64 protein-coding genes and 2 tRNA genes (2 of these 66 running past the window's edge) are annotated in these 57,014 nt (G+C 42.1%); 39 read left to right on the plus strand and 27 right to left on the minus strand.

Features of this window, described 5'->3' with window-relative positions; all coding sequences use genetic code 11:
• From suhB to AS006_RS08865, 5 genes are all read left to right on the plus strand, one after another.
• Positions 1-642: the 3' portion of a bifunctional fructose-1,6-bisphosphatase/inositol-1-monophosphatase gene (suhB, locus tag AS006_RS08845; RefSeq protein ID WP_101513979.1), read on the plus strand. The gene continues 132 nt to the left of window position 1, outside the view; 642 of the gene's 774 nt are visible here — the last part of the coding sequence; its start codon lies off the left edge, out of view; it ends in the stop codon at positions 640-642.
• A 1-nt stretch (position 643) separates the two neighbouring features.
• Positions 644-1,945 carry a glycoside hydrolase family 32 protein gene (locus AS006_RS08850; RefSeq protein WP_101513980.1) on the plus strand — a complete coding sequence of 434 codons (1,302 nt, stop codon included), beginning with the start codon at positions 644-646 and terminating at the stop codon, positions 1,943-1,945.
• Positions 1,946-2,008: 63 nt separating this feature from the next.
• On the plus strand, positions 2,009-3,394 hold the full coding sequence (gene pelG, locus AS006_RS08855; RefSeq protein ID WP_101513981.1) for an exopolysaccharide Pel transporter PelG: 1,386 nt from the start codon (positions 2,009-2,011) through the stop codon (positions 3,392-3,394).
• Positions 3,369-4,559: a hypothetical protein gene (locus AS006_RS08860; protein ID WP_145997383.1), complete on the plus strand. Its 1,191-nt coding sequence runs from the start codon at positions 3,369-3,371 to the stop codon at positions 4,557-4,559. Before pelG (AS006_RS08855) ends, AS006_RS08860 begins: the two co-directional genes overlap by 26 nt.
• Before the next feature lie 70 nt (positions 4,560-4,629).
• Positions 4,630-5,394, plus strand: a complete 765-nt coding sequence (locus tag AS006_RS08865) for an alpha-amylase family glycosyl hydrolase (RefSeq protein WP_158241074.1) — start codon at positions 4,630-4,632, stop codon at positions 5,392-5,394.
• On the opposite strand, the gene pelF (AS006_RS08870) is transcribed toward AS006_RS08865, so the two are convergent.
• Together pelF (AS006_RS08870) and AS006_RS08875 are read right to left on the minus strand one after the other, a co-directional pair.
• Entirely contained in the window at positions 5,327-6,742 is a 1,416-nt protein-coding gene (gene pelF / locus AS006_RS08870; protein ID WP_101513984.1) for a GT4 family glycosyltransferase PelF, read from the minus strand. The two genes, AS006_RS08865 and pelF (AS006_RS08870), sit on opposite strands and share 68 nt — an antisense overlap.
• A 22-nt stretch (positions 6,743-6,764) precedes the next feature.
• Positions 6,765-7,694 carry an MJ1477/TM1410 family putative glycoside hydrolase gene (locus AS006_RS08875; RefSeq protein ID WP_101513985.1) on the minus strand — a complete coding sequence of 310 codons (930 nt, stop codon included), beginning with the start codon at positions 7,692-7,694 and terminating at the stop codon, positions 6,765-6,767.
• A 46-nt stretch (positions 7,695-7,740) separates the two neighbouring features.
• Between AS006_RS08875 and AS006_RS08880 the strand changes: the two genes are divergently transcribed.
• The 4 genes from AS006_RS08880 to AS006_RS08895 are packed head-to-tail and all read left to right on the plus strand — an operon-like array spanning position 7,741 to position 13,186.
• Positions 7,741-9,873, plus strand: a complete 2,133-nt coding sequence (locus tag AS006_RS08880; RefSeq protein WP_233185725.1) for a DUF2194 domain-containing protein — start codon at positions 7,741-7,743, stop codon at positions 9,871-9,873.
• On the plus strand, positions 9,854-11,230 hold the full coding sequence (gene pelG / locus AS006_RS08885; protein WP_101513987.1) for an exopolysaccharide Pel transporter PelG: 1,377 nt from the start codon (positions 9,854-9,856) through the stop codon (positions 11,228-11,230). Before AS006_RS08880 ends, pelG (AS006_RS08885) begins: the two co-directional genes overlap by 20 nt.
• Complete coding sequence (locus AS006_RS08890) at positions 11,227-12,423, plus strand: GAF domain-containing protein (protein WP_101513988.1); 1,197 nt, start codon at positions 11,227-11,229, stop codon at positions 12,421-12,423. Before pelG (AS006_RS08885) ends, AS006_RS08890 begins: the two co-directional genes overlap by 4 nt.
• Positions 12,389-13,186 (plus strand): hypothetical protein, encoded by a 798-nt coding sequence (locus tag AS006_RS08895; RefSeq protein WP_101513989.1) that lies wholly within the window; start codon positions 12,389-12,391, stop codon positions 13,184-13,186. The genes AS006_RS08890 and AS006_RS08895 overlap by 35 nt, the downstream gene beginning before the upstream one ends.
• Here the strand turns inward: AS006_RS08895 and pelF (AS006_RS08900) are convergent.
• Positions 13,155-14,567: a GT4 family glycosyltransferase PelF gene (pelF, locus tag AS006_RS08900; RefSeq protein ID WP_101513990.1), complete on the minus strand. Its 1,413-nt coding sequence runs from the start codon at positions 14,565-14,567 to the stop codon at positions 13,155-13,157. The genes AS006_RS08895 and pelF (AS006_RS08900) overlap by 32 nt on opposite strands.
• A 47-nt stretch (positions 14,568-14,614) precedes the next feature.
• On the opposite strand from pelF (AS006_RS08900), the gene AS006_RS08905 reads away from it, so the two are divergent.
• From AS006_RS08905 to AS006_RS08915, 3 genes are all read left to right on the plus strand, one after another.
• Positions 14,615-16,318, plus strand: coding sequence for an HD domain-containing phosphohydrolase (locus AS006_RS08905; RefSeq protein WP_101513991.1), 1,704 nt, complete (start codon positions 14,615-14,617; stop codon positions 16,316-16,318).
• A gap of 73 nt (positions 16,319-16,391) precedes the next feature.
• On the plus strand, positions 16,392-16,598 hold the full coding sequence (locus tag AS006_RS08910; protein WP_101513992.1) for a DUF5320 domain-containing protein: 207 nt from the start codon (positions 16,392-16,394) through the stop codon (positions 16,596-16,598).
• Positions 16,599-16,603: 5 nt separating this feature from the next.
• A complete protein-coding gene (locus tag AS006_RS08915) occupies positions 16,604-16,774 on the plus strand; it encodes a DUF5320 domain-containing protein (RefSeq protein WP_101513993.1) in 171 nt (56 codons plus the stop codon).
• Between the two features lie 45 nt (positions 16,775-16,819).
• On the opposite strand, the gene AS006_RS08920 is transcribed toward AS006_RS08915, so the two are convergent.
• From AS006_RS08920 to AS006_RS08930, 3 genes are read right to left on the minus strand one after another with little or no spacing between them, the layout of a single operon-like run.
• Entirely contained in the window at positions 16,820-17,992 is a 1,173-nt protein-coding gene (locus AS006_RS08920) for an HD-GYP domain-containing protein (protein WP_101513994.1), read from the minus strand.
• 34 nt (positions 17,993-18,026) lie between these two features.
• Positions 18,027-18,521: a DUF996 domain-containing protein gene (locus AS006_RS08925; RefSeq protein WP_101513995.1), complete on the minus strand. Its 495-nt coding sequence runs from the start codon at positions 18,519-18,521 to the stop codon at positions 18,027-18,029.
• A gap of 4 nt (positions 18,522-18,525) precedes the next feature.
• Positions 18,526-19,239: a YdcF family protein gene (locus AS006_RS08930; protein ID WP_101513996.1), complete on the minus strand. Its 714-nt coding sequence runs from the start codon at positions 19,237-19,239 to the stop codon at positions 18,526-18,528.
• A 60-nt stretch (positions 19,240-19,299) separates the two neighbouring features.
• Between AS006_RS08930 and AS006_RS08935 the strand changes: the two genes are divergently transcribed.
• Both AS006_RS08935 and AS006_RS08940 read left to right on the plus strand, forming a co-directional pair.
• Positions 19,300-20,460: a flagellar hook-length control protein FliK gene (locus tag AS006_RS08935; protein ID WP_101513997.1), complete on the plus strand. Its 1,161-nt coding sequence runs from the start codon at positions 19,300-19,302 to the stop codon at positions 20,458-20,460.
• Positions 20,447-20,707 carry a FlhB-like flagellar biosynthesis protein gene (locus tag AS006_RS08940; RefSeq protein ID WP_101513998.1) on the plus strand — a complete coding sequence of 87 codons (261 nt, stop codon included), beginning with the start codon at positions 20,447-20,449 and terminating at the stop codon, positions 20,705-20,707. The genes AS006_RS08935 and AS006_RS08940 overlap by 14 nt, the downstream gene beginning before the upstream one ends.
• Positions 20,708-20,731: 24 nt before the next feature.
• Here AS006_RS08940 and AS006_RS08945 read toward each other — a convergent pair.
• A tRNA-Pro gene (locus AS006_RS08945) sits at positions 20,732-20,808 on the minus strand.
• Positions 20,809-20,931: 123 nt separating this feature from the next.
• On the opposite strand from AS006_RS08945, the gene AS006_RS08950 reads away from it, so the two are divergent.
• Positions 20,932-21,006, plus strand: a tRNA-Glu gene (locus AS006_RS08950).
• Between the two features lie 224 nt (positions 21,007-21,230).
• On the opposite strand, the gene AS006_RS08955 is transcribed toward AS006_RS08950, so the two are convergent.
• The 3 genes from AS006_RS08955 to AS006_RS08965 all read right to left on the minus strand — a co-directional run bounded on the left by AS006_RS08955 (position 21,231) and on the right by AS006_RS08965 (position 24,561).
• Entirely contained in the window at positions 21,231-22,520 is a 1,290-nt protein-coding gene (locus AS006_RS08955; protein WP_101513999.1) for a DpnII family type II restriction endonuclease, read from the minus strand.
• 9 nt (positions 22,521-22,529) lie between these two features.
• The gene (locus AS006_RS08960; protein ID WP_101514000.1) at positions 22,530-23,789 is read right to left on the minus strand and encodes a DNA methyltransferase; all 1,260 of its coding nucleotides are present in this window, start codon (positions 23,787-23,789) and stop codon (positions 22,530-22,532) included.
• Positions 23,790-23,940: 151 nt separating this feature from the next.
• A complete protein-coding gene (locus AS006_RS08965) occupies positions 23,941-24,561 on the minus strand; it encodes a LexA family transcriptional regulator (RefSeq protein WP_158241075.1) in 621 nt (206 codons plus the stop codon).
• Positions 24,562-24,693: 132 nt separating this feature from the next.
• Here AS006_RS08965 and AS006_RS09730 point away from each other — a divergent pair, with 132 nt between their 5' ends.
• The 7 genes from AS006_RS09730 to AS006_RS08990 all read left to right on the plus strand — a co-directional run bounded on the left by AS006_RS09730 (position 24,694) and on the right by AS006_RS08990 (position 27,474).
• Positions 24,694-24,897 carry a helix-turn-helix transcriptional regulator gene (locus AS006_RS09730; RefSeq protein WP_101514002.1) on the plus strand — a complete coding sequence of 68 codons (204 nt, stop codon included), beginning with the start codon at positions 24,694-24,696 and terminating at the stop codon, positions 24,895-24,897.
• Positions 24,898-24,959: 62 nt separating this feature from the next.
• Positions 24,960-25,100 carry a hypothetical protein gene (locus AS006_RS09470; RefSeq protein ID WP_158241076.1) on the plus strand — a complete coding sequence of 47 codons (141 nt, stop codon included), beginning with the start codon at positions 24,960-24,962 and terminating at the stop codon, positions 25,098-25,100.
• 31 nt (positions 25,101-25,131) lie between these two features.
• Entirely contained in the window at positions 25,132-25,299 is a 168-nt protein-coding gene (locus AS006_RS09475; RefSeq protein ID WP_158241077.1) for a hypothetical protein, read from the plus strand.
• On the plus strand, positions 25,296-25,493 hold the full coding sequence (locus AS006_RS08975; RefSeq protein WP_101514003.1) for a hypothetical protein: 198 nt from the start codon (positions 25,296-25,298) through the stop codon (positions 25,491-25,493). Before AS006_RS09475 ends, AS006_RS08975 begins: the two co-directional genes overlap by 4 nt.
• A 12-nt stretch (positions 25,494-25,505) precedes the next feature.
• Entirely contained in the window at positions 25,506-25,697 is a 192-nt protein-coding gene (locus AS006_RS08980) for a hypothetical protein (protein ID WP_101514004.1), read from the plus strand.
• A gap of 34 nt (positions 25,698-25,731) precedes the next feature.
• A complete protein-coding gene (locus AS006_RS08985) occupies positions 25,732-26,556 on the plus strand; it encodes a RecT family recombinase (protein WP_101514005.1) in 825 nt (274 codons plus the stop codon).
• Between the two features lie 27 nt (positions 26,557-26,583).
• Positions 26,584-27,474: a hypothetical protein gene (locus tag AS006_RS08990; protein ID WP_101514006.1), complete on the plus strand. Its 891-nt coding sequence runs from the start codon at positions 26,584-26,586 to the stop codon at positions 27,472-27,474.
• Between the two features lie 468 nt (positions 27,475-27,942).
• On the opposite strand, the gene AS006_RS09000 is transcribed toward AS006_RS08990, so the two are convergent.
• Genes AS006_RS09000 through AS006_RS09030 form a run of 7 tightly spaced genes read right to left on the minus strand, consistent with a single transcriptional unit; the run spans position 27,943 to position 34,019 of the window.
• Complete coding sequence (locus AS006_RS09000; protein WP_101514008.1) at positions 27,943-29,277, minus strand: metal-dependent hydrolase; 1,335 nt, start codon at positions 29,275-29,277, stop codon at positions 27,943-27,945.
• Positions 29,274-30,071 (minus strand): hypothetical protein, encoded by a 798-nt coding sequence (locus AS006_RS09005; protein ID WP_101514009.1) that lies wholly within the window; start codon positions 30,069-30,071, stop codon positions 29,274-29,276. The genes AS006_RS09000 and AS006_RS09005 overlap by 4 nt, the downstream gene beginning before the upstream one ends.
• Entirely contained in the window at positions 30,008-30,631 is a 624-nt protein-coding gene (locus tag AS006_RS09010; protein ID WP_101514010.1) for a TolC family protein, read from the minus strand. Before AS006_RS09010 ends, AS006_RS09005 begins: the two co-directional genes overlap by 64 nt.
• Positions 30,618-31,670, minus strand: a complete 1,053-nt coding sequence (locus tag AS006_RS09015) for an ATP-binding protein (RefSeq protein WP_101514011.1) — start codon at positions 31,668-31,670, stop codon at positions 30,618-30,620. The genes AS006_RS09010 and AS006_RS09015 overlap by 14 nt, the downstream gene beginning before the upstream one ends.
• 5 nt (positions 31,671-31,675) lie before the next feature.
• Positions 31,676-32,662 carry a carboxypeptidase-like regulatory domain-containing protein gene (locus AS006_RS09020; protein ID WP_101514012.1) on the minus strand — a complete coding sequence of 329 codons (987 nt, stop codon included), beginning with the start codon at positions 32,660-32,662 and terminating at the stop codon, positions 31,676-31,678.
• A 12-nt stretch (positions 32,663-32,674) separates the two neighbouring features.
• Positions 32,675-33,670 (minus strand): hypothetical protein, encoded by a 996-nt coding sequence (locus AS006_RS09025; RefSeq protein ID WP_158241078.1) that lies wholly within the window; start codon positions 33,668-33,670, stop codon positions 32,675-32,677.
• Complete coding sequence (locus AS006_RS09030; RefSeq protein WP_145997385.1) at positions 33,663-34,019, minus strand: hypothetical protein; 357 nt, start codon at positions 34,017-34,019, stop codon at positions 33,663-33,665. The genes AS006_RS09025 and AS006_RS09030 overlap by 8 nt, the downstream gene beginning before the upstream one ends.
• A gap of 99 nt (positions 34,020-34,118) precedes the next feature.
• Between AS006_RS09030 and AS006_RS09035 the strand changes: the two genes are divergently transcribed.
• Positions 34,119-34,319, plus strand: coding sequence for a hypothetical protein (locus AS006_RS09035; RefSeq protein ID WP_101514015.1), 201 nt, complete (start codon positions 34,119-34,121; stop codon positions 34,317-34,319).
• A complete protein-coding gene (locus tag AS006_RS09040; protein ID WP_101514016.1) occupies positions 34,320-35,297 on the plus strand; it encodes a hypothetical protein in 978 nt (325 codons plus the stop codon).
• 160 nt (positions 35,298-35,457) lie between these two features.
• Here AS006_RS09040 and AS006_RS09045 read toward each other — a convergent pair whose 3' ends face one another.
• Positions 35,458-35,760, minus strand: coding sequence for a hypothetical protein (locus tag AS006_RS09045; protein WP_233185710.1), 303 nt, complete (start codon positions 35,758-35,760; stop codon positions 35,458-35,460).
• 147 nt (positions 35,761-35,907) lie between these two features.
• Positions 35,908-38,211, minus strand: coding sequence for an ATP-binding protein (locus AS006_RS09050; protein ID WP_101514018.1), 2,304 nt, complete (start codon positions 38,209-38,211; stop codon positions 35,908-35,910).
• Between the two features lie 207 nt (positions 38,212-38,418).
• Here AS006_RS09050 and AS006_RS09055 point away from each other — a divergent pair, with 207 nt between their 5' ends.
• The 5 genes from AS006_RS09055 to AS006_RS09075 all read left to right on the plus strand — a co-directional run bounded on the left by AS006_RS09055 (position 38,419) and on the right by AS006_RS09075 (position 43,277).
• Positions 38,419-39,828, plus strand: a complete 1,410-nt coding sequence (locus tag AS006_RS09055; protein ID WP_101514019.1) for a recombinase family protein — start codon at positions 38,419-38,421, stop codon at positions 39,826-39,828.
• 535 nt (positions 39,829-40,363) lie between these two features.
• Positions 40,364-40,966 (plus strand): hypothetical protein, encoded by a 603-nt coding sequence (locus AS006_RS09685; protein WP_233185711.1) that lies wholly within the window; start codon positions 40,364-40,366, stop codon positions 40,964-40,966.
• A 158-nt stretch (positions 40,967-41,124) separates the two neighbouring features.
• A complete protein-coding gene (locus tag AS006_RS09065; protein ID WP_233185712.1) occupies positions 41,125-41,898 on the plus strand; it encodes an endoglucanase in 774 nt (257 codons plus the stop codon).
• Positions 41,895-42,719, plus strand: a complete 825-nt coding sequence (locus tag AS006_RS09070) for an endoglucanase (RefSeq protein ID WP_101514021.1) — start codon at positions 41,895-41,897, stop codon at positions 42,717-42,719. The genes AS006_RS09065 and AS006_RS09070 overlap by 4 nt, the downstream gene beginning before the upstream one ends.
• A gap of 120 nt (positions 42,720-42,839) precedes the next feature.
• Positions 42,840-43,277, plus strand: coding sequence for a ferritin family protein (locus tag AS006_RS09075; protein ID WP_101514022.1), 438 nt, complete (start codon positions 42,840-42,842; stop codon positions 43,275-43,277).
• Here AS006_RS09075 and AS006_RS09080 read toward each other — a convergent pair.
• Positions 43,239-43,661, minus strand: a complete 423-nt coding sequence (locus AS006_RS09080; protein WP_101514023.1) for an RrF2 family transcriptional regulator — start codon at positions 43,659-43,661, stop codon at positions 43,239-43,241. The genes AS006_RS09075 and AS006_RS09080 overlap by 39 nt on opposite strands.
• A 24-nt stretch (positions 43,662-43,685) precedes the next feature.
• On the opposite strand from AS006_RS09080, the gene menA reads away from it, so the two are divergent.
• The 10 genes from menA to AS006_RS09130 all read left to right on the plus strand — a co-directional run bounded on the left by menA (position 43,686) and on the right by AS006_RS09130 (position 51,960).
• Complete coding sequence (menA, locus tag AS006_RS09085) at positions 43,686-44,558, plus strand: 1,4-dihydroxy-2-naphthoate octaprenyltransferase (protein ID WP_233185713.1); 873 nt, start codon at positions 43,686-43,688, stop codon at positions 44,556-44,558.
• A 5-nt stretch (positions 44,559-44,563) separates the two neighbouring features.
• Positions 44,564-45,178: a CPBP family intramembrane glutamic endopeptidase gene (locus AS006_RS09090; RefSeq protein ID WP_101514025.1), complete on the plus strand. Its 615-nt coding sequence runs from the start codon at positions 44,564-44,566 to the stop codon at positions 45,176-45,178.
• A 105-nt stretch (positions 45,179-45,283) separates the two neighbouring features.
• Entirely contained in the window at positions 45,284-46,141 is an 858-nt protein-coding gene (locus AS006_RS09095) for an electron transfer flavoprotein subunit beta/FixA family protein (protein WP_101514026.1), read from the plus strand.
• Complete coding sequence (locus AS006_RS09100; RefSeq protein ID WP_101514027.1) at positions 46,134-47,150, plus strand: electron transfer flavoprotein subunit alpha/FixB family protein; 1,017 nt, start codon at positions 46,134-46,136, stop codon at positions 47,148-47,150. The genes AS006_RS09095 and AS006_RS09100 overlap by 8 nt, the downstream gene beginning before the upstream one ends.
• Entirely contained in the window at positions 47,147-48,463 is a 1,317-nt protein-coding gene (locus tag AS006_RS09105; RefSeq protein WP_101514028.1) for an NAD(P)/FAD-dependent oxidoreductase, read from the plus strand. The genes AS006_RS09100 and AS006_RS09105 overlap by 4 nt, the downstream gene beginning before the upstream one ends.
• Before the next feature lie 6 nt (positions 48,464-48,469).
• The gene (locus tag AS006_RS09110; protein ID WP_101514029.1) at positions 48,470-48,748 is read left to right on the plus strand and encodes a ferredoxin family protein; all 279 of its coding nucleotides are present in this window, start codon (positions 48,470-48,472) and stop codon (positions 48,746-48,748) included.
• 9 nt (positions 48,749-48,757) lie between these two features.
• Positions 48,758-49,099: a hypothetical protein gene (locus AS006_RS09115; protein WP_101514030.1), complete on the plus strand. Its 342-nt coding sequence runs from the start codon at positions 48,758-48,760 to the stop codon at positions 49,097-49,099.
• Complete coding sequence (locus AS006_RS09120; protein WP_101514031.1) at positions 49,065-49,964, plus strand: polyprenyl synthetase family protein; 900 nt, start codon at positions 49,065-49,067, stop codon at positions 49,962-49,964. The genes AS006_RS09115 and AS006_RS09120 overlap by 35 nt, the downstream gene beginning before the upstream one ends.
• Before the next feature lie 12 nt (positions 49,965-49,976).
• Positions 49,977-50,561: a DUF981 family protein gene (locus AS006_RS09125; protein ID WP_101514032.1), complete on the plus strand. Its 585-nt coding sequence runs from the start codon at positions 49,977-49,979 to the stop codon at positions 50,559-50,561.
• A 73-nt stretch (positions 50,562-50,634) separates the two neighbouring features.
• Positions 50,635-51,960: a radical SAM protein gene (locus AS006_RS09130; RefSeq protein WP_101514033.1), complete on the plus strand. Its 1,326-nt coding sequence runs from the start codon at positions 50,635-50,637 to the stop codon at positions 51,958-51,960.
• Here the strand turns inward: AS006_RS09130 and AS006_RS09135 are convergent.
• The 7 genes in view from AS006_RS09135 to AS006_RS09165 are tightly spaced (at most 17 nt apart) and all read right to left on the minus strand, a layout consistent with a single transcriptional unit that may run on beyond the window.
• The gene (locus AS006_RS09135) at positions 51,948-52,217 is read right to left on the minus strand and encodes a rod-binding protein (RefSeq protein WP_101514034.1); all 270 of its coding nucleotides are present in this window, start codon (positions 52,215-52,217) and stop codon (positions 51,948-51,950) included. The two genes, AS006_RS09130 and AS006_RS09135, sit on opposite strands and share 13 nt — an antisense overlap.
• Positions 52,218-52,226: 9 nt before the next feature.
• On the minus strand, positions 52,227-53,219 hold the full coding sequence (locus AS006_RS09140) for a flagellar basal body P-ring protein FlgI (RefSeq protein WP_101514035.1): 993 nt from the start codon (positions 53,217-53,219) through the stop codon (positions 52,227-52,229).
• An 11-nt stretch (positions 53,220-53,230) separates the two neighbouring features.
• Positions 53,231-53,833 (minus strand): flagellar basal body L-ring protein FlgH, encoded by a 603-nt coding sequence (locus AS006_RS09145; protein WP_101514036.1) that lies wholly within the window; start codon positions 53,831-53,833, stop codon positions 53,231-53,233.
• Positions 53,830-54,696: a flagellar basal body P-ring formation chaperone FlgA gene (gene flgA, locus AS006_RS09150; RefSeq protein ID WP_101514037.1), complete on the minus strand. Its 867-nt coding sequence runs from the start codon at positions 54,694-54,696 to the stop codon at positions 53,830-53,832. The genes AS006_RS09145 and flgA overlap by 4 nt, the downstream gene beginning before the upstream one ends.
• A 6-nt stretch (positions 54,697-54,702) precedes the next feature.
• Positions 54,703-55,488 (minus strand): flagellar basal-body rod protein FlgG, encoded by a 786-nt coding sequence (flgG, locus tag AS006_RS09155; RefSeq protein WP_038067586.1) that lies wholly within the window; start codon positions 55,486-55,488, stop codon positions 54,703-54,705.
• A gap of 17 nt (positions 55,489-55,505) precedes the next feature.
• Entirely contained in the window at positions 55,506-56,255 is a 750-nt protein-coding gene (locus AS006_RS09160) for a flagellar hook-basal body protein (protein ID WP_101514038.1), read from the minus strand.
• A 5-nt stretch (positions 56,256-56,260) separates the two neighbouring features.
• Positions 56,261-57,014, minus strand: partial view of a rod shape-determining protein gene (locus AS006_RS09165; protein WP_101514039.1) — the 3' portion only. It continues 257 nt past the right edge of the window; 754 of the gene's 1,011 nt are visible here — the last part of the coding sequence; the start codon falls outside the window, past its right edge; the stop codon is at positions 56,261-56,263.

Raw genomic sequence — 57,014 nt, forward strand, 5'->3', positions numbered from 1 at the left:
GCCCAGGAGATGATAGTGGAAGAGATCAGAAGGGCTTTTTCGGACGAGAACATAATAGCGGAAGAGGGAATCTCGGAGAATGGGGAAAAACTCTGGATAATAGATCCCATAGACGGGACGATAAACTTCGTTCATGGACTTCCCAACTTTTCCATTTCCATTGCATACGTGGAGAAGGGAAAAGTGAAAATGGGGGTCGTACATGCTCCTGCACTCAACGAAACACTCTACGCTGAAGAAAATGGAGGGGCCTTCTTGAACGGTGAGAAGATCAGAGTATCTGGAAACACCAGTCTGGAAGAGTGTGTAGGATCCACGGGAAGTTACATAGACTTCACGGGAAAGTTCATAGAGAAAATGGAGAAAAAGACAAGAAGAGTGAGGATTTTGGGAAGCGCCGCATTGAACGCCTGTTATGTGGGAGCAGGAAGGGTAGATTTCTTCGTAACCTGGAGGATCAATCCGTGGGACATCGCAGCAGGCCTGATAGTTGTGAAAGAAGCAGGAGGAACGGTGACAGATTTTTCCGGAAAAGAAGCAAACGTTTTCTCGAAGAATTTTGTCTTCTCCAACGGCCTTGTTCATAAAGAAGTTCTCGAAGTGGTGAACGAGGTTCTGAAGGAGATCAATGGAGGGAGATAATATGTTCAAGCCAAATTACCATTTCTTTCCCATAACAGGCTGGATGAACGATCCAAACGGTTTGATCTACTGGAGGGGAAAATACCACATGTTCTACCAGTACAACCCGAAAAAACCCAGATGGGGAAACATTTGCTGGGGACATGCTGTGAGTGATGATCTTGTGCATTGGAGACACCTTCCAGTTGCTCTTTATCCAAAGGATGAAACACACGGTGTCTTTTCTGGGAGTGCTATTGAAAAGGACGGAAAAATGGTGCTCGTGTATACCTATTTTCGAGATCCAGAGTATAACGAAGGCGAGAAAGAAGTTCAGTGCATAGCAACGAGTGAGGACGGAGTGAATTTTATGGAGTACGAAAATAATCCTGTAATATCGAAACCCCCAGAGAAAAATATCCACGCCTTCCGGGATCCAAAAGTGAGCAGGGCTGGAGACAAATGGAGAATGGTTCTTGGATCCGGAAAAGACCAGAGAATCGGTATGGTTCTTTTCTACACCTCTGAAGACCTTGTACGCTGGAGCTACGAAGGAGTGATTTTTGAGGATGAAAGTACAAAGGAAATAGAGTGTCCCGATCTTGTTAGCATCGGTGGAAAAGATGTGCTCATCTACTCCGTGACGAGCACAAACAGCGTTCTTTTCGCCCTTGGAGAATTGAAAGAAGGAAAGCTGATTACTGAAAAAAGAGGTTTTCTGGACCACGGAACAGACTTCTATGCTGCACAGACGTTTTTTGGAACGGAGAGGATAATAGTTATTGGATGGCTTCAAAACTGGCATAGGACAGATCTTTATCCGACCGAAAAAGAAGGATGGAACGGTGTCATGAGTCTACCAAGAGAGCTGTACTTAGAGGACAGCGATTTGAAAGTAAAACCCATCGAAGAATTGAAATCACTCAGAGCAGGAAAGATCCTGGAAGAGAACACTCCTGGAACGTACGGAATAAACACAGACAAAAACAGCTACGAAGTGTGTTGCAAATTCCAAGGAAATCTTTCGCTATCTCTTAGAAGTGAGTTTGCTGAAGAACTTAGAATATCTGTGGAAGAAGACGTTCTTAGAGTTGATACAACACGTTCTGGCATTTCGGGAGGAGTAATAAAGGAAGTGGAAGTTCAACGAGGAAAGAACGACAAAATACGTCTTTTCGTTGATTCGTGTTCTGTGGAGGTGTTCTTCAACGACTCCATTGCCCTCTCTTTCAGAGTACATCCTGAAGGGATCTACAACGTGCTTGACGTCGAATCTTGCTTTCTCAAGGTGAGTATCTATGAACTAGAAAACATTTGGATTTAACATTAAGTTGCATTTTGTAGATCATTTTTCTCAGAATTGTTATGATAAAATATACAGAGACTTATGATAAAACACACAAAAAGCCGTAAGGGTGATTATAAAGTGGCTGGAATTTTTTTTAAATTTCCATTCTTTAGAGACACGTTTTTAGGCACTTCACTGGTTTTTCTCGTTTCGTTCTTCGAAAATAATTCTCTATGGTTCATTCCTTTGGTTCTCATAATTTTGGCATCAAAATTCGGTGTTTCCATTTCGTTTTCTATAATTGGAATTTTGTCATATTCATTCATTTTTTCAACTATGCTTCTAAGTGGGTTTGCAATGATTTTGGTAAGATCAATATCAGACTTTTTGTATCTAAAGGACTCTCGAAAAATTTACGAAAACTATTCAGGAGCGATTGTTTTTGTGATTATGTTATCTTTTATGGTTGGAAATGTACTTTTCAGAGCATATCAATACAAAACACTTGCTGTTTGGTTGTTTGTTAGTTTTTCCGTTTTGCAAACTGTTTTATTGTTCGTCGGGGCTATTGAAAAAACACATGCTCTTGTTTTGCCTGTATTATTTATCTTTTCGTCATTGATAATACTCTTTAAAATTTTTGGAAATATCATCAATGAAAAATACTTGCTTGTAATAATTTCATTTTCAATGGGTTTCTTGACCTTTATAGCGAATAGCATTATTACAAAACATTTAAGGATCTCAACTCATCTGAAATTTGACTTTCTTCATTATGCACGAAAGTATCCTGAACTACTGTTAATAGCGTTTTTTTACTATTTTTCCTACTGGATTGATAATATAATTATGTGGTTCAAAAAAGGATTAGAAGTAGCTCCTAATATTATCATATCCCCTAACTACGATTTTCCGCTTTTTATAGCTGCTATTTCTTTTACACCAGCTATTGTTCTATTTAGTCTAGGTATTGAGACCACCTTTCTAAAAAAGTATCTATCTTTTTTCTCAGCTATAAAAAACAATAAAACATTAGAACAGATAGAAGCTCGATTGGAAGAAATTCAAGCCTCTATGAAACATATCCTTCTTGAGACAACGCTTGTAGCTATTACAATAGCTATTTTAGATTTATCAGCAAGCAAATTTTTGAATAAATGGCTCTCCAAGTTTTCAATAACAGTTTTTAGATTAGGAGCTATTGGGCATCTCTTCAATGTTATTTTTATGCTTATGCTGACAATACATCTGTATTTCAATTTTTATAAAGAAGCTTTTATAGGAGTCCTTATTTCTTTCTCTGTAAATCTGATCTTGACGGCATTTTGCAGATCAATGGCACCAGGCTTAGGTTTTTTATTGGCATTTTTTAGTGGTTCTGTGTTTCTTTTAAGAAAAATGAATCTAAAAGATTTGGTATTCAAAATTTACTCTTCTCAACAACATGGTTTGGAAAAAGTTGAAAGAATATCTTGGAGACCCTGAAAAAAGGAAAGCAAACATATATTCTTTGATCGAAGTATTGATCATTTATTTGCTGGTTTATTTCATCACTTTGTTTGTTAAACATCAATATATTGAGCAACTATATATTGTACCATTAATAATTTTAATCACAAGATACCAATTTTTTGCCCAAATTTTGAATGTCTTTATGTATTCTCTATTTGTATTTTTTATTTCAAAAAGGATTTATCATTTTGAAGAAATGTTTCTACAATTTTGCATAATATTTTCAGCACTTGTTTCTTCTTTGTCGTACTGGAGTCACGTTGTTAAAATGTATTTTTTAGAAGAAAGCTTGAAAAGATCAAAAGTAAATCTAGAATCATTTAGAAAATATATTGAATACCTTGAAGATGTTGTAGATAAATTAAAAACAAAATTAATCTATGAAAACGAAGGAATAAGTGCTTTGATGTTAGAGTTATCGAAAATTCCTGCAGAAAATTTAAAAGAATTTGCGTATAATTTTTTGGAAAAAGTATCTGCTTTTTTGGAGATAAAAAAGTCAAGTTTCTATTTATACAGAAACGGTTTCTTAAGAATAATTGCCAGTATTGGTAATCCTTCATTCGGATTTTCTATCTCAGAGGATCAATCGCTGGTAGTAAAGAAAGCACTGGAAGAGGGTAGCTGTTCGATATTAGAAGTTTTTAACCAGTTTTCTCAATTAGAAAAGGAGCCTATACTGGCTGTCAGGATCGGGGATGAAAAAGAAATCTTAGGAGTTGTCATTGTGGAGGAACTTGAAGACCCTGTTCAATTGAGTAACATAGAGAAAAATCTGAAGGCACTTTCAGTTTGGTTCATTGCAAAATTGGAGAGAATCGAAAAGGATGCAGAAAAACACAGACTACCAGATGGAACATATACTGTTGATTTTTATAATAAAATTAAGCGGCGTTTGATGGATTTCTTCGCAAAATATAGTCTTCCATTTTCAGAAATCTGTATTTCAATCTATGACCATGAATTAGATAAAGTTTTGAAAGCCATCAGATCAGAAGATTTAGCAACAAAGATTAAGATCTATAACAACAGAATTTTCTTAAAAATACTTCTACCTTTTTGTGACGAGGTGGGGCAAATTTCAGTATTGGAGAGATTGAAGCATGTTTCAAGAACGATTGAATTTTCGAATTGTTAATTTAATCAATTTCTTCATAGCTTTTATCAATTTTTTAATGTGGTTAAACAAAAAAAACGACGTATTCGATTTGGTTCTCATTATAAATATTGTGATACATTTTGCTTTAAATAAAGACCTTTCTCAAGCTTTAATTGCGCTTGTTACATATCCTTTTGGCTTGGTTATTTTTACAAAGGAAAAGGAAATTGATTTTCAAATTTATGATCAAGAGATGGAGGAAGACTTCCCAGTTTTAGAAGAAAAAAGATTGGAAATACTACCTTTAAAAGGAACTTCTTTGTTTGGAACTCCGAATGAAAAGAAAAAACTAATTCTTCAAATTGCAGAAGATGTCAAGAGCGGAAAAGTATCATCAAATAAGGTCCTCCCTATTCTCCGTAAAATGGTGCTTGACTCACATCCGGATGTTGGATTGTATGCATCAGAAGCGATTGAGAAAATAGAAGAACACTTTGGGACAATTGAGGAATCACTAGACAAATTAGTAGAAAATCTAAACGAAAAGAATATAAAAGTTGTTTTAGATTACATAAAATCAGGATTCTTAGACGGGGATATAGGAAGCTTTTATAAGAACATTCTTAAGAAAGCATTGACTGAGAAATTGAAAAAAACAACAGTTTTACATCCAGAATTTTTCTCTCTTCTCTATGAAATTGAAGGTGATATTTCTATACTTTTAGAGGGATTTTTAAAAACAAAATCCCAAGAACTATATAAACAGCTGTTGAAAGAGATATTGAGGAAAAGGAACTACGAAGTTCTCAAGTTTTTAATGCTAGACGGTTCTTTAACAAATGGAGATAAAGATTCTTATAATTTTGTATCATAAGATCGAGTCTGTATTTCTTGCGAACATTTTTTTTGGCATTTTCAGAAAATACTTCTCTCATTTCTTTGTCTTCAAACAATTTTAATATAGCCTTTGCCATTATCATGTGATTCTTAGGTGGGACGATAATTCCACACTGTCCCTCTTCATCATAGACTATTTCTTTACACGCCCCTACGTCAGTTGCTACAATAGGAACTCCTGCTGCCATAGCTTCCAATATAACAAGAGGTTGCCCTTCCGATACACTACTTAGAAGAAGCACGTCAAGTTTAGGGTAGTATTCTCTTACATTTTGTGGCCCCAAGAATTCTACTGTATCTTCTAGAAAAAGATTCTTCGCTAATTTCTTACATTCTTCATAATAATCCTGTTCTTCATCAGTTGGACCAATTATTAGGAATTTTATCTTTTCATCTTTCAAGACATCCTTTACTATACGTATGGATCTTATAGCCGTTTTCACATCTTTTATTCTGGTAACTCTTCCTACGAAGCCTACTATGAATCCTTCATGTTTTTCTTTGGGTATATCAAATTTGTCTACATCAACTCCATTGGGTATTATTGTCATTTTTTCTGGATTAGCCCCAAGCTCCAGCTGGAAAAGTTGATTTTTTTTGAAAAGAGTCGTCAGTGAATCACACACATTATATGCCAACATGCTGATTGCTCTGAACAAATTAATCCACATAGGCTTGTAGTCTTCAGGAAGCCATTTGGAAATAATTATTTCTCTTTCCCTTTCTCTGTGGTAAATTCCATGCTCCGTTATTATCAGTGGAGTGTTGTAAAGAAACTTCCCCACAATTCCAACAAGGGAAGCATAACCTGTACTTGGAACATGGAATATATCGCATTTTTCTGGAATAAACTGCAAAGAGTTTATAATGGGAAGAGTTAGATTTCTAACAATCCAATAATATTCAGTAAAACCTCTGTGATTAAAGAAATTTTTATATGTTTTGGTTACAATCTCCCAAAATTCTTTACTGGAGTATAATCTGTAAAAAGATTTTCCAGCGTTTTTCCTTATGAAATCTTCAAGTATAAGAACCAATTCTTTTAGACTTTGTCTTTTCAAAATTGCATCAGTTAGGGAACTAAGCATAGAAAAATCCGCTTCCTCAGGTATATTAGGATCATAGTCGCCAAAAATATTCAACTCATGTATACGAATCACATTCTTAGGAATTTTGTACCTGATCTCTCTTTTTTTCGAATCTGGGCGTAGGTGGTAAATTTCAAATTCAAATTCTGGAAGATTAGAAATGAGAGTTTGTATCCAACTTGAAACACCACCTGTAACGTAAGGGTAAGTACCTTCAGCAATTAGACCTATTCTCATGGCAACTCCCACCGCCCCGGTATCACTTTACAGGTTGTATGCCTTCTATCACATTTATCTCATCAAGTAGCAGGTCAGATCGAGCCGCATAGGGAATGTAGCCTTTTTCCTGGCATTTTTTGTAATAATCCAGAATGCGCTCTAGATTTTCTAAGGAATCGCTACCATCGTCCACGTAGTCGACAGAGAGAATGAATTTTCCATGCCATCTCAGTGTATCTAAGTAGCGTATTCTATTCTCAGTTTCGTTGTCTGGGAGAGGGTTGGTTTTGAAATAAAAGAGATTTTCAACACTCCAGCCGGAAACGACAGAAAGCAATCTTCCATCGTCGAACTCGAGAATGTTTTCACCATTCTGCGGGATTATCAGAATATCAGGATTTTCTTTTCTGATGTATTCCGCAATGTTTTCTATGAAATCTATCATGCAAATGGCTGCTTCTCTTCTTGGAATCTGTCCCTTTGATGACCAGTATTCAAAAGAGTCGATTCTGTCAAGATATACACCTTTGAACCCTTGGGAAAGTATCCTGTCGATATAAGAAAAGATAATTTTCTTCCATTCTGGATCCCAGTACTTCACAAAATAATTTCCTTCCCACATAGGATCTTCTTCTCCAAGCCATTCGGGAGGGTTTTCATACCAATTGTTTTTCCAGTAAAAACGGTAGTCCTCTGCCTGACCTATATTTAGATAAGCAACGGGAGTGACTCCTGCGTCCAGCATGATCTTTATCTCCTCTGGAGAATACTCACCTTCTTCGTTCCCGTCTCTGGAGTAATCTATGACAGCGAGCTCAAAACCCGAGGAGGCGATTTCAAAAGGATCGGCGTTTTGAAGTTGATAAAGCCAGTTTTTGAAAGGAGTTTCCCATTCATTTTGAAAAGTCAAACTACATGAAGTTATAATAAATGCTATTATTATTATAGAAACGAGTGATTTTCTCTTCATAAAAACCACCTCTGGAGGAATCCATATGAAAAAAATGCTTCTATTGATGTTATTTTTACTCTCCTGTCTAGCCTTTTCTAAGACTCTCCTTCTTTACAAAGGTTCCGAAGATGGATATGGTGCCTCTGTGTTTTCATCCTATATTATCCCCGCTCTGAAATATTTGTACGAGGATTACGATTTGGTTGATGTGGAAGAAAAATTTCCTGATCTTTCAGGGTACGATCTTGTAGTTACTTGTTATTATTCCTCTAAAATGAAAAATGCAAGGATCTATTTGAAAAAACTGACAGAATACGTGTTGAGTGGAGGAAAAATATTCGTAATAAACAATCTTGGAGCCTTCGAAGATCCTTCAGGAAACGGTCCAGGTCTTGTTGATATAAACGCTTTGTTGAATCTCATCGGTGTTCGTTATGAATATAACTGGCGTCAGGAAGATGTCTTGAATCTGGAAGTTGATCAAGAATATCTTCTGAAAGAAGTAGAACTTCCAGCGAAGAAATCTTTCGATGGTTTTTCTATTTTCTCACCAACTGTAAGAGTTTTGATGTACGCCATAACGAACACCGGTAAGTATCCAGTTATTTTCTATGGAGAGCATGGGGGAATGGCAGTTTTTGAACACGCTTTTGATGAAAAAGGAAACGCTGTAATGGATTTGGGAAAGATAGTGAATGACCTTCTTCTCTACAACCGAACAAATCGGGTTTTTCTTTCGAAAGAGAACTCTCACGTAAGAAGGATGTTCGAGAACGCTCTCTTTGAAGTAGATACAACGCTCAAATATCCTCTTTCCTACTATAAGGCTGTTGTGATAACAGACGATGCTCTTCTAGAAAGGGAAGATATAAAAAATTATCTTGAAAACGGAGGAAGCGTGATTTTTCTTGGAAAAGGGACACATTCGATAACAGGAAATCTTGTTCTTGAAAAAAAACACCTTTATATTCCAGAAAGCATCGAAGCAGGATATCAGTATTTAAGTTATAGAGTTGCTCCTGAAGGAGCGAAAGTTTTCATTACGGTAGACGGGACGCCTGTTTCCTGGATGGTGAGGAAGGGAAAAGGAACCCTTGTGTATTTTCCGCCTGATCTTCTTGGAAAATGGTCCAGAGGAGTCCTTTTTAACGAGTTTCTCGTCTCATCTAATCTGATAATCTCTCCCATTGTGAACACCTTTTCTGTATTCTTCGACGATTTTCCCCTACCTTCTTATGGGATCAGGAACGATATAACAGGTACAACGGATGAAGTTTTTTATTACAGAATCTGGTGGGAAGATATGAAAAAACTGTGCGAGGAGAATTCTATAAGACCATTTACTGCTTTGATAACGAGTTATAACAACAAGCCTGAGTACAGTGGGTTCCTTGAGTTCCTGCGAAGTAGTACCTCTCTCAACTTATTAAAAACACTCCTAGAAGCGAAAGATGTGGACGTAGGTCTGCATGGATACAATCATCTTCCCCCTCTACAGAAGAACTGGAATCCTGATGAACTGCGAATCTCTTACAAAGCTTTAAAAGATTTTCTAAGTGAACTTTCAAAATCGTATTTTCCTTTTTTTCTTGTGGCGCCCAACAATGAGATCGATAAGGAAAGCATAAAGATTTTAAAAGAAATCTTTCCTTCAATAAAGATTGTGGGAACAGTTTATTCTTTGGAAAACGATACAAGTGAGTATGAAATCTTCGGGGATGTACTGATTTTGCCAAGAACTACAAGTGGACACTATCCTATTCAAAGGCTTCTTGTTGAAACTATATCCACTCTTTTGAATATGGGAACCTACCATTATTTTACTCATCCTGATGATGTCTTGAGTCCTGATAGAAACCCAGAAAAGAGAAGTTGGGAGTACATGCTCGAACAACTGAGAGAATTCTTTCGTATAATGAAAGAGACCTATCCCTGGTTGAGGAATATGACATCTGAAGAGCTGTACAGCACCTTCAAAGATTATTTTGAAAACAAGCCAACTATCGTTTATCATAAAGATAAAATAACGGTGATATTGGGTTCGAACGCAAAACTTCCACGCTATTTCTTCTTTAAAAGTGATCGGGATTTTTCCATTCAGGGTGGAAAAGTGATTTATGAGAGAAGTGGACTTTGCGTAATAGAGATGAATGAAAAAAAGATGGAGGTATTGCTGAATGGCAGGAAAGAGTTTTGATCTGATCTTTTCCAAAAATACACTTTTTGCGGACGCTTTGGCGTTCTTTTACTCTATCTTCATATACTTTGCACCATGGCTTGTTGTCTTATTTTATATAGTTTGGGTTTCTAGATGGTTTTCTCCTTCTCCGTTTTTCCTCGGTGTTTTGACTTACTCTCTCATATTCTCCATGATAGTATCAGGTGGGATGTCTTTTCTGATATCTCGCTTCCTGGCAGACAGCATTTACAGAAAGGATTTCAGAAGAATCTACGAAAGTTACATCGGAGCGGTTCTTTTTGTTTTTGCGGTGTCTTTTGTTATTGGATGGATATTTTTTGTTGTAAACGATCAGTATTCTACTGTGCAAAAGGTTCTTTCTTGCTATGCACTGATCGGTTTTTCTCTTGTGTGGATACAGATGCAGTTTGCATCCGTTACTGAGAGAAGTTCTCTGATTGCTCTGTCCTTTATCCTTGGATTTTCAATTTCAATTTTTCTTGCCAGATACTGGAAGACAGATTTTCCAGAGAAACTTCTTCTTGTACTGGATGTAGGGATTGGTTTGATAATATTTGCGCTCAACTACCTGGTATTGAGTTACTTGAGAAATTCCACAAGAGTGGGATTTGGTTTTCTAACTCTGACGAGGAAGTATCCACAGTTGATCTTCGTTGGTTACTTTTACTATCTGTCAATCTGGATCGACAATTTCACCATCTGGAAAATGAAGGGTCAGGAAATATCACCGGGATTCTTTCTGTTCGCAGAGTACGATATACCAAAGTTTGTTGCCGCTCTGTTTTTTATACCGAGTCTTGCAGTGTTCAACATCGCAATAGAAACGGTGTTCAGAAGAGACTATAAAAACCTCATGATATCCATCGTGAACAACCATCCCTTGAAAACCATAAGAGAGAATATGATGAAGCTTTCTATTTCTCTGAAACAAGCCTTTTTGAATATGCTTTCTCTGAACCTTGCAGCACTTGTTTCTTGTTTCTTTCTGGCACATTCCATCAAGAAGTGGTTCAATCTTTCAGAGAATTTCGTTGATATCTTCTATTGGCACAGTGTGGGTGTGAGTATGAATATATCTTTTCTCTCACTTCTTGTTGTGGTCCTTCATTTCGAGTATTACGGAGTTGCACTCGAGGGAGCCTCTCTGGTATTAATGTTGAATGCTTTGCTTTCTGCTTTGACAATTGAAAGATTTCCTGGGTTCAGTTTTTTCATCTCCTTTTCAGCAGGAGTTGTTTATCTTTTCCTTCGTTTTAAATCGAAGGATTTTCTTCACGAAGAGTATGTAAAGCAGCCATTGGGACTGGAGAAAAGCAAAATAGAAGTTAGGAGATTGGGGGAACGGAAAAGATGAGGAAAAGAAGAAAGTTTTGGTTTCTGGAAGTTCTTGTTGCATACTCCATAATTTTTCTCTTTGACTACATGTACGAAACGAACGTATTCGAAAAGAGTTTCTTCAATTTTTACTGGATTCCTCTTCTTTTCTTCAGTGTAAGATACGATCTTGTTGTACACATATTCAGTGTACTGGCTTACGCTTTTTCCATAATCCTATCATTAATGCTGAAAGATCAGGGGTTCGTCTTCCCAGAAAGGTTTGCACTGGCAAATTCCATAATTGTTGGTGTATCCACCGTTCTTGGATTGATAAACGAGAGAAGAGTAAGAGAAATAGAACGTCTTTCTCTTGATCTCAAAAACAGAGAAAACGATGTGATTGAGTTGAACAAATCCATTCAAAATCTACGAAAGATGTTGAATTCACTAGAACTCAAGGTGTTTTATGAAGAAGCAGGGATCAGTTCGCTTCTTGTGAAACTGAGAGAGCTTCCAACAGATGATTTCGCGGAGTTCTCTCAAAAATTTGTTGAGACAGTTTCAGAGTTTTTTAATTTGAAAAAAGTTTTCATCTATGAATACAAAGAAGGCTTTCTGAGGTTTGTAGCAGGTACAGGAAAGCCGGATCTTGGATTTTCGCTTAAAAAAGGAGAATCCATTGTCATAGAAAATGCTTTGGAGAACGGGTCGTGCAGGATAATTGATGTGATAGAGAGTGTTTCTTCTCGGAATGAACCATGGATTGCTGTTAGAATAGGAACCACTGAAGAAATGCTTGGTGTGATAACGGTAGAAGAAACAGAAACACTTGAACTTGAAGCGGTTGAAGAGTACTTAGTATCTCTGGCAAACTGGATATATCTGGTGATGAGAAAATTGGATTTTCACAAATACGATAAGTACAGATTGAATGATGGAACCTTTCCACCAGAGTTTTATGAGAACGAAAAAAGAAAATTCAAAAACCTTGAAGTACAGTATGGCATTCCGTTTACAGAGATCTGTTTGATACTGAGCAAAAGAAGCCTCAGCAAAATCCTGAGTCTCCTCAGAAAGAGCGACTTGGTTGTGAAAATATCTGAAAAAGAAGACGATGTATCTTTAAGGATATTGCTTCCTCTCTGTGATGAAATCGGACTTGGCATTGTCAAAAAGCGTCTGGAAGGTGAGGTAGATGAGATCGAATTTGTCAGTTGTGAATCTCATTAACTTCTCTATAGGACTTCTGAACGTTGGCTTGTGGGTCAACGGAAAAAACGATTTTCTGCTCGTCATTTTCTTTTTGAACCTGGTCGTGAACTTTCTGGTGAACAGAGATCCATCACAGGTGCTGATAGCTGCTATGACTTATCCCCTGGGTCTTTTGCTTCCCATTAAGAAGAAGAGACCACCGTTTGAAGTCATGGAGGAACCAACAACAGTTGAAACAACCAGAAAAATTGCAAGCAAATCTCTGAAAGAGAGTTTATTCTTTGGAGACGAGACCACCAAGCGTGAAACGGTTCTGAGAGTATCAGAAGACGTGGAGAAGGACGAGGCCTCTCTGGAAATCTTCATGAAAGCTTCCAGAAAGTTGATGAAGGATTCCGATTCAGATGTTGTACTTTACGCAACAGAAAGTGTGGAAAAGGTGGATCGTTCTTTTGAAGATGTGGAAAAGTTTTTCTCAGGAGAGACTATTGAAGAAAGCAAAAGGTTCTATGAAAAAGTGCGGGATTATCTCGAAGCAGACTTTTTGACTGGAAAAGTTGAAAGATACTACAAAGAATCGATCCTGACTCGAAACGGAAGTATGGAAAAAGACGAGAAGTATTTCGTAATGAAATACAAGGTTGACAATGATTTATCTGTTTTGTGGGAAGGTCTAGAAAAAACGAAGTCTCCTTTAATATACAGAATGCTTATGATAGAACTTTTGAAACAAAAAGATTTTGAAGGAATCAAGAAATTGAAGGAACTCTTTTCTCAATGAGTGAAAGATAGATCTTTCTGTAACTCTCAATCATGCGATCGAGCCTGTATTTTTGAACTACCCTACGACTGTTCCTTGAGAATGTCCTTCGTAGATCATCATCCTCACAAATCTTCACTATGGCCTTTGCCATGGAAAAATGATCTTTCGGTGGAACGATGATACCACATTGTCCATCTTTATCGTAAACCATTTCTCTGCATGATCCCACGCCTGTAGCAACAATTGGAAGCCCAGCTGCCATAGCCTCGAGAATCACAAGAGGTTGCCCCTCTGATACACTGCTCAGAAGGAGTAGATCCATTTTTGGATAGTACTCTTTCACGTTCTGCGGCCCCAGAAACTCTACGGTGTCTTCCAACCACAAAACGTTGACCAGCCTTTTTATTTCTACAAAGTAATCTTCTTCATCCACGGGTCCTATGACAAGAAACTTCAGTTTCTTTTTTGGACCGATCATCTCTTTGGCCAGGCTGATAGCTCTGATCGCAGTCTTCAGATCCTTAATTCTGGAGATGCGCCCAACAAATCCAACTATGAAACCCTCGTGTGGTTCTTTTGGGAATGAATAGGAGTCAACATCTATGGCATTCGGTATTACCATCATTTTTTCTGGATCTGCTCCAAGTTTTAACTGGTAGGCCTGATTTTTTCTGGAAAGTGTTGTCAGAAAATCTGACAGTTCATAAGCGATCATACTTATAATCCTGAAGAATTGTACCCACATTGGTTTGTAGCTGTCAGGAACCCATGAGGAAAGAAGGATTTCCCTTTCTCTTTCCTTGTGATATATGCCGTGTTCTGTTATTAAAAGAGGAGAATCGTGCATCACTTTTCCGTTGATTCCAACAAGAGAAGCATAACCTGTACTCGGAACATGGTAAAGATCACACTTTTCTGGAACGAATTGAAGGGCATTAATGACGGGAAGAAAAAGGTTCATTATCATCCAGTAATACTCGGTGAAGCCTCTTTCGAAAAAGAAGTTTTCGTAGATTTTCACCATGATGTTCCAGAATCTTTTTGTTTTCAACATCTTTCTGATGCTTTTTCCTGCGTTTTTTTCGATGAATTCTATAGCGAATGGTATTATCGATTCAATCGTTCTTCCTGAAACGATTGCAGATATTATCTTTTCTAGAGGCTCAAAATCAACTTTTCTGGAGGATTTTGGTTGGAAATCCCCGAAAATGTTCAACTCGTGGATTTCCAGCACATTGGACGGTACTTCGTATTTAACATTCCGATCTTTGTTGTCGGGCTTCAGGTAGTATATTTCAAAATCGAATTCTGGAAGATGGGTTATTAGAGTGTGAACCCAGCTTGAAACCCCACCAGTTACATAAGGATACGTCCCTTCAAGAATAAGACCTATTTTCATAGATTTATCCCCCTGCTACATGATAAGATAAAGATTGAGGTGATAAAATGTCGCAGAAAAGATTGAGTGAGATCGTAAGAGACCTTATCTACAAAAGGAACATTTCGCTTGTGTTTATTATATCAATTGCCGTGGCAATACTTGTATTTGCAATCACCTACCACATCGACAAAAAATCCTGGCTTGAAAAGATCGATATGATATCAAGTGAATGGCAGCGAACAATAGACAACTACATGGATGTTCTCAATTTCTTTGCGGATCACCCTGAAGATTTCAAAAACCCCGGAGATATTCTGGAAGTTTTGAAATTGATTCGTGAACATTTTGGTGATTATATAGCTTACCCTATCTTTGCAATTCCAGACGGGAAGTATTACATATATCCTCTCTACAATTTTCCCTCCGACTACGATCCGAGGGAAAGAATCTGGTATAAATCCGCTGTTGAAAATCCTGATGCTTCCATTATCTCACCGCCCTTTACTCACAGGATACTTGGAGTGGTCACGTTCGGTATTTCGAGGGCCATCTTTGACAGAGATGGAAACCTTCTGGGAGTTCTTGCGATCGATTTCGTTCCTGAAAAGGTTATGAAAGATCTTTTACTTCCTGGCATGTATGTGATGTCAAAAGATGGCACAATGCTTCTTCAAAACGGTAACATCCATGTTCGAGTTGATCCCAAAGTGAAATCTTCAGTTGCTGGGGTAAAGATAGAAAACTTCTGGGTTGCCTTCTTCAAACAAACAGTCGATGACACGATTTTTGTGGTACAAATACCTCTTTTTACTTTACTAAGGAATTCCCTGCTTCACTTTGGATATGTAGTAGGTCTTGCTTTCCTTTTTGTTACACCTATCCTGAGAAGAACGATGAAGTTTTTCGACAGAGAGTTGAGAGAGCCTCTCGAGGAATTTTCGAAAGCAGCGAAAGAGTACCTCCGTTTGAGAACCTTCGACACCTCTGGTATATCTTCAAGTATTTTTGAAATTGATCAACTCGTAGACAATGTAGCAGATATGATCACGATTATAGAATCCCAGAGAGAAGAGCTCGAAGCGTCTTATGAGGAACTCGAAGCCTCCTACTCAGAACTTCAAAGAATGACACATGAAATAAGAGAAAAAAGCAAAGCGCTCGCTGAAGCGTACGAGTTTTTCGCCTACAAACTCGCAGATATCGTTGAAGGCTTTGATGAACCCACAGGAAGTCATGTTAAACGAGTCCAGGAACTATCCAAATTCTTTGCAGAGAAGATGGAACTTCCCAAAGATCTTGTTCACCAGATATACCTTTACTCACCTCTTCACGATATAGGAAAAATAAAAGTTCCAAAAGAGATACTGAACAAAAAAGGAACGCTCACACCTGAAGAGTGGGAAATCATGAAGAAACACACCATTTGGGGAGGAGAGCTCCTTTCTGGTAGAAAAGAACTGGAAATTGCAAGAAACATCGCTTTGTATCACCACGAAAATTACAATGGAACAGGATATCCTTTTGGATTGAAAGGCGATGAAATACCAATAGAGGCCCAAATTGTAAAACTTGTTGATGTTTATGATGCTCTTCGCTCGGAAAGACCCTACAAAAAGGCGCTATCCCACGAAGAAGCAGTCAAGGTGATACTCGAAGGAGATCAAAAAACCAATCCATCTCACTTCCATCCCAAGCTGTTTGAGATATTCAAAGAACACCATGAGACTGTAAGAGAAATCTGGGATAGGATTTCTGAAACTCAGAAGTGAGAGTTGCTGGTACACGAAAACTACTTGACTTTTTATCCTATATATGTAAAATACATATATGGGAGGTGAGGATATGTGGTGGGGTAGAAGATTTGGCTGGAGAAGAGGATGGGGAGGAGGATTCAGTTTTGGAGGCCCGTGGTGGTTTTACTTTGAATGTCCTCCTGTAACACCTACCCCTGAGGAAGAAAAAGAGATGCTTCTGGACTACAAGAGATTTCTGGAAGAAGAACTCAGATACGTTGAGGAAAGATTGAAAGAACTTGAAAACAGGAGGTGAGTGGTATGCCAAGACTTGATGGAACAGGTCCAATGGGACTTGGACCAATGACCGGAAGAGGACTTGGGTGGTGCAGATACATTCTTAGCTGGACAAGGCCCTGGAAGTGGAGAAGAGGTTTTAGAATGGGTCTTGCTTGGAGACACAGAAGAGGTTGGGGCTGGAGAAGGTGGTGAGAGGGGGGCAGTCCCCCCTGGACTTTTTAAGCGGAAGGAATGGTGCTACTTTTGAGGTTTCAAATCGATGAACTCCGAAAGGTGTTCTTCGAGTATTTTCACTATTTTCTGATCTAGTGGCATTTTCTTAATGAGTGAGAGAGCGTCTTCTGGCTTCATGGCAGGTCTGTAGGGTCTGTCACTGGTGAGGGCGTCGAACACGTCGGCTACCGCAAGGATTCTTGCAAGAAGAGGTATCTCGCTATTTTTTAGCCCGAGTGGATAACCAGAACCATCTGTTCTTTCATGATGGTAGAGAATGACAGGTACAACGTGGGACAGCTCAGAATACTCCTTCAATATATCCGCTCCAACAACCGGATGTTTCTTGATTATTTCGAATTCCTCATCACTGAGTTTTCCCGATTTGTTCAATACATGTTCTGAGACAGCGATCTTTCCTATATCGTGCAAATACCCTGCCATTTCAAGAGTTTTCAGTTCTTTTCTTTTAAGGCCCATCTTTTTTCCTATGAGAAATGCTATTTTTGCCACATTCCTGGAATGTATAGCCGTGTAATGATCTTTCTTTCCAACGATGGAGACCAGTCTTTCAAGCCCTTCTGTTTCGTAGTGAAGTCTCAGTACAGATCTTACAAAAATGGAGTGCAGAATAACGATCAAAATAACTCCTCCGATCGAACTCCAGAAAGAAATCGGAAACCAGTTACTCCTGATGCTTGTGTACTCCAAACCCCAAAACGTCTTTTTTCCGCCTTTTTGAAACTTCACGGAAGCACCTATCGAATTCAGAACACCCTCCATATCCCATTCCACGTACGCGGTTTTGTCCGGTATCATCTTTTCTCCCATGCTATCGTATATCTTGAACAGCGCCCAGAGTCTTTCTCCATCGGATTCTATCCTGTAGTACTCTTCCTCGAAGTCAGGAACTTCGTCAAGGATCTTGATTTCCTTTATGTACGGATCGAGAGATTTGATCTCCTCGAACGCTTCCTCGATGAATTCTTTATCGTTTTCTTCTATTGCTTCTTTCAACTCCGTCCATTGAAAGTATCCGCTCGACACAAGATCAACAGACCTTTGAACGATCGTCTGGAAGATCTTGAGCTGGTAGCGTTCTATCTTTTTTTGATAATGAATCTGAACCAAGGCAACACCGATGAATATGAGTATTGCAGAGACCACAAACATCCATCTGTAGCGCGCAAGGTACAAGTACTATCCCTCCAGCATCTCTGCTTTCAGGATATCAAGATGGATTCGAAAAGAATCCCACGATCGCTAGTATATCGCCAACGAACATGAGAATAAACCCCACTCCGAAAACAACCAGCAGTATCGCACCCCACTTGTAGAAAGAGGCAGCGGTGTTGAATATGGGAACCTTCAGAGTCTCAGCGAGTATCCTGTAAGCCTTCACCCTATAAACAAGGGCGATGATTCCAAGAACGATAACGGTCACAAAACCTGCGATGGCAACACCACCAGCGAACAACCCACCTGCGAAGATGGCACCAAAAAGAGCTACGGAAAAAACCACAGAGACGATCAAGAGCAGGACAGCAGGAATCAGAAGGTAGTTGAATATTCTCTTCTCATTTACCATCTGAGAAATGTTATAGATGCCGATGAGAAACAGAATGAGTCCCACAAGAGAGAAGATCCATCCAACCATGGGTATCGCCCCGAGGATCTCAAGGATCATCCCTATCCCCGCGAGTGTTTTCGCTGTCGAAAGATTCATGAAATCACCTCCCTTTGAGATTGTACCAGACAAGGCCGATCCACTCGTAGATGGTTCGAGAGTTCAGATAAAAGGAGGTTGCATTTGGTAAAAAGTCCACAAATTCAGGGTTTCCAAAATAACAACCAGCTGGATACGGTACAACTTCGCTGAAGAATTTTTTAAAGGTGTGAAGTGCCCTTCTCATATGGATCGAATCGGTTACAAGTAAGACCGGAACGTCCCCGATCAACTTTCTGGTAAAGAGCGCATTTTCATAGGTGTTTCTTGATCTATCTTCAACAAGAATGTTTTTTTCAGGTACTCCAAGAGATATCAGGTATTCTTTCATGATCATCGCTTCAGGTTTCAGACTGGAGAGACTTCCACCTGTGACAACGATGGGAAGTTTGTATTTTCTGTAAACCTGAAACCCTGTGAGAATTCTTCTCATGGTAGAATCACTCAAACTGTCACCAGTTTTTGTGTTTCTCTCCACTCCACCACCAAGAATGACGATGGCACTGCTTTGAGGAAATTCGGCTGGTACAGTTATATCTTTTTCGAGTGGACGAAGAAAGAGAAACTCCCCTGGATAGCTGCTTACAATGTAAAGGAAAGCAGCCAGAAGGACAAAAAGCCAGCGACTTTTCCTGAAAAAGACGGCCGAAAGAAGAAGTATCAGAATGAAAATTCCGGGTGTGATAAGGAAAGCTCCGACTGTTTTCTGAAGGAACATGCTTTCACCTCCGTTTACGATTTTAATCGAAGTGTCGATAATCATAATGGGGGAGTGTGAATGGACATCTGGAGGGTTATAGGAAGATACGGTGATGTGCTTGTTCTGTCGAAAAAGAACAGTGTGCTCGTTCTGGAGATAAGCGGGAAAGTTCCGAAGGTTGGAGAAAGTGTTCGGGTGTGGCACAACAGAATACTGACAGGAAAGGAAACCCGAGCAAAGCTCCTTGCACACTTCGATGAGGAGCAATCTCTTAAGATTTTCAAAACCCCAGGTCTTCTAAGTTTCCTTTACGAGGTATCCGGAGGCTTTGAGAAAAGGCACATCCATTTTTTGAAAATGTTTGTGAAACATCTTGTTCCTGGTCGTTTCCTGAAAATCACCGAAGAAAAGAAGAAGATTATAAAAGAATTTCTCCCAAGGGCACTTGAAGCGAAAGGCGACACATTTTACAGAAAGTTTTCTCTTTGGGAGTTCTTCAGATTCGTTGATGAGAACTTCAGAAAAACAACTTTCGAAGTTGACGACAACATTTTGAAGAAAACCATTTCCATGCGAAGGGTTATTCTAAGCGGTGAGAATTACGATGTGTATCAGATCGATCTTTCTTTTGAAAAAGGTATTGTGAAAGGACGATATGTGCTGATTCCTCTAAAAGGAAAAGCGTTTTTGATCGTGTTCAAAAAAGAGAATCTTCCCTTTGTTTCCTTCAGCGTGAAAGAAGATGTGACCATTTCTTTTCTTGAAGACTTTTTAAAGGAAAACATCATCGTTGAAAAGAAAGGGTCTTCCTGGAGCCTGATTTGGCAGGGAAAAGAGATCATAGAATTTGATCTTCCTGACAAGGAGATCATTCCAAAGCCGGAGAAAATATCAGCCCAAGGTGTAATGGACGCTGTTTTTCTGATCAACGATCTTCTGAACGAAAATGTCAGATTTCTGTCTCTACCCTCGTTTGGAATATCCGAAATATGGTGGGAGAAGAATTCAAGCAGAGTCGTTCTTGTGGTGAACACATATCACTTTGGAAAAGTTGTCGCAGATATCTTCCTGGAAGGAAGGAGTCTCTCTGTCAGATTCTACGCGGAGAAAAATCTCGAGGAGCTTTCTTCACACGCCAAAGAGCTCAAAAAAGATCTCGAATCGATCGGCCTAATCGCTCAGCTTTTCTTTTCAAGGAAGGATCCCATGGCCTGGGAGGGATTCAATGCGTACGGATGATATAAAAAAAGCCGTTGCGTTGAAGTACGACCCTTCCAAAATGAACGCTCCTGAAGTTGTTGCAAAGGGTGTGGGAGAGATCGCAGAAAAGATCATCGAGATAGCCAAAAAATACGGAATACCGATAGAGGAAAGGCCAGATCTGGTGGACGATCTTCTCAGATTGGAACTCTTTTCGGAGATTCCTGAAGAGATGTATCTTGTCATTGCCGAGATCTACGCTTTCTTGAAGAGATACGATAAATAAAAAGGGTCCCCAGAGAGGGACCCCTGGTCGGGGCGACTGGACTTGAACCAGCGACCTCTTGCGCCCCATGCAAGCGCGCTAGCCACCTGCGCCACGCCCCGCCGTCTATATATTTTATCACAGAATCTGGGGATTTCAACACCTGGGTCTGAAGAGGTTGCCACGAACTTTTTGAAGACACCTCTTGATTTTTCCCTGAAAATGATTTAAAATCATTCTGGTGTGGCCCCATAGGATAACGGCCAGTCCGCCGGATTCTCAGTCCGGAGGTCGGGGTTCGATTCCCCGTGGGGCTACCAGACACTTTTACGGCTTTTGGTACGAAGGGGAGGCATCGAAGCCAACACGATGCCTCCTTTTTGTTTTTCGCTATCACCGATAGGAAAAGGCTGCGCCTATGTAAATACTGGAATCGACGATTTTGAAGAAGAGAAAAAAGCCCGAGACGTACCCGGGCTTTTCTGGAGTGTGCCTCGAAAGAAGAAAGCGGCTTGTTTCATAATGAAAATTCCTTAATAAGAGATCATTCACTCCTACGGGTTTTCCTATTTCTGCTACCTTTTCCTGTATACGCTTTGATAATCAAAAGAGCTGTGCATATGTGTTTCAAGTATTCATAGTTCACTTGCAAATCATTTGTTTCAAGAAGTCTTAATTCCATGCCCTTTCTTGATGCCAATTCCATCGTTTCATTAGCCATTTTTCTCCTCGTTTCTTCGAGGAGTTTTTCAAACTCTTCTAAATCTTTGACATTTTTGCTCCTTTCGGAAAACTCCTCAAAAAAAGTCTGTAACTTTCCTTCCGATTCCAACAGCTGCTGAATCTTCTTTACATTGGTCTCGCCGAATTCCTTTGCTATTTTGATTTCATTTAGAGCGAGCGAATAAAGGAACCACAGATCGTCAGCTATTTTTCTTTCTTTTAGAATCTCACTAAACATTTTACCAAATAAGTATTTAAAAAATTGCTCGCCAAGGAGGATTTTAAAACTAATAGTAAAATCATCTCGCCACAATTCCACTGGTTCAAGATTCTCAAGCTTGTGCTTCATACTTTTCTTGAGATTTCTACTTTCAATGTTCGCTGAATATCCAACTTCGTTGATAAGATTTTCTACTCTTTTCAGCAGATGATCGTTACTTATTATGTAGTCCAGTAGGGATGTTAAGCGTCCTTTAGAATAATTCTCATAATCTGGATTTATCAACTCTTTTTTCTCATTGAACAGTATAGCTATTATAAGCTCTATTTTCTTAAATCCTTTTTTCAAACACCCACAACGAATTTTGGTTTCACTATCAAATATTTGATCAAACTTATCGAGTAAGGAAGACTGAGCTGTTTTCCCGCCTGTATGTTCACTGGTTCTCAATTCTACAAAATACAAAGTAGTATCTTTTTTCGCAACAAAATCTATTTTTCTTTTAGATTCGAGATCTATACCGAGCGTTTTTGATAGAATCTCACCAAGTGATTCATTTCTGTAAATGGGATTATATCCTGCATCCTTAAAGAATTTTTCTATTATATATTCCACAAAATTCCCAATTCTAGAACCAAGCGATTGATGAATTGTCTTCGTAAATGCGTACCATTGAAATGAAACTTTCGCAAGAATATCCTTCCCATGCACACTCTCTGTGTTCTTTAATCCAGAAAATATCTTATCGAATTCATGAATAGTAAAGTTACTTTTACCCTCTTCCAGCGCCTTTATAAAATCACCTATCAGTGTTTTTATACTTTTCCACTGAAAATTCAATAGAAAGTCCTTTTCAAAAAGCCTTTTCGGCGTGGCCGACAAAAGTGTCATATCTGCTTCTTACCTCCTCATAATAAGGAGATGTTCTGTGGGTGTTCGCTCGTCTTCTAGGCCGGTTGCAGGATTGAATTTTGTACTGAACATTCTTCTTGCCACAATTGTGTCGACCAGTGTCTTCTCATGGCTGAAACCGAGGCTTTCAAGATGCTCTTTTAAGATCTCATCAATGGGAATCCTCAAGTGACGAATCTTTGCAGGTCCAACGAAGATAGCTATGATCTCAATTTTCGAGTGGTTCGTATTGAAAAATTGTACTAGCGACCGGAAGTATGTATCGTAGAGATGTAGAAGTTTTGGATGCCTCAAGTTGACAACTTTTTCTCTGAGGGCGTAGAAGGTGTCGCTGTTAATCTTTACTGGTTTTATCTTGTTGTAAGGGATCTCATGCCTGGTGAGTGTTCGGATGTCCTGGCCAGAATAACCAAGCCATGCAAGCTCGAGCTTAAAGCTTCTTATGTACTCCTGAGATTGAAGGTACGGAGGGGACGTGATGAGAAGCTTCACTTCCCTATGAAGAGATTGATTCAAAGAATCACAAACAACCAGTTTGTTCCCTCTCTTCTCGCTTGTGAAGATTTCAAGTTCAACATCTTTGGGTCCATACTCCCTATACTCACGAAGTTTTTTCAGGACCGTGTAAACATTCCTCCAGTACATTTCTTCCATTTTCTGAAACCAATTGTTTTTCATTAATTGTTCTACCTTTTGAATGGCATACTTTGACTTATACAGCTTAGATATTTTTTCATCAGAAAAGCTGAAGTATCTTGTGACCTTCAAAAGCGGAATCGCAATAATATATGCTATGACTTTTTCTGATTCGCTGGCGTTCTGAAAGATTTCATAATGCCAGTATCCCCAGGCTTTGCTTAGCACCTTGTAAAACTCCTCTGGATACCAATAGTCAATTCTTTCCCAATTGGGATGAAATGGCTTTTTGTAATCCCAGTCCAGCTCAAAATCAGCAGGGTCTATGTTTCCTTTGTAAGTCGATGCGAGAGCAAGCACCTTGGTGATTGGATTCAGATCCCACAGGATGGCGTTTCTTCCTGTGAGAGTTGCCTCTATGCCAACGGTTCCGTGGCCAGAGAACGGATCGAATATCCAGTCGCCTTCCTGCGTGTAGTTTTCGATTGCGTATCTGACCACATGAGGGATGAATTTGGCCGGATACCCATAGAGTCCATGGGTCACATACGTAGTCGATTCGAGGTCGACGATATCTCGGAACAAAACCTCTTCTCTGTTTTCGCTGTGCATCCTAAAGAATCACCTCGCTTTGATGTATGAGATAAAAACCCTTGTAGTGAAGATTTCCATCAAAAGGATGGCTATGCTGATGCCTATAACTATAAAGCATGTGATACGCACTATTTTCTTCAGCTTTTCATCGGACAATATTCCACCTCACCTAATACTGTCTGTGAAGCCCCACCACTTTTCCAACGATGTACATCTTGAGCTTGCGGGCTGGTACTGTGATCGGAGGGTATTTAGGATTTAGGCTTTGCAGAACAACCATCCCATCCCGAAAGAATATCTTCTTCACAAAGGCTTCGTCTTCGAGTATTACCAGAACAAGATTTCCGTTATCAATGACAATATCAGGATCAACAACAACAATGTCTCCATTTTTAATCTCAGGTTCCATTGAATCTCCATAAACTATCACACCGAACTTCCCCGGCTTGTTGTCTGGTATCATGATCCATTCTACTGGTTGTGTTCCATCGGGAAAGTTTCCTTTTAATCCTGCACAGACTCCATTGTAGACGGGAATGGGGCGGAGTTTGACACGAGAAGGAAAAGAACTTTTTGGTGGAGTGGGATCTTCTGTAAGACCAAGTAAGTAATCAACGGAAACATCAAAATAATCGGCTATTTTCTTCAATGTATCAGAATCTGGCTCAGCCTTTCCCTGTTCCCAGTTTGCATAAGTAGTCCTGGGAACTCCCAAGTCTCTGGCTATCTGATATTGAGATATATGCCTTTCTTCTCTCAGTTTTTTTAGACGTTCAGCTAGTCCACTCATCATAAATATATTACCACCCCTCTCAATTCTGAAACGATATGACTATTAATTAGTCCGTTACTTATTCTTTACTTGACTTGGGACTAATTTATAGTCTATAATGTAATTGGACTAAAAGATAGGAGTGAGAACATGAAACAAACCAACATAAGACGACAAAATAAGCTACAGGAACTCAGAATAAAAATGGGTCTTTCACAGTACAAAATAGCCGAGATTCTGAAAATACCACGAACAACATATGCTAACTGGGAACAAGGAATATGCACTCCAAGACTTAATATGGCTCTGAAACTTGCGAAACTGTTTGATGTGAAAGTCGAAGATCTGTTCTAAGATGGTTCTTTGACAACAAAATAGTATCACAAACCATAACGAGGTAGAAAGGAGGGATTTTCATGGAAGTTTCGAAAGAGTTCTATCAGCGTCTTGCAAGGCTTCTTTTGGAACCTGGTATCAAAGAGATATTGGAAAGGGGGAAGGATGATAATGACGCCGAGCCTGAAGAACTTCCTTCGACAGCTGGACAGGGAGATTGAAAAGGAAAAAGCCCCCCAGAAGGGGGAAGGTGTGAAGCTGTTCTTTCTTGAGGTATTGAGGCATACGCATTCTCATGTGAATCCAACCACTGCTGATTTTATCATGAATTTCAACAAGCTTGCAGATCTTTTGAATCTTGAGATGAAGCATGAAGCCCAGAGATTGATTCTAAAGGCTTTCGAGGAAGTGAAAGTATGACAGCGCGGATTGATATCACCGCTTACCATCCAAACGGCTTTACCGATTGGGTGCAAGAAGTAGAGTTAGATGCTGAAGATATCCTGTATCTAATAAGCCAGTTATCTGAAAAAGAGCGTCTGATGATAGTTCGTGTTGTGTTGAAGCAGTTCTCTGTTAAAGAAATTCAAAGGTTTTTCAGAGAATTCTTTTGAGGAGGCGAGAATATGTTTGTTCAGATAGGAAGCAGAGTGTGGAATCTCAATAAATTTATATATTTCACCTACTCTAAGCACTACGACGAATGGGAAGTTAACGGGAAAACAGAGACCAATTCGTACATCATAGCACGATTCAGTACGGAAGAAGAGGCAAAAGAGCTTTTGAAGATGATCGAAGAAGTAACAACAACAATCTAAGGCGGGGATCTGCCCTGCCTTTGGAGGGATTGGGATGGGTGAAGTGATGATGAGAAATTTTTCAGATACAGAGCTTTCCCTTCTGAAATCCACTATAGTTCCACCAAATGCCACTGAGGATGAAATAAGACTCTTCATCATGATATGTAAGAAGTACAATCTTGACCCTTTTTCAAGAGAGATTGTCATGACAAAGTACCAGACAAAAGACGGATACAGAACAAACTTCATCACAACACGCGACGGTTACCTGAAAATAGCCATGCAGGATCCTGGATTTGATGGAATAATTTCCTTCGTAGTGAAAGAAGGAGACGAATTCGAAATAGACGCTGGTTCTCTACAGGTAAAACACAAATTTGGCGGTAAAAGAGGAGAAATCATCGGGGCATGGGCTATGGCAAGACACAAGAATAGACCTCCTGTCATCGTTTTCGTGGATTACAAAGAATACATGCAGAACACACCAGTTTGGAGACAGTATCCTTCTGCGATGATTCAGAAGGTTGCCGAGGTAAGTGCACTTAGAAGACAGTTCAACATCTCGGGGCTTGTGGCAAGAGAGGAAATAGGAGAAGTAGAGATAGAACGTAAAGCTGTAGAAGAGAACAAAGAGAAAAACCATTTAGAAGAACCATCAGAGAAAATAGCGATGGCATCCGAAAAACAATTAAAATTGCTGTATGCACTCATCGATGAGTTTGCCAGAGTAACAGATTCGCCAAGAGACGAAATAGTACAGGAGATAAAGGAAAGATACGGTATAAACAGTTCAAAAGAGCTCACCAAAGACGAAGCATCTGAAATTATCGATGAACTTCAGGCAAGGATATACGAAATAAACAGTGGGCGGGTATGATCCCGCCCTTTTCTGGAGGTGACCGCTGTGAAGTATAGAAAAATAGAAGTTTGTTTCTGGCAGGACACAGATATGCTTGAACTCACACCGGAGGGTAAGTACTTTTACCTGTATCTTCTTACCAACCCACATACAAATTTAGCAGGTATTTACGAAGCAAGCAAGAAGGTAATGGCTTTTGAAACAGGATTTAATGTTGACACAGTGGATAAACTCATAAGGACGTTTGAGGGCAAGGGGAAAATAGCTTACGATCCAGAAACTTCCGAAATACTTGTTATCAACTGGTTGAAATACAACTGGACGAGTTCTCCAAAGGTTATAAAATGCATAATACAGGATCTTGAACGTGTGAAATCAAAAAAGCTTCTATCCATTTTCTGGAACAAAACATCCGAAGATATCAAAAGGGTATTGATAGAGTATGGATACTCTATAGATACCCTATCCATACCATATCCCTACCTAGACCTATACCTAGACCAAGACCTAACACAAAACCAATACCAAAATATAGAGTATGGATACTCTATGGATACTGTATCCATACCATATCACTCCAAGGATCAAGATCAAGCCCAAACACAAACACAAATTGAAACTTTGCAATTTTCACAATTTTCCCAATTTGAAAAAAGCATTTTAAAGAGAGCAAATGAAATAAAAGAAAATCTCAGTAAAGGTTTTAATACTGAAGTTTTTGAATTCCTAGAAGAACCAGCGCTGGACGTACTTGAGGCTGTAAATACACTACTGGAAGAACTGGGGCAACAACCCGTAGAAAAACTGACAAACGGGGAACTCCTCGAACTAGCAGAAGCAATAAAGATAAACAGAACAAATCCAACATATTTTGTGAAAATTCTCAACACAAATCAGGGACTGACATTTAAAAAATGCGTGAGGGGCTCCAGTTGAGCCCCTTTTCTTTTCACCGACCCCTTATGAGCTTTCCACGGTGGTACTGTTGGACCCTGCTATGTATGAGAAACGGTAGGGCGGGACGGTGACTGAGGCACAGGGGGTGGTGGGGAACACCCCGCGATTATCTCAAGCTGATATTTTCAAAGCTTTTGTTTTTGAATCAATCCCTTTTCTGCGCAAAACTCCCTCCATCTACTCGTGGCCGCTTTGAACCTGTCTGTGTTCAATTTTTTCCCTTCCAGGTACTTCTTTACTTCCCTTACGTATTCACTTGCCGTTGAGTATGTTTTCCCTTCCTTTACAAGATACCTGAAAAACTCCACAAAAACAGACGAGCGAGGTCGCCCGCCGATGAGCAGTTTCGAAGAATCTGCGAAATGGCGGGCGGGCGAGCAGACAGCGTGCCGAGGCGATGGAGAACGTTTGAAAAATGTTCGGAAATGCCTCGGCGTGCTGGTACCACTACTTTTCCCTAATGACAACCCTTTTTCCATCAACACGGATCACCTCCCCATCTCCCATAGCCGTGACGTCTTCAAGTGATAAAAGCTCATTGTACAGTTCCTCAAGCTGTCTGGATAATTCCTTTCTATCTCCGCTGTACTTTTCAACATCTACGGTTTTCAAGTCTGGATAGGTGAATTTCATCTCCTTTTCGACCTTCTCTATTTTCATCTTTGTTATCTCTCTCTGCCTCTTCTTTGATATGATCACTTCTCCCCTCTTCACTTGGTCACCCACCTTGACAAGAGGCATTCCCCCACCTGTTTCGTACACCCTCACGCAAGAGAACTTTTCAGGTTGGAAAGGTTCTGTCGTTCTCACTGCAACCTTCCCGTGTAAGAACACTACATCATCAGGAAAGTCCTCCGGCTTTGCCCACAATATCTGAATGTTCTCTGATCCCTTTATCGTGTCGTAGAAGACAAGAGGATCTTTCTCCGTGTACGGATCAAGAAGCTCACCAGTTCCAACAAGACGCCCAGGGAGTGTGAGAATGTCTTTTTTTGTGTACCCTGTGAGGTCTACCACCACGCTGTGCCATCTCACGGGTTCATATCTTGAAACGTACACCTTCACAGGATATATCTTTTCCGATTTTCTTCCAACAGAGTAAAGGTTTCCTTCCTCGTCTTGTACAAGAAGGGTGTTTTCGTCGAGCCTTGCCACCACCTCGTACTCTCCCAGCACCTTTCCCTGTGTGTGCTGGAAGTATCCTTCTATGTGCAGGAAGACCCTGTTATTTCCTGCCAGTTTGTTGTAGTCTGCAACAGCGGAGCTCATGTTTTTGAATGTCTTATGTAATGTTCTTTCTATCGATACCGCATTCAAACGAAGAGCAGGAAGAAACAAAGAAGCAAGAACGCCAAGAAGTACAAACTCCTTCCACGAGCCTGTTCTTACCCTGTAGTCGTCGTTTCCTGGCATAACACAGATGTAGTTGGCCGGATAGAAAAGGGGAACACCACTTATCGTTATCATGTCTGCAAGAAGGTGCCCCACATACCCAATCCACAAGGCAAGTGCCATCCTGAAAGAAAACGGAAGAAGAGCAAAAAAGAAGATTGAGGAAAAAAGAAGAGAGTGCGTAACTCCCCTGTGCCCTATCTTTTTTTCAAGAACGGTGCTTATTGGGAAAAGAACCCTTCCAATAAAACTCTTTGTTGTGTCTATGTCAGGAAGAAGAGAGCCAAGGGAACACAGAGAAAGCTCAACAGGGGAAACCTTAGCCCCTGCAAGTGTCATGGTCGAAAGATAAAGAACGTTTGAGAAAACAACGTGTGTCGCCACTGTCACTGTCTCATCCCTCTGTAGATGAAAAACCTCAGAAAACTCATAAGGCCATAGCCTATCCCCGCAAGGACGTAAACGTCTGTGTCGTTTGTCCCAAGTGCGATGAACCTTGCTATCACAACAACGGAGACAAGGGCAAGAAGAATGAAAGTCATGTTGAGCTTCCGTGCAGGAGGGGAGTCTTTGAGGGCTTCTGGATTTTTCGCAAGGGACACGGCAACACCGGGAAGACCTCCACTTTTTGCTATGATTTGCCTTTCAACCGAGTCAGGAAGGTTGTACTCACGAAGAAGGGCACGTATTTCGTAATGTGGAACGGGTTCAAGCCTTATTGTTGTGCTTCTGTAGAGGAATTTCAAAACTTGCTTGGGCTTGGTGAAGGAAAAGCACACAGGGAAAGATTCCATGAGGCTTTCCAAGACTGCCTTTCCTCTTTGGCTTTCAAGATCTACATCATCAACGAAAAGGGGGATATCCCATTCCTCTTCGATTAACATGGAAAGAAGGATCTCAACTGGAACACTTCTGAATCTCTTTTCTATTTCTGAGTCATCGAGGTATCTTGCCTCTCTGAAATCAAGTCCATCGATAGAAGCAAGTCCTTTTCGGATAAGTTCTGCTGTGATCCTGACCAGAGATCTCTTTATGGGAGTAATCCTCTCTATGTAAATCCCACCTGTCTGGTGTGCAAGCTCCTTCAGAAAGTGTGTTTTCCCTGAAAGCTTCTCTCCCCTTACTGCGATGTGCTTTCTTCCACTGAGAAGTTCAAGAGCTCTTCTTTTCTGATCTTCTCGCATTCTGCCTCCCTCCCCATCTTGAGAAGTATTTCGTACCGTTTCTGTATCTCGTTCAACTGCACTGCCTTTAGGTTGATCTTTGCCGTGGAGTAGGAAGAGTAAGCGTTAATGAGGGATTCTGGGGAAATGAGTCCTGCTTCGTACTTGGCTTTTGAAATACTGAGGATATCTTCTGCTACGTCCATGGCTTGTTTTCTCTGCTCGATAGCCTGTACAAGAGAGAGCCACTCTGTGTAGTCGTTTATTGCTTCTATTTCTATCTCCTTTTTTCTTTCTTCGAGTTTCTTTTTCAGTATGTCTACGTCTGAAACACCTGAAATCTGCTGTGTTATGTATTTTCCGATGGAGAAGGAAATTCCGAAATCGTTCTTGATAGGATTGTATGATAGTGAGATATCGAAATCGCTCTGGGCGAGTTTGAGTTGTGAGGTGAGCTCTGCCAGTGTGTAATCGTTATTTTCGTACTCTCTTATCATCTCATCCAGGGTGAACGGTAGAACATCTTCAGCCAACACCAGTACAGCCGTGAAACATAGGAGAAAAAAGCTAACAAGCCTCATCAACCCACCTCCTTACCTTCAAAATCCTGAAATCTTCCTCAACATCGTCTATAAACACCGCATCGCCTGGATCTCTGAGCTTTCTCATGTACACTCCCATGTCTCCTTTCATGAACGTTGGCGTGAGCGACCTGAGGGCTTTTATATCTTCAACGAGCGTTAATTTATGCGCTATTAAAAAATCAACCTGGGATAGAACACCGCTTGATATGGCAGAAGGTTGCTGGCTTGCAAGTATGGCACCGATCCCAGGAAGCCTTCCTTCTTTTGCGAGCCTGACAAGGGAGTTCTTCTCTGATGCTCTTGATGGAGCATAATCCTGAGCCTCGTCTATAACCATGTAGATGTGTTTTTCCCTTCTTTCTTTCATTCTGTCCACCAAAAGAACATCACAGAGCGTCCACACAACAAGTTGACGCAGTTCGTACCGAAGAAGGGAAAGGTCAAGAACCTTGTACCCTTCAAAAAGAAACGAGATCTCGGAGGGATACTCTTGGAATATCCCCCAATCTTGTGCCGACAGAAGCCTGTTTATTAACGCCCTCTTCGTCGTGTCTGAAGAAGTCTCGTCGATTTCAACACGCTCTATGAGGTCTCTTATTGTGTAAAAGCTACGCTTGAGATCGTTTATCGCCCTTGTGAGAAGAATCCCTTGGGGAGAATTCGAAGACAGGTCGAACACGAAAAGAAGAGACTCGCCGACGAGTGTGAGGGGAAGTTTCAAGTCCTCTGGTGCCTTTATCGCTTCTCCTTCTGTGTATATCTTCATCACTCCCATTGTGTCTATTACAAGAACATCAGAGAACCTTGAAAGCTGATCAGATATCACGCCAAGGGTGAAACTCTTTCCCATGCCACGTTTCCCACATACAAAGCCGATTCTGGGAGATTTGAATTTCAGAAAAACTTTTTCTTCGTTCACAACATCGACGCCAAGACGCACCTTTAATGTTTCATCCCCGAAAGTTTTCCCTTCTTTTCTCGAAAGGTTCCCGCTTGAAAGAAAAGAGGGGGAGGCCCCCTCTGTTTTTCTGATCAAACGGATCACCTCGCCTGTAAGACGAAGTCGAAGGTGTAAGTATTGTTCTCCACGCCGTCGAAGTTGAGGCTGGATGTTATGTATCCCTGTGCTGATGCCCTTATGGTGAGGTCTCCTGCCGGAAGGCCAGACAGAGTATAATTTCCGTTTGCGTCCGTTGTGGTGCTTCCCATCATGTATCTCCCCGCGTAAACAGCGACGATTGCCCCTTCTATGGGGTTACCCTGTGCGTCCTTCACGGTTCCCTGTAAAGCAACATTCTGGTCAATCCAAGGTGTTCTTATGTCCTCAACGATCGTGCTGAGTAGATCGTTTTTGTAATATATCCCGTCTGTCGGATTACCACTGGCACCATACAAAGCCATGAGTTCGTATGGAACAAAACCGGGTTCTTTCACGATGAGCCTGTAGCGGTAGCTCAAAGACCCCGCCATCCATACATCGGCGTTTTCGAACAGGTTGTAATCTCCTCTGACAAGCCTTATCGAATCGTAGGGGAATGTGCCAACGAAAACAGAGCTCATGCTTTTCTTTGGAAGGCCGTCTTCACGTGTGGAAAAGCGGGGAACATAGAAGTATACATCAACCATCGTGCCAGGTGTTATGGAAAAGTTTGCGTAGTCTGAAAGGGAAATGGTCTCGTATGTTCCGGCGGGGATCGTTATCGTGACTGTTTTGGACCTGTTTACCTGTATGTCTCTTTCCCACACGAGGGTTTGAACGTCTCCTTCGTACACTTTGACATTGATTGTGGTATTTTCAGGGATACAGGTGAGTGTGAACCTTCCATCTTTTGTGAATGTGTAGGTATTACTTCCTATGACTATCGTGTATGTAGAAGGATCACCGAGTGGGAACACCTGAAGCTTTAACGTGAGAGTTTTTCCTGGAGAGCTCGTGTAATTGTCCGTGACAGGGTAGCTGAAAGCAAGTGCCATCACAACACCCAACACCACAAGAGCCACCACGAGAACCTTCCTCAACCTTTCCATCTGTCCACCTCCTCAAAATTCGATGGTCGCACCGAAGGACATGAAAGCCGTTTTGTCCTTCAGCCCACCTGTGATAGTGAAACTGCCGTACGGGAGAGAAAACTCCTTACTGATTAGAGCCTTGTCGAATTCGAAGTCTCCGTTGTAGGATGCTCCGACTTCAAAGCCAAACCCGAAAATTTCACCATTATAGGACGTTTTCACCTCCTTCTGAGTGATAGAAACACTGGCGCCGTACCCGCTGAGCCGTACTGTGTAGTCTTCTTCCTTGAAATCACAAGAAAATCTCACGCCTTTCAGATTGCCCGAAAACCCACCTGAAAATCCCAGGGATATCTCAGAACCCACTGAGAAGGAAAAACCCCCCTTAACGCTCAACCAGTCAAGCAATTTCCATTCGACCTGAATACTGTTGAACGTGAGGGAAAGCCCAAGCCCCATGTCGTAGAAAGCAAGTTGCATCTGTGAGAAGGTATCAGTTGTTCTGAGCTTTACTCCGAAATCTCCCTGATCTATCCCGATGTAGATCGAGCGGGAAAATTCAACACCTTCATCTGTTTCACGAATCCCAAGGGAAGCGGATGTATTCAGGAGGGTAGATTGAGGGGGAGCTTCTTCTTCCTCTTCCATTGGAAAAAACACACTTGGTTCTTCTGTTATGTCCATGCTTGCACCAAGTTGAAAGCCAAACGCATATCCCTGCTGTGAATCGAAGTAACCGCCGAACTGGAAAGAGCCTGTGTTGATGACAAAGCCTGTTATATCCGTTTCGAAGTCGTAAGCCTTCATTAAAGAGACGGTCCCTACCCTCGCCAGTATTCCTGTGCCACCTGCCGAGACTGTCCCCACGTTCAAATTAACGTCTCCCACTGAGACATAGAACCTGTCTATCATGAAGTCAACGGTTCCTGTAACGTTTTGCCCGTCCCAGTCAAGCCAGATGCTCATTAAATCCACAGAGAAAACGCACGTGGAGATGATAAGAAGGAAGGGAATGAGTTTATTCACCACGTATCACAACGCTTTTTGTCTTTTTTGTTCCTGCAACCGTGCATGTTACGACTATGTAGACCTCTTTTCCTGCAACTATCTCTCCCTTTCCGAGTTTTCCAGAGAAAGAAAGGGGAGTTATCTGCCCATCAGAAGCTATGTAGCCTTCTGGGGAAGAAACGCCTTCTTCTGTGTCTATCAGGACAAAAAAGGTGACAGTTGAAGAAGGAGTGAAAGACTCTGGACGAACAACAAGGGAGAAATCAGACAGGGTTCCAGGAAGCTTGTAAGAGCAGGCAGAAAGAAGGATGGTACCCACAACGGCAAGAGTTATAACCCCATACCAGTAGCCCTGTATGATACACACCCCCTATATATAGTATCTACAGATGTAAAGATACCATATATTGTGCCGGAATGTCAAATATGAAATGAAATATAATAGAGGCGAGAAGGAGGGATTAATTTGAGGAGAAGGGAAGACGTTATTAAGATCATTTTCGATACTGATTTGGAAAAACTGATTAGAGAAAAAATGGGGATAGAAAATCCCAAAGATTCCGAATATAAATGTAGTGTATGCAATCGAAGAATTACTTTTGCAGAGATAGGAGGGATCAAATTTCATGGAGGAAAACTTAAAATAATCTGTGAGAGGTGTTTGTAAATGATATGGTATATATTATTTTCTGTTTTGGTTAGCTTGGCATCTGGCCTAATATCAAGAAATTTGGAGGAGATTCTTTTTTTTATTTCGAACTTGCTCATCAAACTTTTCCCAACCTCCCAAGGTACAAACAAGTTCTTTTTTGAAAAATCTCTTCAAAAAGCAATGAAAGAAATTAGGAAAGAAGCTTTTGTTGGAACTTACAATAAGGTCAAGATTGAGGTTATAAATGGTGCCGAACCAGATTTGGATGTTATAAACGACACTTTGATTCTACGTATTCCTCAGCAAAACAAACCTTCTGAAAATGTCAAAAAAATTCTAAAAACATACTGTAAAGATCTTCTTTTGGGAAGAGTTCAAGATTATTTGGAAGAAGTTCAGAAAGACAGTGTCATCGATTTTTCTTCAAGGGAGCTGAGCAAAACGGTGAAGATACAAAAAGTGGTGGATGATTTGGAAAATGAAATAGTACGTAAAGAAAACAAAAATCCAACGTACAGGGAATATATCAATAAGTATTATCAGATCAGAAAAAGTGGTTTATTTTTCACTATATTTTTACCTGAGATTAGATCTTTGGGAAACATCATTACTTATGAGACCGTGAACCACGTTTCAGACGAATATGAAAATTTACTGAAATTCCTCTACGAAATAGCAACCAAAGAACGTGGAGAAGAAGTTCGTCTACAGTTTTTAGGAAAAATATCTAGAGTAGCTGTGATACTAGTAGCTCGTGAGACAACATGGGAAATGTATGGAACACATGCTTATTTGAAACGAGCAAAAGAATTAATAGAAAAAAAAGGTTTCGAAACGATTTACATAATTGCAGCAGGAGACAAGGTAAATCTAGCTAGCAAGGTAACAAGAGAACTAAAACGCATTCTACCGCTCAAAAGTCATCCAAAGAAGGATATCAAAATAGGAGCAAATAAACTGATAAGGATTTATAAATTGGATGTTGACTTATAACCGACAGTACTATAGCCAGTTTTAAAACAGTCCAACGTCCTGATTCGTCAGGTTTATCGTGAATACTACTATGTTCCGCAGTAATGGGATATAAAAATTATGACATCACTCACTTTGAAAATAAGGTTGCTTCTGGAAAAAGCCGGGCATGTGCCCGGCTTCATTCAACGTACAGCAATATAGAACGGTCAGTTCTTTTCTGTTTGACAAGAGGCAAGAAGAGACGAACAAGTTCTTCTTCCGTTTCTCTGTCAATGGTAACACCGTTTGCAACACGAAACACCATAAACCACGTTCTGAGGCCTTCTTCTCCACCTTCCAAAACGTTGTAGAAAGGTGAATCCGTTCCCGGGATGTGTCCTCTGATGGTTGTGTTGAGCTTTGAGAGTTCCTCAAACGTTCCTTCCTTTGCTACAAAAGAGTACTCCCTGCCGTCTGTTCCTTTCACAGTTTTTTTGATCACCAAAATCACCTCCTCCATATATTAAAGTCCGTTCGAGGAGATAACGATTATGAAACGATTATGAGAAAATTTCTCCTGTATATAGTCAAAACAAAATAAAAAGGGGCATTACGCCCCTTTTATGCCTTGATGCTCTGTTAAAAGAATTTATCTGAAGAATTCTTTCAGCTTTTCATACAAGTTCTTAAGACTCGATTCAAGTTGTTTTGGAGAAGCCGTTATGATCCTGTGCGAGCCTTCAATTTCTTCTTCGTTGTTGTCTTTCTCAACCACAGTGATCACTCTATGAGTTAGGCTATTTTTCTCCAAAGTTTCTTTCAATTCCTTTAGTTTATCCTCATTGTTAGAGATGAACAGGATTTGCCGAGAATAATCAGATTTGCGAATCACAATAGATGATCGATATTCAGGTAGTTCCTGTTTGATCTTCATTGCAGAACCAGCGAACAAATTCGGATCCGCACTTGGACTGGAATTTGGTACCAAATTTAGGTGAGAAAATAGGTCCAAAACAGCCTTTGAAACAATATTTATGATTATTTTCGACGAAGGATTTTTCAATCCATTTATGTTATTTGTAATCTGAAGCGTGTATTGTTCTATATTTTCCCTTTCGATGTTGATAATATTTTCCTTTATTTTTAGAAGAGCTTCGAAACCCTGGACAGCACTGTATCCCCATTTTTTCAAGAGCATACTAACCTCATCAAGATTTTCGAAAAACTCCTCTATTGTTATTTTCTTTTCTCCATTAACGACTCTGAAAGCATTCACCAAAGCGAGCAGGTAGTTTACCCATTGTTCAAGAGATTCTATAAACCTCTTTTCGTATTCTGTATAGTCTTCGAATTTGTCAGGTGGATCTTTAGAGATTTGTCCAACGTACTTGTATTTTCTTATTGTCACCTCTTGCCCTTTTATTTTAAGCTTTTTAGTACCTTGTGGGAGAACTGTCAAAGCTTCATATCTGTAGAGGAAATGGTGAAAATCTCTTATTAAACTATCTGTCAATTGTTCTCCTTCTGGATCTTCAAATTCTGCATCACTGAACGAGTTAATAATCTTATGAGCTTCCTGAAAGATTGACCTCATTAATTCCTCGTTTTCGTTCCAATTTGAGTACTTTGTAGACATGTATCTACCTTCAAACAATACAGTGATATACTTGTGTAGTCTTGCTTTTTGAAGATATTCACCTGATAATTCTGATTCACTTATTTCTATTACTGGTTTTCCATCCTCCTGAAATGAAGAGATTCTATTTCTTATCTCTCGCTTGAGATCGAAGAAATCATTTTGAGCGTCAAAACACACCGCTCTCTTGAAGATCTCTATATCATCTTTCTCTAAATTTTCAGTTCTTTCTATTATCTCATCAATGAAGCTGCTCAAGTCATTGTATAAAGGTCTGGACAGATAGTATTTGGTTGTAAAGTATGTATATTCTTTTGATCTGAAGCTTTGATTAGTATTAGTCCCCAAATTGTATAACTCTTCCCCACCAATAAATATGAACAGGGCATCTGATTGAGTAAATAGGTGTTTGAAGTATTTCAAAGACTCCGAAACTTGTCCTGTTTCGAGCTTGTCCAGTTCATCTATCACATAGATCAATTTCCATTTCTTTTCTGAAAAAATTTGGTGGATTTTTTCAAGATCAAATTCCAAGTTGCTTATCTTATCATCATATTGGTACAACTCTTTGGTCTCGATAGATCTTTCTTTTGCTTGCTTTCTTTTTCGGTGCTTTCTCCAAACAAGAGATATATAGAAAGGAATGGGAAAAGTAGAAAGTGCACCGAAAAGTCTCCCGACTGTAGAATCACTTAGTAGAATTAGAAGAAGTCCAATAGTCCAGAAAGTGAGAAAGATCATATACCTGTCATCGAATAGAAATTCTTTTCCCTCTTCCTCTTCTTCCTCCTCGAGTTTTCTATATCCATCGGTTAAAGCCTCCGTAAGTTTAAATTCCTTAGCAACTGCTTTTTTATAGAGTTTTTCTATTTCTTCTTTAATTTCTTCTAGGTTTTTGCCATCCTCATTATCTCCATTGCTCTTTTTGTTCTTGTTTTCTATTAAAGTACTTACAGCTGCATAAAGCCTTCGAATCAAATTCTCAATAATGTTCCTGGGATTTATAGTATCTTTATCACTTTCTGCTTCCAACTGAGCAGCGTTCATTATAACAGGTATTATCATCATATCATTGTTTTTCTTCCTTGCTCTCTTCATTGCCTCTGATAAAGCCTTATAAACAAGCGCTGTTTTCCCCACACCTCTGTGACCGCAGATGAGAATTGCTCCACTGTTTTTATGGAGAATATCGTTAATCAAAAACTTAAGTTCTTTTTCCCTTCCTACGACGTATCCTCTTAGTTCTAATTCATCCCCATTCCTAAATAAACTTGGTAGTATATCCCAATTCTCTTTGAGGATTATCCTTTTACCCATCGTTCTCAACCTCTTTATGACTGTAAGAAGATTTCTTTTTGAATATTGTATCACTTTAGAGTGACTTTATGAATTTCTAACTTCTCACATAATCTATTGTTTTGATGGAATACAAATCAAGAGTTCACTTGATGAGAATCACCTCATTAAGTTTGTACTCTGCGAATTCATTTTGATGGTTTGCTATAGTCAATAAGGGGTGATACTGTGAAAAAAGTCGCCATTTACGCGAGGGTATCAACGGAGCATCAGACGAGTTCGTCACTGGAGACACAGATCAAAGCATGTAAAGAGTACTGTGCACGTCATGGGTGGATTGTTGCAGACGTATATCAAGAAAGGGATTCTGGAGGTAAGGTGGAACGGCAGGAGTTTCAGAAGATGATCGCAAAAGCACTAAACGGAGCATACGACGTGATAGTTGTAGAAAAGTTCGACAGGTTCTTTCGAGACGACATTGAGGACAGAAGATACACGAGGATGCTCGAAGAAAAAGGCGTTCTCGTTGTCTCTGCCCTCGAGGGAATAGACACCACATCCGCTTCAGGAAAGCTATTACGCTGGATTCTCTCTGATATTAATTGGTTTCAACGCGAATATATGAAAGAAGAACAAATGAGAAAGACAAAGGAAGCAGCAAGGCAGGGGTATTGGCTTGGTGGAATACCGCCCCTAGGGTACAAAGTGGTTGAGGTGAGAGATGGCGAAAGAAAAAGGAAGAAACTGGAGATCGATCCAGAAACGGTTCCTGTGGTGCAACGTATCTTCGAGCTGTTTGCTGACGGGTATTCCTACAGAAGCATTGTGAAGATCATGAACAAGGAGTTTCCCTTTCGACAATGGAAAGAGTCGACAATCTACGACATCGTTCACAATCCCAAGTACCTAGGCATCTATACATGGAACGTACCCCGGCGAAAACTTGTAAAAACAGAAGCGGGAGTCGTGGCAGAAGGAGTTATTCCACCGATTATCACAGGACAACTTGCCGAAAAAGTAAAAGAGCGACTTTCAAGGAAAAAAGCATCTATATACGTGAAGAAACACACGTGGCTTCTGAGTGGTGTCATCTATTGTGGTTTGTGCGGAAATCGCATGGAGGGTTGTTCTCATCCACGAGTGCCCACGTACAGATGCAGACATGGAGAGCACGAAGAGAGCGTTCAAATCTCAAAACAATATGTAGAAACCTATGTGATCACGTACATCAAACGCTTTCTTGACGGACTCGATATAGAAGAGGTCTATCGGCATTTTGTTGAGTATTACAGCATCCAATTGCTTGCAAACGAAGAAGCACAGAGACATTTCAGGGAACAACTTGAGGAGATAGAACGGAAGGAAAAAAGACTGGTAGAGGCTATTATGGCGGGAATAGATCTTGAAACGTTGAGGGAAGAGGCAGAAAGGTTGAAGAAGGAAAAGGAAGAAATACAAAAAAAGATACAAGAAGCAAGCAAGCCGCCTTCGTTTGAAGAAGTAAAAAGGCTGTACGAATCACTGAAAGTAAAACTTAACAACACAGCAGACGAGGAACTCTTGCGAAATGTTATCAAGCAACTGGTGAAAGAAGTAAAAGTGTTTCCAGGTCGTGTTGTTTTCGTGGATTTGCGATGATACCAAAAACCGTACATCAGTGGCGTCCCCGTGGGGCTACCAGGACTACAACAGACCTCTGACATGCTTGAGGGCTACCAACATGGTAGCCCTTTTTTGTTTTTCATACACCATCCAATAAATAGAGGAAAGTGCGCTCGATATTTTAAACTTTTGAAGAAAAATCGGCGCTCCTTAAACAGTGAGTGTTGTTGTTTTCTTTGCCTCACTACTGGAGATCACTTAGAGCTTTCTTTTCATCACTTCGTTGAGAACGTCTTTTTCTGCATGAGCCTTTATTCATACTAGAAAGAGTGTAGTGTGTTTCTCGAGCTCGAATTCTTCTCTATATTCTATATAAAGTTGACAAATTTCGAAAATTTGTAGTATAGGCTAAAAGCACTCGTGCCTGATTACGATCACCCTCCTTGTATGAAAACCACTCCTTCCTGAGAAGTTCAAAAGTTCGCCCTCAGATTAACATTCTGCTCCCTCAAGAAGCTTTTTATTCTCTGAATTTAAAAATTTTACTTTATAAAGTATGGGAGGGATGATTATGGGAAAGAAAATGTGTCTTCTGGTTTGTCTGGTTTTTTTGTCAGCGCTCTTGCTTGTAAGCTGTGCTGCTGGGATCTTTCAAGGAACCACTGACACTCTTACAGAAAAAGCAAACGGTCTCATAGAAAAACTTAAAGCAGCTATAGGAAGCATAACTTCACTTGATATACCAACTCCTGAGAGCTCCCCGGTTGAATACAAAGAATGGACGCAAGGCTTTCTGGAAGGTGCTTCTTCCATGATCTATATTCCACCGGATGATTTTAATCAGATCGTGGGAGATGAAAAATTACGATATATTTTCTGTGCCTTTGTACTCAGCTTTTTTAAACCGGCAACGGTCACATCGATAGAGATTAAGGATGTAACAGAATATCCAGACACGAAATACGTTCCCTTCATTCTCAGTGACAAACCCAACTTTGTCGAAAATACGTACTTCTTATCTTTGAAATGTACAACCCAGGATGGAACAGAAACAGCTGTTCAGTGGCCGATGATTTCTGTTGGAGGAGATTTTTATTTCTTCTCGATCGACATAAAAGAGACAGGCCAGGGAACAGAAGTCAGGATATATCCAGAACCCTTCCTACCATTGTGATCAATGCACCGTTCATGCCATATCTGCCATAGTTTGTTGAAAAAGGCATATTTTTTGTAATATTTCTGGACATTCTGTGTTCTTCTCGTATAATCTTTGTTTTTTACCTTTTGAATGTAAACATTTTCATAATACACTGTTTCCTGGAGGTGATAAACGTGGTGGAACTCACCGGGCCAGGAACAGTGGATTTTTTCTGGAACAATACACCGTTGTCCATGGAGTTGAATCTTTGGAACGTAGAAAGGTACAGGGGAACAGTATCGTTGAAGTTCGACGGAGAAAAGCTCACCTTCAATGGTGATATTGAGAATCTTTCTGCCAGAGAACCGGAAAGATACGTTCTCGGTTATCCTGAGTTTTACTACGGATACAAACCCTGGGAAAAACACATGGCAGAGGGAACAAAACTCCCGGTACCTGTGTTTTCTATTAAATCGTTTTCTGTAGGCCTTTCCTTTGAGATAGATCATAAATCTCATCTTCCATTGAACTTTGCCATGGAGACTTGGCTCACAAGAAAGAAATACCAGACGGAAGCTTCTATCGGAGATGTAGAGATCATGGTGTGGTTCTATTTTAACGAACTCACACCAGGTGGAAAGAAAGTAGGAGAATACACCATTTCGTTCGAGTTGAACGGTGAGAAAACCCGCTGCAGCTGGGAGCTCTGGCATGCAGAATGGAACTGGGATTATCTTGCTTTTCGGCTTAAAGATCCTGTGAGAAAAGGAAGAGTAAGATTCGACGTGAGAGATTTCCTCGACATTGCATGGGAGTATCTTTCAAGGTTCACCCGCGTGAAAAATTTTGATGAGCTGTATTTCACCGTCTGGGAGGTCGGTACCGAGTTTGGAAGTCCAGAAACAGAGAGTGCCAGGTTCGAATGGGTGTTCAAAGACTTTTCAATCGATATGGAGGTGAGAGAATGAGGTGGATTGTCTCTCTTTTAGTGATGGTTTCTGCTCTTTTCTTCTCATCTGAAGTTGTCCTCACAGACGTTGGTGCGACAGACATCACGTTCAACGGTTTTCCGGTGACCATGGAACTCAACTTCTGGAACGTCAAATCCTACGAAGGAGAGACATGGCTCAAGTTCGATGGAGAAAAAGTTCAGTTCTACGCAGACATCTACAACGTTGTTCTTCAAAACCCAGACAGCTGGGTTCACGGCTATCCAGAAATATACTACGGCTACAAACCATGGGCGGCGCACAACAGCGGAACAGAAGTTCTTCCTGTAAAGGTAAAAAATCTCCCTGACTTTTACGTAACCCTTGATTATTCAATCTGGTATGAAAACAACCTTCCGATCAACCTCGCAATGGAAACGTGGATCACAAGAAAGCCAGATCAGACATCAGTTTCCTCTGGAAACGTCGAGATCATGGTATGGTTCTACAACAACATCTTGATGCCAGGTGGGCAGAAAGTAGACGAATTCACAACAACGATCGAGATAAACGGCTCTCCAGTGGAGACAAAGTGGGACGTCTACTTTGCACCGTGGAGCTGGGATTATCTTGCCTTCAGGCTCACAACTCCTATGAAAGATGGAAAGGTGAAGATCAATGTGAAAGATTTTGTAGAAAAAGCAGCAGAAATCATAGAGAAACACTCAACAAGAGTGGAAAACTTCGAAGAGATGTACTTCTGTGTCTGGGAGATAGGGACAGAGTTCGGTGATCCGAACACAACGAAAGCAAAATTTGGATGGACCTTCAGGGATTTCTCCGTTGAAACTGCAGAATGACGCAGAAAACCACCTTGTGAAGAAGGCGGGGTCGTCCCGCCTTCTTCTTTTTGTAAATTTGTACTCAAGTAGTATAATATTCTATGCAGTCTGTGAAAATCAGAACAATGAGGTGATTCCATGAAGGTAAAAGACGTTTTGACGATGGCCATCAGACTGGAAGAAGAAGGTGAAAGGTTTTACAGGGAGCTTTCGGAACATTTCGATGGAGAGATAAAGAGAACTTTTCTTGAACTTGCAGATCAGGAAAGGGTTCACGCGGAGATCTTCAGAAATATGTCTGATCAGGATTTATGGGATGAAGTGGATTCTTACCTTTCAGGATACGCCTTCTACGAGATTTTTCCAAGCATTGATGAAATCCTGAAAAGAAAAGATCTTACCCTGAAAGAGATTCTGGAGATCGCCATATCTGTTGAAAAAGACAGCATAATCCTCTACTACGAACTCAAAGATGGTCTTATGGACTCCGACGAACAGAAAACAGTGAAGAAGATCATCGAGCAAGAAAAGGAGCATTTAAGGAAGCTTCTCGCACTGAAACGCGAAGGATCCTGAAGCGATATCTCTCAACGTGATACTTGAAAACAGTTCCTTCAAATTATCTGACAGCCAGCTCCAGAAGTACTTTGCCCTGCAGTACTTATAATTCTCACATCGATCACTGCAGTCCACAATAACAAGGTCTTTTTCAAAAGCCTTGATGATATCTAGAAACGAAATCTCATCCGCAGACCTTGCAAGCACAAAACCACCGTTTTTCCCTTTGATGGAAGAGACAAGGCCGGATCTTTTGAGATAGTGAAGGACTTTCAGGGTGAAACTTCTGGTGATGTGCTCTTTTTCGGCGAGCTCTGAAGAAGACATTGGCCTGTTTTCCAGAGACAGTCTCATAAGGAGCCTGAGAGCGTATCGAATATGTTTCTGACACTTTCCAAACACTGGAAACACCTCCGGGAGGGATTAGTGTTGAAGTACCTTATAGCTATGAGGCCTTTTTCCTTCGTTGCAAGTACCTTTCCTGTCACCACTGGAGCCATGTTGGCAGAAGATTTCTCCCTGACCAGATACATTCTATCACTGATTGCTGCTGTTTTGCTTCATGCTGGTGTCAACACCACGAATGACTATTTTGATTACAAAAAAGGTGTTGATACAAAAGATTCTCTTGGCTCGAGTGGACTTCTTGTATCGGGAAAGATCACCCTGAAAGAAGAACTTCTTCTGAGTGTTCTGTGTTACGTTGCGAGTGTGATTCTGGGAATTTTTCTCATAAAGATGTCTGGACCTGCTCTTTTGTGGATCGGACTTGTCGGGCTGGTTCTTGGTTATGCTTACACGGGCCATCCCTTCTATTTGAAATACAGAGCTCTTGGTATGTTCCTTGTGTTCATCCTCATGGGACCTCTGATGGTTCTTGGGGCGTACTACGTTCAAACTGGAAGGTTCTCAGTTGAAGCGTTTCTGATCTCCATTCCGGTGGGGATTGCCACCGATCTGATACTTCTTGCAAACGAAATCAGAGATTCCGAATATGACAGAAGAAGCGGTATCAAAACGCTTCCCATTCTTATCAGTGATCTTGCATCTTCTTATCTTTATGCTGTTCTGGTCGGAATCATATACGTTTTCATCTTTATCCTGGTCATCACGAACGTTCTAAAACCCATTGCTCTTGTCAGTCTGGTGGCTCTTTCCCTGTACATCGGTGTAATAAGACAGTTGTTTCAGAAATCCACCGGAAAAAAGAGTGCCAGAAAAATCGCCGGTGTCGACAAAATGAGTGCACTGGCAGAGATGATACTCTTTGTTTCCATGATTCTGGGACTCGTGGGGTGAGAGAAATGAGAAGAATACCGCTTCCTGGTTTCTTTCTTGTTTTGACAGGGCTTTTTGCAGGATGGTACGTTGTTTTCCAGACGGATGTTCTAGATTTCTGGTGGAGGATGTTTTTGACAACGTTGGTTTTCTCCCTTGTTGTGATTCTTCTTGGCGGAAAGAGAAACGTGGTGCCCAACCGGTACGAGCCACCATTGATAATCTACTCTGCCCTGATCGCATACCTTGTCTTCGTGATTGGTTATTTGATCTCACTTTTGATTCCGGCTTTTCACAACGATGTTGTCAGCGTCTACGAACTCTCGACAGGACAGAGTGTTGTGAAAGTGACGATCCTTCTTCTGTTCATTGCCTTCTTTGAGGAGATCATATGGCGAGGTTTCATAGCGGAGTTTCTCCTTCAAAAGATGGACGTTTTGCCTGCTGTTTTGATTTCTTCAATTCTATACAGTATAGTTCACGTTTTCACCGGAAATATTGCTCTTATAGTTGGAGCGTTTGTTCTTGGATTGATTCTTTCGTTTCTATACGTGGTCACTGGAAAAGTGAGTACACCCGCTTTTTCTCACGCTCTGTGGAGTCTTCTCATATTCGTTCTTCTTCCTCTGAGAGGAGGATGATACCGTGAAAACTCTGAGACTCGTTGTTGAGTTTCCTTTAGCATTTTTGATCCTTCTTTATGTTGGTTTTGATGTCTGGAGAAGGTACCTGAGGAGGCGGGAAAGATGAACGTAGTTGTCTGTATCAAACAGGTTCCCGACACAACGAACGTCAGGATCGACAGAAAGACGAACAACCTCGTGAGGGAAGGAGTGCCCTCCATAATTAACCCGGACGACGAAAGGGCTCTTGAATTTGCTTCGCAATTGAAAGAAAGATTTGGAGCAACGGTCTACGTGATAACGATGGGGCCACCGCAGGCAAAGGAAGCTCTGAAAGATGCCATTGCCTTTGGTCTGGATGAGGCGGTTCATTTGAGTGACAGAGCGTTCGCAGGAGCAGACACGCTCGCTACAACCTACACCCTCTACTGGGGAATAAAGAAGATAGAGGAAAAGATAGGAAAGATAGATCTCATTTTGACGGGAAAACAGGCGGTGGATGGTGATACTGGGCAAGTTGGCCCTGGTCTTGCCACGAGGTTTGGATACACCCTTGGTGCCTACGTTGTTCGAATAGAAGAACTCGATCCAGAGAAAAGAGAGATGGTGATTGTCAGAAGACTGGACCGCGGTTTTGAAAAGATTCGCTTGAAAATGCCAGCAGTTCTCACAATAACGGACGAGCTGAACAAACCAAGGTACGCGGATCTTCCGAATCTCATCAGAGCGATCAGGTACGAACCCATCGTTTGGACCCACAAAGATCTGGGACTCGATCCCAAAAAATGTGGTTTTTTCGGATCTCCCACAAGAGTTGTGAGTACGAACATCCCTCCTGCAAGAAAGGGTGGGGATATCATATCGAAGAACGAAGATCCTGAGGTGGCAGCGGAAAAACTCATAGAGGCTCTGAAGAAGTTCGGGGCTGTTCGTCTTGTGGAGGCTTTGAGACCCATTCTGGAAGGTGAGAAAAATGAGTGAGAAGAAGCTGATTTTCGTTCTGATCGAACACCACGACGGTAGAGCTCATCCTGTCTCCTGGGAGCTCATTGGAAAGGCAAGAGAGCTTGCCTCAAAACTGGAGAACTCGGAAGTGTGGGGAGTTCTACTTGGAGAGGGACTGGAAAATGTAGCAAAAGAGACAATACATCGGGGAGCAGACAAAGTTCTCTACGTGAAGAACAGAGAGTTCAACACGTACGTGAACTATCTCTACAAGAGAGCCCTCGTGGACATGGTGAGAAAGTACAAGCCCGAGATATTCCTGATAGGTGCAACTCTTGAGGGAAGAGAACTTGCCGGAATGGTGGCAACCGAGCTGGAGACCGGACTGACTGCCGACTGTACAGGACTCGATATAATACCCGATAAAAAGCTCCTCGCCATGACGAGACCCACCTTCGGTGGGAACCTCATGGCGACCATCATGTGTCCAGATCACCGGCCCCAGATGGCAACGGTGAGGCCCGGAGTGATGAGGGAGCTTCCTCCAGATCCCGAAAGAACAGGAGAGATCATCGAGGAAGAATACGACCTTGGAACCTATGAAAAGTTGATCGAGATCCTGGAGACGATACCGCTTCAAACTCAGGTGAATCTCGAGTACGCTCCCGTCGTGGTTGCCGGTGGAAAGGGAGTGGGAGGGCCGGAAGGCTTCAAGAAATTGAAGGAACTTGCAGATCTTCTTGGAGGGGAGGTAGGGGCATCCAGGGCTGCTGTGAAGGCTGGCTGGATCTCTCCAGAGTACCAAGTTGGTCAGACCGGAAAAACCGTAAGACCAGTCATCTACTTTGCGTGCGGTATCTCTGGTGCGATCCAGCACGTTGTGGGAATAAAGGAGTCTGAAATCATCGTTGCCATCAACATCGATGAAAACGCACCGATATTCGACATAGCCGACATAGGTATAGTTGGAGATCTTCACAAGGTAGTTCCTGCGATCACATCGAAGCTCAGAGACCTTTTGAACAGAAGCGGGGTGAGAAGATGAAGATAGAATTCGACGTGGTCGTAATCGGGGCAGGACCGTCTGGCCTTTCCTGTGCGTACGTTCTTGCAAGAAACGGGCTCAAGGTTGCCGTGGTGGAAAAGGGAGAATATCCCGGCTCCAAGAACGTGATGGGAGGAGTCCTTTACGTTCATCCATTGAAAGAGTTAATGCCCGATTTCTTAGAGAGAGTCTCCAGTTCGAAGGCCCTGGAGAGAAACGTCATAGAACAGAATCTATGGGTCCTCGGAAAAGATGGTGTTGTGAAAATCGGTCACAGAAACGCTGAGTGGAAAGAAAAGCCAAACGCCTTCACCGTCTTGAGGGCAAATTTCGATAGATGGTTCGCTCAGGAAGTGGAGAAAGCGGGGGCTCTGATCATACCGAAAACCAAGGTAGAGGATTTCCTCAGGAACGAAAAAGGAGAGATAGTGGGTGTTGTGACTTCAAGACCTAAAGGAGAGATACACAGCAAGGCGGTTGTGATCGCTGAAGGTGTGAACCCCATTCTCACGATGAAGGCAGGTCTCAGAAAAGAAGACCTGAAACCTCACATGGTGGCCGTTGCCGTGAAAGAAGTGATCAGTGTTCCTGAAGACGTCGTGAACAGGATGTTCGGTGTTGAAGGAAACGATGGAGCAACGATAGAACTTCTTGGAAGCTGGTCTGAGGGAATGTTCGGAATGGGATTTCTCTACGCCAACAGGTCTTCTGTATCTCTGGGGTGTGGTGTCCTTCTCGAAGACCTCAGAAAGAAGAAGATAAAGCCGTATCAACTCCTGGAAAATCTGAAGAACCATCCCGTCATCTCCGACATGCTTGGAGAGTACAAAAACAACACCATGGAGTACCTGGCACATCTGATCCCTGAAGGTGGATACTACGCCATGCCGAAGGTGTATGGAGACAGGGTACTCGTGTGTGGAGACGCAGCGATGCTTGTGAACTCGATACACCGTGAAGGGTCGAACCACGCGATCACATCGGGAAGACTCGCTGCCGAAACACTCCTTGAGGCCTTTGAAAAGGGTGATCTCTCCGAGAAGACCCTGAAGAATTACTACCTCAGGTTGAAGGAATCTTTCATACTGAAGGATCTGGAAAAGTACAAGGACCTCATGCCCACAATGGAGAAAAATCACCAGTTCGTTGAAGTCTATCCTGATCTTGCAAACGATGCTTTGAAGAGATTCCTACAGGTCGATGGAACGCCGAAATGGGATGTTCAGAAGCAGATCGCTGATATGGTTCTCTCCAGGAGGAGCCTGCTTGGGATCTCCCTGGACCTTCTCAGATTCTGGAAGGCTGTGAGGTGATGTGTCGTGAGGATCGAGGATAAACTCTACCTGAACAGATACAGAACGGACGAGGAAAATCCCCATTTGAAGATAAAAGACGAAAGCGTCTGCGCAAAAAAGTGTGCTGATCGGCCGTGTATAAGTTGCTGCCCTGCGGACGTGTACGAGTGGACGGAAAAAGGAATGGAAGTGAAGTTCGAGGGGTGTCTTGAGTGCGGTACCTGCAGGGTGGTCTGCCCATTTGGGAATATAGAATGGGAGTATCCGAGGGGGAACTACGGGATACTATACAAATTCGGGTGAGGTGGTTTTATGTATGTGAGGATAGACAGGAAGAAACTTCCCTGCGTGGAAACTGAAGGAACTGTTCTCTGCACCACCTGCGGAAACAGTTATCAGATAGAGCCAAGGCAGAAACTGCATTCCATAATCGTCACGACGTGTCCACACTGTGGCCATCAGAACATAAACGTTGTGACCAACAGCATAAGGTTCATAGAAGAGGTCATCTCAAAGATAGAAAGACTCAGGCAGGATCTTCTCGAACTCAAGAGATCCCTCGAGATAGAGATGCAGCAGAACGGTTTTGTGGACAACTACCCGGAGGTGTTCAAAGCGGATGATGGAAAACAGCCTGAACCAAAACTCCTGTGAACTAGAAAGGGTCAGAGAACGCATTGTACAGATTCTTTCTGAGTTTTTTCCAGAGCAAATAATGAGGGACCTTCCGCTCTTTGGAAAGATGCTGAGGGTGAGACTTTCGATACTTTCTTTCAAAAACAGTGGAGTGGAGATCGACGAAGATGCGATATCGTCCCTTGCCGCACTGGAACTTGTTCACCTGGCATCACTCCTTCACGACGATGTGATCGATGGTGCTCGCTTTAGGAGGGGAAAAGAGACGATAAACTCCCTGTACGGTGACAGGGCGGCGGTGGCGGCGGGGGATCTGGTCCTCGTCAGTGCGTTCCAGACGGTTGAAGAACTGGAAAACGACACACTGAGAAGGTCGTTTTTGAACGTGATCAGAAAGATGTCGGAAGGGGAATTGCTCGAGCAACTGAAGAGACACACACCGATCACAAAAGAAGAGTACTTCCGCATAGTCGAGGGAAAAAGCGGTGCACTTTTTGGCCTTGCACTCCAGCTTCCTGCGTTGCTGAAAGGAGAATCAGGAGAAGAACTCTACAAACTCGGTGTTACCATCGGGACCATCTATCAGATGTTCGACGACATCATGGATTTTGCGGAAACAGAAAAGATCGGAAAAGACGGCCTCCTCGATCTCAAAAACGGTGTTGCTTCCTTTCCGCTGGTGACGGCGATGGAGAAGTTTCCAAAAGCCAGGGAGATGTTTGAAAACCGTGACTGGAACGGATTGATGTCGTTCATGAAAGAAAAGGAGATTCTGAAAGAGTGTGAAGAAAATCTGAGATCCCTTGTGAAGAAAGTGATGAAGGAAAATCCCTGGTTGAAGGACTTTGTGGAGGGAATCTTCAGTGTCAAAATCTTTTCATGAGGAGGTGTGGGTATGTTCGTTGATTACCTGACCGTGTTCATGGCAGACGTGGTTGCCGGGCTCGGTGTTCTCATCGCGTTTGTTCTCAAGGGTTTGAACGATTCCGAGAAGGCGAAACCCTTTGCTCCGGCTTTTGCAGCGGTTGGTCTTCTGGCGATCGCTACAGGGCTTCACATGGTTCTGACTTGGCCACTTCCCGGAAGTCACAACATTGCCTTCGGTGAACCGTTCCTTCTGTACGGATTTGTCTTTCTGGCGGCAGCCATAGCCGTTGCAAAGGGATGGGACCTCATGCCCACGACGATCTTTGCTTTGTTTGCGGGAATATACGCTATCATAGTCGGTGGCTCCATAATAGGATACGGAATGACAAGACATCCTGCCACCTCTGGACTCGGATTCATCGCGGCAGGTCTTGTCGGTGTTCTGAGTCCTGTAGTCTGGAAACTCAGGGAAAACAAAGTTATAAGATTCCTTGGTATCGTTCTTCTTGCTCTGACGCTTCTTCTGTGGTTCATCACCATGTACGGTTCTCTTACGGGACATATAAACCCGCAGGGAAGCTTTGGAAAGTGGACTCCGATTCCCATGAGATGATAGAGGGGAAAAACCAGAAGGAGGGGCTGAAGCCCCTCCTTTTTTGTAATAGAATAGCCCTGGGGGTGGTTGTATGAGAATTTTGCTCATAAACCCTTACAGTGGAGGGTACTATTACAGACTCGGAGCTGTTTACCCTCCCCTTGGCCTCATGTACATCTGCTCTTCTCTCAGGGAAAAGGAATACAGTGTGAACTTTGTGGACATGAACGTGGAGAGATTCGACTGGAAGAATTTCGATTTTGGTGAGTACGATGTGGTGGGAATATCCGTTGACACAGTGCGATTTCCTGTAGCAGAAAAGATCGCAAAGAAGGCAAAAGCCTGTGGTACTACGGTGGTGATGGGAGGGCCTCATGCAACGGCTTTTTACGAAACGATCCTTCGGCAAGGCCTGTGCGATTATGTTGTACTCGGAGAGGGAGAGAGGGCTTTTTCAGATCTTGTAGAAAGTATCGCAAACAAAGAAAAACACCCTCAAATACCCGGTGTCGCTTACGTGAGAGATGGAGATATCTTTGTGTTTCCTTCTCAGTTCATAGAGAATCTGGATGACTTACCCTTCCCTGACAGAGAAAAAGTGTATCTTTACAGGACGAAATTCGCAGGTGAGAGGGCAACGAGCCTGATCACCTCAAGAGGTTGTCCTTTCAACTGTGAGTTCTGCAGCGCCTCTCAGTTCATGGGAAGAAGAATCAGATGGAGAAGCGTTGAAAACGTGATCGATGAGCTGAAGATTTTGAAGAAGATGGGATATGGTTCTGTGATCTTCTTCGATGACAATTTCACGATAAATCCAAAGAGGGTTGTGAATCTATGCGAAGAGATGCTGAGAAAAGACCTTCGTTTCAGATGGTGGGCGTTTTCGAGAGCAGATGAACTCCTTGGACATGAAGATATGGTGGAGGCGATGTCGAAAGCAGGCTGTAAAATGCTGTTCATAGGCTTTGAGAGTGCAGACGACGAGGTGCTGGAGGAGTATGGGAAGAATCTGAAATCCGGTATAGCCTTCGATGTGGTGAAACTCTTGAAGAAATACAGGATAGACGTGTTTGCAAGTTTTGTGATTGGAGCGTTGAAAGACACGAAAAAGACCATAGAGAAAACGGTGAAATTTGCCAGGAAACTGAAAGCGTCCATCGTACAGTTCTCAATTCTCACGCCATATCCTGGAACAGCACTCTTTGAAAAACTGAAACATCTGATCGTGGAAAAAGACTGGAGAAAATTCGATGGGACCCATCTGGTGTTCAAGCACCCAAATTTCTCATCGAAGGAGTTGAAAAGACTTTTTATAAAAGCCTATTATGCTGCGTACACGTCTCCGAGGTTGATATTCAGACGGGGTATACCATTTTTGATTCGATTGCTTACACGTAGAGAGGCCTATTCTCTTTGAGGAAGACTGGAGAATGTTTTTCCACCAAGACTCTTCATCACCATTTCCGTAAGCGGGCTCTGTTTTGCGGCCTGCTCTGCGTATTCGTGTAGGAGCATCTCTTTGAACCACTTCTCTGCGCTTGTTTCAGGGATCAGATCGTACTTTGGAATGGAGTCGTACATTTCTTTGAACAGTTTATAAAACAACTCACTCACAAATTCCACACTGGCATCCCTCAGATTCTTTATACTGGTAGAAACTCCAAGAACGTACATTCTTTCACCTCACATGATGATGAGTTCACCGAGTATGTAGCCAGATCTGTGGAGCACCTGAAGAATGGCGATGATGTCCTGAGGGGTGGCACCCGCCGCTTTCAGTGCGTTGACCAGGTTGGCCACGGTTGCATCTTTGTCACCTATCTTTCCGGCTGACACACTTACCGTGAAGTTTCCGTACGTGATCACAAAGTCTGAGAGTTTCACGCCCCCTCCGAAGAGGACGGTGCCGGTCCTTTCGTTGACCACTATCTTTGCGGGAAGATCTGGCTGCACCTCTATCTCTTCAACGAGTGAGAGAAAGGTGATGAGATCATCCTGGAAGGCAACTGGAACGGTGAGTTTGATCGCCGAAGGATCCACGGCTTTTGCAAGATCCATCTCGAACTTTTCGTTTATCGCTCTTGCCACTCTTGCCGCCGTGGTGATATCCGGATTTCTCAGAAGTATTGTCACGCTGTCTCCTTCGAGCATGTCTGAAGGGATATCTCTTTCCACTATGGCACCTTCTGGGAGATAACCAACGACCTTGTATCTCTTCTGAAGACTTGCTGAAAGTTTCACATCCTCACCACCGAGAGTAACAGAGCCTTGAGCCACGGCGTAGACCTTTCCATCTGCTCCATAAAGCGGTGTCTGTATGAGGTATCCCCCGGCGAGAGATTTTGCATCGGCTATGGAGGCGACCACACAGTCTATCCTCATACCTTCCTTTGCGAAGGGAGGAATGTCTGCAAGAACCATCACAAGGGCGGTGTTTTTCGATCTCAGATCTTCTTCTGGAACCTGGACACCGAACTTTTTCATCATCTCAAGAAGGAGCGGAGAATTCACGTTTCCGGAATCTCCCGTTCCGTTGAGTCCAACGACAAGGCCGATTCCAAAGAGTTGGTTGTCACGCGCTCCCCTGAAAAACGCAATGTCCTTTATTCTCGTGGTGATCGAAAAGAGAGAACTGAGAATCACTAAAAGAAGAATGAGAAAAAGGGTTTTTCTCACTTTTCATCACCTCACGTGAACAGTTCTGCAAGGAATGAAAGTACTTTGTCGAAGAAGCTTTCCTTGCCGGGTTCCTCACTGAAAACCAGCTTTCCGTTCACCCATATTTCCGAGTCTGCCAGTTTGGAAGAATCCACCTCGTTTCCTATTTCTATGTCGTCCGGCCTCACCTTTCCCTTTATGATGATCTCCTGGTAGTCTTTGTCCACCTTTATCGTCTTTCTTCCTTCCACCACCAGATTTCCATAGGGATCGACATTGACGACCACGGCTGAAACCTTTGCCACCACCGAAGATTTCATCTCTCCTCCCCGTGTTGTCTGTGGTGAAGGGTTGTTGTTTATTGGTATGAAGTTGCTGAGGTTGAAGTTGGCGGCTGCACTCACCACGTTTCCAAGGATGCCCAGGAGGGTCTTCTGTATTTCAAGGCTTTCCCTTTCTGAGGACAGACTGTTGTTTTCCCGAATCACTATGGTGACTATGTCTCCAACTTTCGAAGCCTTTCGGATGGAAAGGAGATTTTTGTATTCCGACTCTCCCGAGGAGTTCCACATGGAGAAGGGAAAGATCGCTGCCGCTAGAAAGAGTAACAGCAGACACCACGCCTTCTTCATTCCGTCACCCCCAGTATTCTCAAAACGGGTCCTTTCTCAACTCTTCCGAAAACGTATTTTCTACTTTCGATGTTCATGGCCTTCACCGTCTCTCCAAGGTGTCCGTTTTCCAGTACCTCCACGAAGGTGGAGACCTTTATGCTACCAAGATCCACGTACGCCGGAACGATCTGCCCTTTTACCACATCGGGGGGATCTTCCAGCATATCCTTAGTGAGAACAGTACCGGATCTCAGGTATCTTTTTGACACCATGCCCACAACTTCTAAGAGGCTGTAGAACGGTTCGCCGTTGATTTCAAAGATGTCTCTTTCTTCCATGGTCACGAAGTCTTCCTTTATCACATCTCCCACGTTTATATTTCTTTTCAAGACCACCACATTCCTTTCCTTTTTGAGTACAACGTTCAGGGTCACGTAGGAACCGTCGGTGAATTTCAGAAAAACGTTGATCAGGTTCTTCGATATTCTGGTGACTCTAACAGAGGAAAGACCTAGGTCCTGTGGGAACTTTCCGAAGGTTTTCACAACAAACGCTTCGAAGTCTTTTACTCCTATTTTCTTTTCGATTTCTTCGTACACCACTTTTCTGATTTCGTCGGGACCCTTTACCGTTATCTTTATCTGGTCCGCTCCTGTGAATTCGTGCTCTGGAAATCTGATCTTCAGGAAACTTTTGGAGACGAAGTATTCAAAACCCGGAAGCAGGACCATCAGGTCTTTGTCTGTATCGACCTTTTCAAAGGTGAGGTCGTTCAGAGAAAGAACTCCTGGCGTGGCCAGGAGTGTTTCTTTCAGAGTGAAGGTTTCAGAGAAGAGGAAGGAGGAGAAAAGCACCATCAGTATTAGAAAACAAACTTTCATAACTCATCATCTCTTCACATTGGTGGCTGTTCTCAACATCTCATCGGCTGTCTGTATGACCCTCGAGTTGAACTCGTACGCTCTCTGTGCGGTGATCATGTCCACCATTTCCCTGACGACATCGACGTTGGATTTTTCCAGAAATCCCTGTTTAATGGCTCCAAAGCCGTCCTGACCCGGGACACCCTCTATCGGATCTCCGGATGCGGGTGTTGCGATGTAGAGGTTGTCTCCTATCGATTTCAGACCGGATGGGTTCACAAACCTCACGAGCGTGATCGTTCCGAGTTGCTGTATGGTACCATCCTGAAGTTCAGCCGAAACGATGCCGTCTGGAGAGACGTTTATCGAAACGGCGTTTTCTGGAATGGTTATCTCGGGTACCAGAAGGAGACCGTTCGAGGTGACTATTCTTCCTTCACTGTCCACTTTGAAGCTTCCGTCTCTTGTGTAGGCAATTCTGCCATCCTGAAGTTGAATCTGGAAGAAGCCGTCTCCGGCTATCGCCAGGTCGAGGGCGTTGCCAGTCTGCTCGAAGTTTCCAAGGGTGAATATCCGTGTTGTTGCCGCCGTTCTCACACCGTGTCCAACGTACAGCCCCGTTGGAAGGGTGGAAGTGGCGGCCGTTGGAGTTCCAGCGTTCTTCACGTACTGATAGAGGAGATCCTGGAATTCTGCCCTCACCTTTTTGTACCCTGTGGTGTCCACGTTGGCGAGGTTGTTCGCTATGGTATCGAGTTTGAATTGCTGTGCGGACATTCCTGTTGCGGCAGAGTAAAGTGATATCATCATACTCAGACACCTCCAGATCACTTCAGAGTAGCCAGGGAGTTGATGAGTTTTCCGTTCAGTTCATCGTTGACAAGGACCGCTCTTTGAGAGAGTTCGTAGTGTCTCATTGCAGAGATCATGTCCACCATCGCCTTCAGGGCGTTCACATTTGATTTTTCTACATAGCCCTGAAGAATCCTAAAATTTTCTGCAAAGGATGGATTTTCTCCGGTGAAGAGGGTGTTTCCGAACTTCTGAAGGTTCTCCACGGTGTACACACCGATTCTTGTTATCACGTTTCCGTTCTCGTCTCTCACATAACCTTCTCCGTCCACCGTGAAGCCATCGAAGTACTCTATTCTTTCACCGTTTTCATCCAGGAGGTATCCTCCGTAGTTTGTAACGATGTATCCATCGCGTCCCACCTCGAACTCTCCATTTCTGGTGAAGTACTCCTGGCCGTTGAATTCTATCCTGAAAAACCCCTCACCGTCTATGGCGAGGTGATACGGGACCTTTGTTTCTTCGAGAGGTCCCTGAGAGAGATCACTTCTCACCTCGTCCAGCACAACGGAGTACTCGAGGGGACCTATCGGAACCTTTTCTACCCTCTTTTCTATAGGATCTGGCTCCTGTCTGAAGATTTCTCTTCTCAGGTAGGCCCTGAAGGCTTCTCTGTCTTGTTTGTAGCCAGCCGTGTCGACGTTTGCTAGATCGTTGGCTATTCTGTCCAGTTTTGCCATATCGATCAGCATGCCCATGGATGCGTTGTAGATGCCCCTCGTCACGAAGATCACCTCGCAAACGTTTCACAGACCGTTTTCAACAACTTTTCATCCTCCAGGAGAATACCTGTTCCCCTCGCAACACACGTGATCGGATCTTCGGCCACGATTGTCTTGACGTGGATTTCATCGTAGATGGTTCTGTCGAAACCTCTGAGGAGGGCTCCGCCTCCGGTGAGGTGTATACCGTTGTTTATGATGTCGGCAGAAAGTTCTGGTGGTGTTCTTTCGAGGACATTCTTGATTTTTGTGAGAAGGGCCATGACGATGGGTTCGATGGCTTCTCTTACGTCCTCTGAGTTCACTCGATCTGTTCTTGGAAGCCCCGTTACCACATCACGTCCTTTTATCTCGACTTCGTAGTTCTCAAAGGCAGGATGTGTCTTTCCGATTCTCTTCTTTATATCTTCGGCGGTGGACTCCCCTATGACGAGGCCGTATTTTTTTCGAACGAACTTTACTATCGCTTCATCCATTGCATCCCCTGCCATTCTCACCGATTCTCCAACCACCGTGCCGCCAAGGCTGATCACGGCTATATCCGTGGTTCCACCACCTATATCCACCACCATGTTTCCTTCGGATGCCATGACATCTATTCCTGCACCTATTGCGGCTGCTATCGGTTCGGAAACGATGTGCACCCTTCGAGCCCCGGCGTTGAGACCCGCCTCAAAGACCGCCCTTTTTTCGACCTCGGTGATCTTTGTGGGAACCCCTATGATGAGAGAAGGCTTCATGAAACTGAACCTTCCGACTATG

Source organism: Thermotoga sp. SG1, from assembly GCF_002865985.1.
GTDB lineage: Bacteria > Thermotogota > Thermotogae > Thermotogales > Thermotogaceae > Thermotoga.

Coding starts and splice junctions, on each gene's coding strand:
- AS006_RS08850 (WP_101513980.1), top strand. CDS start 644: ATGTTCAAGCCAAATTACCATTTCTTTCCCATAACAGGCTGGATGAAC.
- pelG (WP_101513981.1), top strand. CDS start 2,009: ATGATAAAACACACAAAAAGCCGTAAGGGTGATTATAAAGTGGCTGGA.
- pelF (WP_101513984.1), bottom strand. CDS start 6,742: ATGAGAATAGGTCTAATTGCTGAAGGTACTTACCCTTACGTTACAGGT.
- AS006_RS08875 (WP_101513985.1), bottom strand. CDS start 7,694: ATGAAGAGAAAATCACTCGTTTCTATAATAATAATAGCATTTATTATA.
- AS006_RS08880 (WP_233185725.1), top strand. CDS start 7,741: ATGTTATTTTTACTCTCCTGTCTAGCCTTTTCTAAGACTCTCCTTCTT.
- pelG (WP_101513987.1), top strand. CDS start 9,854: ATGGCAGGAAAGAGTTTTGATCTGATCTTTTCCAAAAATACACTTTTT.
- AS006_RS08890 (WP_101513988.1), top strand. CDS start 11,227: ATGAGGAAAAGAAGAAAGTTTTGGTTTCTGGAAGTTCTTGTTGCATAC.
- AS006_RS08895 (WP_101513989.1), top strand. CDS start 12,389: ATGAGATCGAATTTGTCAGTTGTGAATCTCATTAACTTCTCTATAGGA.
- pelF (WP_101513990.1), bottom strand. CDS start 14,567: ATGAAAATAGGTCTTATTCTTGAAGGGACGTATCCTTATGTAACTGGT.
- AS006_RS08905 (WP_101513991.1), top strand. CDS start 14,615: ATGTCGCAGAAAAGATTGAGTGAGATCGTAAGAGACCTTATCTACAAA.
- AS006_RS08910 (WP_101513992.1), top strand. CDS start 16,392: ATGTGGTGGGGTAGAAGATTTGGCTGGAGAAGAGGATGGGGAGGAGGA.
- AS006_RS08915 (WP_101513993.1), top strand. CDS start 16,604: ATGCCAAGACTTGATGGAACAGGTCCAATGGGACTTGGACCAATGACC.
- AS006_RS08925 (WP_101513995.1), bottom strand. CDS start 18,521: ATGAATCTTTCGACAGCGAAAACACTCGCGGGGATAGGGATGATCCTT.
- AS006_RS08930 (WP_101513996.1), bottom strand. CDS start 19,239: ATGTTCCTTCAGAAAACAGTCGGAGCTTTCCTTATCACACCCGGAATT.
- AS006_RS08935 (WP_101513997.1), top strand. CDS start 19,300: ATGGACATCTGGAGGGTTATAGGAAGATACGGTGATGTGCTTGTTCTG.
- AS006_RS08940 (WP_101513998.1), top strand. CDS start 20,447: ATGCGTACGGATGATATAAAAAAAGCCGTTGCGTTGAAGTACGACCCT.
- AS006_RS08955 (WP_101513999.1), bottom strand. CDS start 22,520: ATGACACTTTTGTCGGCCACGCCGAAAAGGCTTTTTGAAAAGGACTTT.
- AS006_RS08960 (WP_101514000.1), bottom strand. CDS start 23,789: ATGCACAGCGAAAACAGAGAAGAGGTTTTGTTCCGAGATATCGTCGAC.
- AS006_RS08965 (WP_158241075.1), bottom strand. CDS start 24,561: ATGAGTGGACTAGCTGAACGTCTAAAAAAACTGAGAGAAGAAAGGCAT.
- AS006_RS09730 (WP_101514002.1), top strand. CDS start 24,694: ATGAAACAAACCAACATAAGACGACAAAATAAGCTACAGGAACTCAGA.
- AS006_RS09470 (WP_158241076.1), top strand. CDS start 24,960: ATGGAAGTTTCGAAAGAGTTCTATCAGCGTCTTGCAAGGCTTCTTTTG.
- AS006_RS08975 (WP_101514003.1), top strand. CDS start 25,296: ATGACAGCGCGGATTGATATCACCGCTTACCATCCAAACGGCTTTACC.
- AS006_RS08980 (WP_101514004.1), top strand. CDS start 25,506: ATGTTTGTTCAGATAGGAAGCAGAGTGTGGAATCTCAATAAATTTATA.
- AS006_RS08985 (WP_101514005.1), top strand. CDS start 25,732: ATGGGTGAAGTGATGATGAGAAATTTTTCAGATACAGAGCTTTCCCTT.
- AS006_RS09005 (WP_101514009.1), bottom strand. CDS start 30,071: ATGCGAGAAGATCAGAAAAGAAGAGCTCTTGAACTTCTCAGTGGAAGA.
- AS006_RS09010 (WP_101514010.1), bottom strand. CDS start 30,631: ATGAGGCTTGTTAGCTTTTTTCTCCTATGTTTCACGGCTGTACTGGTG.
- AS006_RS09020 (WP_101514012.1), bottom strand. CDS start 32,662: ATGGAAAGGTTGAGGAAGGTTCTCGTGGTGGCTCTTGTGGTGTTGGGT.
- AS006_RS09040 (WP_101514016.1), top strand. CDS start 34,320: ATGATATGGTATATATTATTTTCTGTTTTGGTTAGCTTGGCATCTGGC.
- AS006_RS09050 (WP_101514018.1), bottom strand. CDS start 38,211: ATGGGTAAAAGGATAATCCTCAAAGAGAATTGGGATATACTACCAAGT.
- AS006_RS09685 (WP_233185711.1), top strand. CDS start 40,364: ATGGGAAAGAAAATGTGTCTTCTGGTTTGTCTGGTTTTTTTGTCAGCG.
- AS006_RS09070 (WP_101514021.1), top strand. CDS start 41,895: ATGAGGTGGATTGTCTCTCTTTTAGTGATGGTTTCTGCTCTTTTCTTC.
- AS006_RS09075 (WP_101514022.1), top strand. CDS start 42,840: ATGAAGGTAAAAGACGTTTTGACGATGGCCATCAGACTGGAAGAAGAA.
- AS006_RS09090 (WP_101514025.1), top strand. CDS start 44,564: ATGAGAAGAATACCGCTTCCTGGTTTCTTTCTTGTTTTGACAGGGCTT.
- AS006_RS09095 (WP_101514026.1), top strand. CDS start 45,284: ATGAACGTAGTTGTCTGTATCAAACAGGTTCCCGACACAACGAACGTC.
- AS006_RS09100 (WP_101514027.1), top strand. CDS start 46,134: ATGAGTGAGAAGAAGCTGATTTTCGTTCTGATCGAACACCACGACGGT.
- AS006_RS09105 (WP_101514028.1), top strand. CDS start 47,147: ATGAAGATAGAATTCGACGTGGTCGTAATCGGGGCAGGACCGTCTGGC.
- AS006_RS09115 (WP_101514030.1), top strand. CDS start 48,758: ATGTATGTGAGGATAGACAGGAAGAAACTTCCCTGCGTGGAAACTGAA.
- AS006_RS09120 (WP_101514031.1), top strand. CDS start 49,065: ATGATGGAAAACAGCCTGAACCAAAACTCCTGTGAACTAGAAAGGGTC.
- AS006_RS09125 (WP_101514032.1), top strand. CDS start 49,977: ATGTTCGTTGATTACCTGACCGTGTTCATGGCAGACGTGGTTGCCGGG.
- AS006_RS09130 (WP_101514033.1), top strand. CDS start 50,635: ATGAGAATTTTGCTCATAAACCCTTACAGTGGAGGGTACTATTACAGA.
- AS006_RS09135 (WP_101514034.1), bottom strand. CDS start 52,217: ATGTACGTTCTTGGAGTTTCTACCAGTATAAAGAATCTGAGGGATGCC.
- AS006_RS09145 (WP_101514036.1), bottom strand. CDS start 53,833: ATGAAGAAGGCGTGGTGTCTGCTGTTACTCTTTCTAGCGGCAGCGATC.
- flgA (WP_101514037.1), bottom strand. CDS start 54,696: ATGAAAGTTTGTTTTCTAATACTGATGGTGCTTTTCTCCTCCTTCCTC.
- flgG (WP_038067586.1), bottom strand. CDS start 55,488: ATGATGATATCACTTTACTCTGCCGCAACAGGAATGTCCGCACAGCAA.